The sequence below is a fragment of the Streptomyces odontotermitis genome (assembly GCF_050510915.1).
In the GTDB taxonomy this organism is placed as follows: Bacteria; Actinomycetota; Actinomycetes; order Streptomycetales; family Streptomycetaceae; genus Streptomyces.
On the sequence record NZ_JBNJLS010000001.1, the window covers coordinates 279,154 to 336,146 of the forward strand.

Sequence of the window (56,993 nt, forward strand, 5' to 3'; positions counted from 1 at the left end):
ACGGCATGCTCAAGGGCACCGCCCTGACCGACCTCTTCCTGCAGATCCGCCTCGGCGGCGACCAGGCACTCTTCCGCCTCCTCAACAAGCTCATCCTGGAGACAGAAGGCGCCGTGGACGAGGAGTTCGTCCGCGAACACACCCACGGCTACGAGGAGTTCACCGAAGCCGCCCGCGCCGCCGACTGGGACGAGACGCTCGCCGCGACCGGCCTGGAGCGGGACCGCATCGAACAGGCCCTGCGGCTGGTCCTCGCCTCGAAGCGCACCGTCGTGTGCTGGGCCATGGGCCTCACCCAGCACAAGCACTCCGTGCCGACGATCCGCGAAGTCGTCAACTTCCTGCTGCTGCGCGGCAACATCGGCCGCCCCGGCGCCGGCGTCTGCCCCGTGCGCGGCCACTCCAACGTGCAGGGCGACCGCACCATGGGCATCTTCGAGCGGCCCGCGCCCGCCTTCCTCGACGCCCTGGAGAAGGAGTTCGGCTTCGCCCCGCCCCGCCACCACGGCCTGGACGTCGTACGGGCCATCCGCGCACTGCGCGACGGCGAGGCGAAGGTCTTCTTCGCGATGGGCGGCAACTTCGTCGCGGCCACCCCCGACACCGACGTCACCGAAGCCGCGATGCGCCGCGCCCGCCTCACCGTCCACGTCTCCACGAAACTCAACCGCTCGCACACCGTCACGGGCGCACGCGCCCTGATCCTGCCTACCCTCGGCCGCACCGAGCGCGACCTCCAGGTCGGCCCGAACGGGAAAAGCACAGAGCAGTTCGTGACCGTCGAGGACTCCATGGGCATGGTCCACGCCTCCCGCGGCCGCCTGGAGCCCGCGAGCCCCCACCTGCTGTCCGAACCCGCCATCGTGTGCCGCCTCGCCCGCACCGTCCTCGGCCCCGAATCGGCCACGCCCTGGGAGGAGTTCGAGAAGGACTACGCGACGGTGCGCGACCGCATCGCGCGCGTGGTGCCCGGCTTCGAGGACTTCAACAAGAAGGTCGCCCACCCCGGCGGCTTCACCCTCCCCCACGCCCCGCGCGACGAACGCCGCTTCCCCACCACCACCGGCAAGGCCAACTTCACCGCCGCGCGCGTGGAGTTCCCCGAGGTCCCCGAGGGCCGCCTGCTGCTGCAGACACTGCGCTCCCACGACCAGTACAACACCACCATCTACGGCCTCGACGACCGCTACCGGGGCATCAAGAACGGCCGCCGGGTCGTCCTCGTCCACCCCGACGACGCCGCCGCCCTAGGCTTCGCCGACGGCTCGTACGCGGACCTCGTCAGCGAGTGGCAGGACGGCGTGGAGCGGCGCGCCCCCGGCTTCCGCGTCGTGCACTACCCGACGGCCCGCGGCTGCGCCGCCGCCTACTACCCGGAGACCAACGTCCTGGTGCCGCTGGACGCCACCGCCGACACCAGCAACACCCCCGCCAGCAAGTCCGTCGTCGTCCGCCTGGAACAATCGGCAACCGACTGAGCGTTTGCTCAGCGACTTCGGTCAACGGTGGCCAACGGTGGCCACCGCAGTCAGGACGACGAACGGAGCCGGGCCCCATGGGCGAGCAGCACCACGTGAAGTTCCCGCAAGAGGTCATCGACGAGTACGCCGCGCTCGGCGTCGACCTGCCCGCCCTCTTCTCCGCGGGCCACCTCGGCACCCGCATGGGCATCCAGATCCTGGAGGCGTCCGCGGACCGCGTCGTCGGCACCATGCCCGTCGAGGGCAACACCCAGCCGTACGGGCTGCTGCACGGCGGCGCCTCCGCCGTCCTCGCCGAGACCCTCGGCTCCGTCGGCTCCATGCTCCACGGCGGCATCACCAAGCTCGCCGTCGGCGTCGACCTGAACTGCACCCACCACCGCGGCGCCCGCTCCGGCCTCGTCACCGGCGTCGCCACCCCCGTCCACCGCGGCCGCTCCACCGCCACGTACGAGATCGTCATCACCGACGAGCAGGACAAGCGGGTCTGCAGCGCCCGCCTGACCTGCCTGCTGCGCGACGCCCCCACGGGCGGAGCCACCACCGCCATCGCCTGACCCGGCCCCCGCCGAGAAGCGGGGCGCACCCCTCAACTTGTGCGCCCCGCACGGCTCTTGCCGCCCCTCGCCCGCGATCGCTACCTTCGCGCCATGGGGGCCAAGAGGAACCGCACGGGGACCAAAGGGGAGCGAGCGCCACGCCGGACGAGGTGGACCCTCGCCGCCGCCCTCACCACCGCGCTCGCCCTGCCCGCCGCGCTCACCGCCTGCGACAGCGGCACCTCGCACTCCGCGGCCACCGCCACGCCGAAACCGTCCGCGCACACGACGTCCCCGGCGCAGATCTGCACCAACAAAGTCGCCTACTGGGCCAAGCAAGTCCTCGTCGACGCACCGAACTCCGGCCGCGACTACATGCAAAAGGGCCTCTCCAACGGCGAGAACAACATCCTCGTCGCCGCCGTCTCCGCCGCGAAGGCCGAGCGCAAACGCCACGGACTCGCCGCCGCAAGGAAGTTGATCGACCGTCAGGTCTCGGCGGCCTGCATCGAGCGCAACCGCAACGGGCCGCACTCCGGCAACCCCTGGAACCCCTCAGAACCGGCCAGTTCTCACTCTGCGTAACAAGCGCGCCATCCGCCGGACTCCGGCGCGCAACCCCGCGCACCCCCGCGCAACCACCCCGCCCCACTCCGGACGAGGCCGTTCCGCGCCCCCTCCACGCCGGCCGATGTCAGCACCAAGATCCCCTCAAGCCCCTTAGCGGAACTGGCTGTTCTCACAACGTGAAACACGGGCGTCGACAGGAGAGGCCCGCCATGCCCGCCGCGCACCACCCCCGTTTCACCTCGGATAACAAGAAAGTCACATCCTTCCCCTAGCTCCTCCCCGCGCCCTCCACCTGCGCTTAGAGTCACCGCCAGTCACCGCGCCGCCGGGCGCACACTGAATTGCACGGCCCTGTACCACCACCAGTACGGCCCGGCGATCTCAACGGCCCCTCCACCAAGCGAGGGCGCCGCGCCAGGGAAAGGACCAATCGTGCGAAACCGTTCCGTGCTCATCCTCACCACGGTGCTGACCACCGGGGCACTCACCCTCACCGCCTGCGGGTCGCGCGACGACGACAACAAGAGCAGCGACAACGGAGGCGGCAAAACCGTCGTCATCGGCTTCGACGCGCCCCTCACCGGTGACCTCTCCGCGCTCGGCATCGGCATGCGCAACTCCGCCGAACTCGCCGTCAAGCAGGCGAACGAGCAGAAGCTCGTCGACGGCGTGACCTTCAAGCTCGACCCCCAGGACGACCAGGGCCAGCCCTCCGTCGGCGGCACCAACGCCCAGAAGTTCATCAGCAACAAGGACGTCCTCGGCGTCGTCGGCCCGCTGAACTCCAGCGTCTCCCAGTCGATGCAGAAGCCCTTCAACGACAACGGACTGACGCAGGTCTCCCCGGCCAACACCGGCACCGAGCTCACCCAGGGCAACGGCTGGAAGACCGGCAAGAAGGCCCGCCCCTTCAAGACCTTCTTCCGCACCGCCACCACCGACCAGGTCCAGGGCCAGTTCGCCGCGCAGTACCTCTACACCAAGGCGAAGATCAAGAAGGTCTACCTGATCGACGACCAGAAGACCTACGGCGCCGGCCTCGCCGCGTCCTTCAAGGCGACGTACACGAAGATCGGCGGCAAGATCGTCGGCTCCGACCACGTCAACCAGGAAGACCGCGACTTCAAGTCCGTGGCCGGCAAGGTCAAGAGCACTGGCGCCGAAGCCGTCTACTACGGCGGCGAGTACCCCGCCGCCGCCCCGCTCAGCCAGCAGCTCAAGGAGAGCGGCGCCAAGATCCCGCTCATGGGCGGCGACGGCATGAAGAGCGAGCAGTTCCCGAAGATCAACAAGAAGGCCGAAGGCGACCTCGGCACCTCCGTCGGCGCCCCCGTCGAAAAGCTCCCCTCCGCCAAGAAGTTCATCGAGGACTACAACAAGGCGTACAAGGAGGACATGGAGACCTACGGCGCCGGCACCTACGACGCCACCTGGTCCATCATCCAGGCCGTCAAGCTCGCCGCCGACGGAGGCAAGACCCCCGACCGCGCAGGCGTCCTCGAAGCCATGAGCAAGGTCCAGTTCGACGGCGTCACCGGCAAGGTCTCGTTCGACAAGTACGGCGACACGACGAACACGATGATGACCGCCTACCAGATCAAGGGCAACAAGTGGACGCCCAAGTTCTACGAGGCGTACAAGCCCCTCAGCTGACCGCACACGCAGCACTCCACTGATCAAGGCCGCGCGGGAGCGCCAAGAGCGCTCCCGCGCGGTGCCTTATCCGACACCCAACGGAGGCCCTGCGGTGCACGAACTGCCGCAACAGCTGGCCAATGGACTCATCCTCGGCGCGATGTACGGACTCATCGCGATCGGCTACACGATGGTCTACGGAATCGTCCAGCTCATCAACTTCGCCCACGGCGAGATATTCATGATCGGGGGCTTCGGAGCCCTCACCATCTACCTCTGGCTCCCCGCCGGCTTCTCCCTGCTCGCCGCGATCCCCCTCATGATCATCGGCGGCGTCATCTGCTCCGTCGCCGTCGGCACCGCAGCCGAACGCTTCGCCTACCGGCCCCTGCGCGGCGCCCCCCGCCTCGCCCCCCTCATCACCGCCATCGGCCTCTCCATCCTGCTCCAGCAGGCCGTCTGGAAGTGGTACCCCGACGCCAAGAAGGACCGTTCCTTCCCGCAGTTCGAAGGCGACCCCGTCCACATCCTCGGCGCCGACATCCAGCGCGGCGACTTCTTCATCATCATCGCCGCCCCCCTCTGCATGCTCGCCCTCGCCTACTACGTCAACAAGACACGCACCGGCCGCGGCATGCAGGCCACCGCCCAAGACCCCGACACCGCCAAGCTCATGGGCATCAACACCGACCGCATCATCGTCATGGCCTTCGCCATCGGCGCCGCGTTCGCCGCCGTCGCAGCCGTCGGATACGGCCTCCACAACGGCCAAGTCGGCTTCAAAATGGGCTTCATCATGGGCCTCAAAGCCTTCACCGCCGCCGTACTCGGCGGCATCGGCAACATCTACGGCGCCATGCTCGGCGGCATCGTCCTCGGCGTCGCCGAAGCCCTGGCCACCGGCTACATGGCCGACGTCCCCGGCATGGAACAGTTCGGCGGCGGCTCCTGGAAGGACGTCTGGGCCTTCGCCCTCCTCATCCTCGTCCTCCTGCTCAGGCCCCAAGGGCTACTCGGCGAACGCGTCGCGGACAGGGCGTGATACCCATGACCACACAGCACACCAAAACCCCCGCGGCCACGCCCACCTCGGCACTCCCCCTGCCCGAAGGCCCCGCCCGCATCGCCGTCCTCGCAGGCTCCGCGATCGCCCTCATCGGCACCTTCCTCGCCTGGACCTGGACCGACGCCTTCCCCGGCGACCTCACCATCAGCGGCTACCCCGGCGGCCTCCAAGTCGTCACCCTCACCGGCGCCGCCCTCACCCTGCTCTTCACCCTCTCCGGCTACGGCATCCGCGGCCTGAACTGGCTCACCCCCGGCGGCAAGAACAGCCCCGTCGTCCTCCTCACCCTCGGCGTCCTCGGCACCACCGGCTACACCATGGGCGCCATCTCCGAACACCTCGGCGGCGTCGTCAACCTCGAACCCGGCGCCTGGATCTCCGGCATCGGAGCCCTCATCGCCTTCATCGGCGCCCTCGGACTCCCCTCCGACCTGCCCGCCGACGAAGACACCAACACCCCCTGGCAGCGCTTCCGCCACAGCCTCAAGGCACCCGGCCCGGGGCGCGCCAAGGAACTCCCCGCCTGGCTCGAAATCCTCGTCATCGCCGTCGCGTTCGGCATCGGCCTCTACGTCTTCGCCTACGGCATCGAGGCATACTCCGAACTCTTCATCGGCTTCCTCATCACCACCGCCTTCGGCGCCACCGCACTCGCCCGCGCCGGACTCCTCCCCCGCCTCAACACACTCACCACCAAACACCGCAACGTCACCCTCACCGCCGCCATCGTCGCCGCGGCCATGTTCCCCTTCACCCAGAGCGACTCCTCCTACGCCCTCATCGGCGTCAACATCCTGATCTTCGCCACCGTCGCCCTCGGCCTCAACGTCGTCGTCGGCCTCGCCGGACTCCTCGACCTCGGATACGTCGCCTTCCTCGGCGTCGGCGCCTACACCGCCGCCCTCGTCTCCGGCTCACCCGACTCCACCATCGGCGTCCAATTCCCCTTCTGGGCCGCCGTACTGACCGGCGCCGCCGCCTCCCTCACCTTCGGCGTCATCATCGGCGCCCCCACCCTGCGGCTGCGCGGCGACTACCTCGCCATCGTCACCCTCGGCTTCGGTGAGATCTTCCGCATCACCATGAACAACCTCAGCGGAAGCTCCGGCCCCAACGTCACCAACGGCGCCCGCGGCATCCCCAACATCCCCGACCTCGAAATCTTCGGATACAACCTCGGCCTCGAACACGACGTCCTCGGCTTCACCCTCAGCAGGCCCGCCAACTACTACCTGCTGATGCTCCTCTTCACCGCCGTCGTCGTCCTCGTCTTCCGCCGCTCCGGAGAATCCCGCATCGGCCGCGCCTGGGTCGCCATCCGCGAAGACGAAACAGCCGCCACCGCCATGGGCATCAACGGCTTCCGCGTCAAACTCATCGCCTTCGCACTCGGCGCCACCCTCGCCGGATTCGCCGGCAGCGTCCAGGCCCACGTCTCCTACAGCATCACCCCCGAGCAGTACCTCTTCGCCAACACCGTGCCCCCCAACTCCGCGTTCCTCCTCGCCGCCGTCATCCTCGGCGGCATGGGCACCGTCAGCGGCCCCCTCATCGGCGCCGCACTGCTCTACCTCATCCCCGCCAAACTGGAATTCCTGGAGGACTACCAGCTCCTCCTCTTCGGCCTCGCCCTCATCCTGCTCATGCGCTTTAGGCCCGAAGGACTCGTCGCCAACAAGCGCGCCCAGCTCGAATACCACGAGACCGACCAACTCGACGTACCAGAACAGCGGTTGCCGCAAGACACCGTCGGCGCCACCAAGGCGGGGGCGTGACCACCATGACGACTACAGCCACGGCCACCACCGTCCTCGACGCCAGCGGCGTCACCATGCGCTTCGGCGGCCTCACCGCCGTACGCAACGTCGACCTCACCGTCAACAGCGGCGAAATCGTCGGCCTCATCGGGCCGAACGGAGCGGGAAAGACCACCTTCTTCAACTGCCTCACCGGGCTGTACGTCCCGACCGAAGGCAAGGTCTCCTACAAAGGAACCGTCCTCCCGCCCAAACCCCACCTCGTCACCAACGCAGGCATCGCCCGCACCTTCCAGAACATCCGGCTCTTCGCCAACATGACCGTCCTGGAAAACGTGCTCGTCGGCCGCCACACGAGGACCAAAGAGGGATTGTGGTCCGCGCTGCTGCGCGGCCCCGGCTTCAAGAAAGCAGAAGCGGCGTCGCATGCGCGCGCCATGGAGCTCCTGGAGTTCATCGGTCTCGCCCACAAGGCCGACCATCTCAGCCGGAACCTGCCGTACGGCGAGCAGCGGAAGCTTGAGATCGCACGGGCACTGGCGAGCGAGCCGGGGCTGCTTCTCCTTGACGAGCCCACCGCGGGAATGAACCCCCAAGAGACGCGCGCCACCGAGGAACTGGTCTTCTCCATACGAGACCAAGGCATCGCCGTCCTCGTCATCGAGCACGACATGCGCTTCATCTTCAACCTCTGCGACCGCGTCGCCGTCCTCGTCCAAGGCGAAAAACTCGTCGAAGGCACCTCCGAAGTCGTCCAGGCCGACGAACGCGTCGTCGCCGCCTACCTCGGCACCCCCTTCGAGGGCGCGCCGGGAGACGCCGAGGTCGCCGAAGTCGAAGCAGCGGAGGCGGATGCCGAAGCGGCGGACGCCGCGAACTCCGCCAACTCCGCGGAGAGCAACACCGGTTCGGAAGGAAAGACCCTGTGACCGCACTCCTGGAAGTCGAGGACCTCAGGGTCGCCTACGGCAAGATCGAAGCCGTCAAAGGCATCTCCTTCAGCGTCGAAGCAGGCCAAATCGTCACCCTCATCGGCACGAACGGCGCGGGCAAGACGACGACGCTACGGACATTGTCCGGGCTGCTGAAGCCCTCGTCAGGGAAGATCACCTTCGAGGGACAGCCCCTCACAGGGATACCCGCCCACAAGATCGTCGCCCTCGGACTCGCCCACTCCCCCGAAGGCCGACACATCTTCCCCCGCCTCACCATCACCGAAAACCTCCAACTCGGCGCCTACCTGCGCGACGACAAGGCGGGCATCGAGAAGGACATCCAGCGGGCGTACGACCTGTTCCCGATCCTGGGCGAACGGAGGAAGCAGGCCGCCGGGACCCTATCGGGTGGCGAGCAGCAAATGCTCGCCATGGGACGGGCGTTGATGTCCCAGCCCAAACTGCTCATGCTCGACGAACCCTCCATGGGCCTCTCCCCGATCATGATGCAGAAGATCATGCAGACGATCAGCGAGCTCAAGTCCCAGGGCACGACGATCCTCCTCGTCGAACAGAACGCCCAGGCCGCGCTCTCGCTCGCCGACCACGGCCACGTCATGGAAGTCGGCAGCATCGCCCTCTCCGGAACGGGACAGGACCTGCTCCACGACGAGTCCGTGCGGAAGGCGTACCTCGGCGAGGACTGAGGGTTCGCCTGCGGCGCGCATACGAGGAGGGCGGCACCCCCGTGGTGGGGTGCCGCCCTCCTCGTATGTCTGTTGTGTCTCTTGGCGGAGGTCCTAGCCCTTCGACGCCTTCTTCTCCTCGGAGTCCTCGATGACCGCCTCCGCGACCTGCTGCATCGACAGACGACGGTCCATCGACGTCTTCTGGATCCACCGGAACGCGGCGGGCTCCGTCAGCCCGTACTCAGTCTGAAGGATCGACTTGGCCCGATCGACGAGCTTCCGCGTCTCCAGGCGCTGCGTGAGGTCCGCGACCTCCTTCTCCAGCGTCTTCAGCTCCGTGAAACGGGACACCGCCATCTCGATGGCCGGGACCACGTCGCTCTTACTGAAGGGCTTCACCAGGTACGCCATCGCGCCCGCGTCACGGGCCCGCTCGACGAGATCGCGCTGCGAGAAGGCGGTCAGCATCAGGACGGGCGCGATCGACTCCTCGGCGATCTTCTCCGCCGCCGAGATCCCGTCGAGGACGGGCATCTTCACGTCCAGGATCACGAGGTCCGGCTGGTGCTCGCGGGCCAGCTCGACGGCCTTCTCGCCGTCGCCGGCCTCACCCACGACCGTGTAGCCCTCTTCCTCCAGCATCTCTTTGAGGTCGAGCCGGATGAGGGCCTCGTCCTCGGCGATGACGACGCGGGTCGTCAGCGGGGGCACGTGCGACTTGTCGTCGTCGGGCACGGCTTCGGGCTGGGGCGACTCGGGGGCGGTCACGGGTGGCTCCTTGATCAGGGCAGGGGTACAGCTCCCAAGAGCGTACCTAGCTGCGGTAAGGTGGTGCGCCAAGGGGTCAAGCAACCCCTTCCTTTCTAAGGCCCCAGTACTCCAACTGGTTAGAGAGGCCGCTCTCAAACAGCGGACAGTGTGGGTTCGAATCCCACCTGGGGCACTTTTCCTTCGATTCGAAGGTATCGATGCGGAGGTAGACATTCACCTTCGCGTGAATATTCGCCCTTTGCTACGCATGGCCACGATCAGTCGCTCAGAGTTGCCATATGTACGACATGGGCACACGCGAGCGCGCACTGGCGCTGGTCACCCAAGGCCGCAGCCTGAACTCCGTCAGCAAAGAGACCGGCATATCCAGAGCAGCCATCCGCGCCTGGCAGGCCCGCATCGAACCACTCGACTTGAACCGCGCCGTACCCTGCCCAAGGTGCTGCGACGTTCCGGAGAAGCCCGAAGACCAGGTCGCCTACGCGTACTTGCTGGGCCTCTACCTCGGCGACGGCTGCATCAGCTCCGCTCGCCGAGGCGTCTACTTCCTCCGGATCGCGTGCGCCGACGCCTGGCCCGGCCTCATCGACGCCTGCGTCGAAGCCGTGCAAGCGGTGCGCCCCGCCAACAAGGTGTTCCGAGTCCAGCGGCAGGGCTGCCAGAACGTCACCTGCTTCAGCAAGCACTGGCCCTGCCTCTTCCCCCAGCACGGCCCCGGCAAAAAGCACGAGCGCGCCATCGCTCTCGAACCCTGGCAGCAGGAAATCGTCGACGCCCACCCGTGGGAGTTCATTCGCGGGCTCATCCATTCCGATGGGTGCCGCGTCACCAACTGGACGACTCGCCTCGTCCGGGGTGAGCACAAGCGCTACGAGTATCCCCGGTACTTCTTCACCAACCTGTCGCGCGACATCATCCAGCTCTTCACCGACACCCTCGACAAGGTCGGCGTCGCCTGGAAACAGGCGAACTCTCGCAACATCTCCATCGCCCGCAAAGCCTCCGTCGCCCTCATGGACCTCCACGTAGGCCCCAAACACTGACCCCCACCCCCACGCAATAGGACACGTCACCGTCCCCCGCCCACCCCCTTGGGACTCTCCCCAAATTCGCGTCGCGCCCTTGCCCCGCCCCGGCGCCCCTGCGAAACATCGGCCCCATGACCCCCATGAACCGACGCAGCTTCGTCGCTGCCGCCACGGGTGCGGCGGCAGCGGCCATCACCCTCACCCCCGAGACCGCCTCCGCGCTCGCCCAAGGCAGCCCTGGAAAGGACGACGGCACCGACTTCACCAACGCCGACAAGGGCTTCATCGCCGCCCTCACCCCCGGTGTGGTGAAGGGCGCCAAGGGAAACGTCGTCTGGGACGCCGACGCGTACGGGTTCCTGAAGGGCCCCTCACCCGACACCGTCAACGCCAGCCTGTGGCGGCAGAGCAAGCTCGTTGCCAAGCAGGGGCTCTACAAGGTCGCCGACCGGGTGTATCAGGTACGTGGACTTGATCTGTCGAACATGACCATCGTTGAAGGGGACACCGGGATCATCGTCATCGATCCGCTGATCTCCGCCGAGACGGCCGCCGCCGCGCTCAAGCTCTACCGCGACCACGTAGGGAACAAGCACCGTCGCACCAAGGTCACCGGGCTCATCTACACCCACCCGCACGTCGATCACTTCGGCGGGTGTCGTGGAGTCCTCCCGGACGGGCCGGGAGACGGCGCGGACGCCGTTCCCGTGCTCGCTCCCGAAGGGTTCATGGAGCACGCCGTGTCCGAGAACGTGTACGCGGGGACGGCGATGCAGCGGCGGTCCGGGTACATGTACGGGGCGCAGATCCCCAAGTCGGCTGCGGGGCAGGTGGGTTGTGGGCTCGGGCAGACCGTTTCGCTCGGGACCATCGGGTTGATTCCGCCCACCCTGAGCGTCAGCAAGACCGGGCAGCGGGAGACCATTGACGGTGTCGCGATGGAGTTTCAGCTGACGCCGGGGACCGAGGCTCCTGCCGAGATGAACTTTCTCTTCCCGGATCTACGTGCCTTGTGTCTGGCCGAGAACGCCACGCACACCATGCACAACCTCATCACCTTGCGTGGTGCGCAGGTGCGTGATGCCCGGCAGTGGTCGCATTACCTCAATGAGGCGGTGACACTCTTCGAGGGGCGGATGGATGTGGCGTTCGCCGGGCATCACTGGCCAACCTGGGGCAGCGATCAAATCGTTGAACTGCTGGAGTCCCAGCGGGACTTGTACGCCTACCTTCACGATCAGACGCTGCGGCTCATCAACGTCGGGAGGACGTCACGCGAGATCGCCGAAGAGCTGAAGTTGCCGCCTGCCCTCGACAAGGCGTGGGCCAATCGCGGGTACTACGGGTCCCTCAGCCATAACGTGAAGGGGATCTATCAGCGGTACATGGGGTGGTTCGACGCCAATCCCGCGCATCTCTGGGAGCATCCGCCTGTCGCCGAGGCCAAGCGGTATGTGAAGGCGTTGGGTGGGCGTTCGGCGACCGTCGCGAAGGCGCGGCAGTTTGTGCGGGAAGGGGATCTGCGGTTCGCGGCGACCTTGCTGAATCATGTGGTGTTTGCCCATCCCGAATACCGGCGAGCCAAGGGTGAGTTGGCCAAGGTGTATACGCGGCTCGGGCAGGGTGCGGAGAACGCTGTGTGGCGGAACTTCTATCTGACGGGTGCGCAGGAGCTGGTGCATGGGGTGGAGGGGGCCGCGACCTCTGTCACCGGTGCGGACATGATGTTGGCGCTGTCCGTGGATCAGCTCATTGATTCCGTGGCCATTCGGATCGATGGGCCGAAGGCGTGGGATGTGGACGTGCGGATGGATTGGAGTCTTCCTGAGCTGGGGAAGGTCTGGCATCTCACGTTGCGCAATGGGGTGTTGACCTATCGCAGTGATGCGAAGGCCGATCCGGGCGCCGGGGTGACGCTCACCATGACCAAGCCGCAGTTGCTGTCGATGCTGGCCGGCAAGGGGCTTGGTGACATCGAGGTCGAGGGTGATGTGTCGCTGCTCGGGAAGCTTCTCGCCGTCGTCGACAAGCCTGATCCGGACTTTGCGATCGTCACCCCGTAACGCCCGTATTTCTTCGGCGAATTGGGGCTACTTGGGGCTGTCGTCCTCGCCGATGTGGTGTACCCGTACCAGGTTCGTCGAGCCGGGTACTCCGGGCGGTGAGCCTGCCGTGATGACGACTACGTCGCCTTTCTGGCAGCGGCCGATCTTCAGGAGTTGCTCGTCGACCTGGTCGACCATGGCGTCGGTGGATTCGACGTGGGGGCCGAGGAACGTTTCGACGCCCCAGGTGAGGTTGAGTTGGGAGCGGGTGGCCGCGTCGGGGGTGAAGGCGAGGAGCGGGATGGGTGAGCGGTAGCGGGAGAGGCGGCGGACCGTGTCTCCGGACTGGGTGAAGGCGACGAGGAATTTCGCGCCGAGGAAGTCGCCCATTTCCGCTGCCGCTCGGGCGACCGCGCCGCCTTGGGTGCGGGGCTTGTTGCGTTCGGTCAGGGGTGGCAGGCCCTTGGCGAGGATGTCTTCTTCCGCCGCTTCGACGATGCGGCTCATCGTGCGGACCGTTTCTACGGGGTACTTTCCGACGCTCGTCTCGCCGGAGAGCATGACCGCGTCGGTGCCGTCGATGACCGCGTTGGCGACGTCGCTTGCCTCGGCCCTGGTGGGGCGGGAGTTGTCGATCATCGAGTCGAGCATTTGCGTGGCGACGATGACGGGCTTGGCGTTGCGCTTGGCGAGTTTGATGGCTCGCTTCTGGACGATGGGGACTTGTTCCAGGGGCATTTCGACGCCGAGGTCGCCGCGGGCCACCATGATGCCGTCGAATGCCGCGACGATGTCGTCGATGTTGTCGACGGCCTGGGGCTTTTCGACCTTGGCGATGACGGGGAGGGTGCGGTTCTCTTCGCCCATGATGCGGTGGACGTCTTCGATGTCGCGGCCGCTGCGGACGAAGGAGAGGGCGATGACGTCGAAGCCTGTGCGCAGGGCCCAGCGGAGGTCTGCTTCGTCCTTGTCGGAGAGTGCGGGGACGGAGACGGCGACGCCGGGGAGGTTGAGGCCCTTGTGGTCGGAGACCATGCCGCCTTCGACGACTTTGGTGGTGACGCGGGGGCCGTCGACGGCGGTGACTTCAAGGGTGACTTTGCCGTCGTCGACGAGGATGCGTTCGCCGGTGGTGACGTCTTCGGCGAGGCCGGAGTAGGTGGTGCCGCAGCGTTGGCGGTCGCCTTCGATGCCTTCTTCGACGGTGATGGTGAACTCGTCGCCCCGTTCGAGAAGTACGGGGCCTTCGCTGAAGCGGCCGAGGCGGATCTTCGGGCCTTGAAGGTCGGCGAGGATGCCGACGCTGCGGCCGGTCTCCTCGGCGGCCTTTCGTACGCGCTGGTAGCGCTCCTCGTGGTCGGCGTAGGTGCCGTGGCTGAGGTTGAAGCGGGCCACGTCCATTCCGGCTTCGACGAGTGCCTTGATCTGGTCGTACGAGTCGGTGGCGGGGCCCAGGGTGCAGACGATTTTCGCTCGGCGCATACGTCGACCCTAGGCCCTACCAGTGGGTAGAGAATTGGTCGCGCATGACTACTCAACAACCTTTGCGTGAAGGGGTATTGACAAGTGTTGAATGTGTGCGGGGCCCTGCGCAGATGAGCGAGTTCGGCGGATTCGCGGGTCCGGTTCACCGGGTCCGGTTCACAGGGTCGGGGGTGTCATCGTGAAGCGGGCGTTCACGTTGGCGTAGACGTGCTGGCGTTCGGGTTCGAGGTCGAGGGGGGCGGCTTCGGTGTCGGCGGCTCCGGCGTAGGCGGCGCGGCTCATGGCGCGGGGTGCGCCGCCGTAGCCGTTGAAGGGGGCGGGGCCTTCGGCTCCGATGTCGGCGAGTTCGAGGAGGGCGGCGAGGTCGGCGCCGATGGCCTGGGCGTATTCGCGGGCGCGTTGGACGGCTTCCTGTACGGCCTGGCGGCGGGCGGCGGCGTAGGCGGGTGAGGTGGGGCGCAGGGACCACCAGGGGCCGTCGACGCGGGTGAGGTCCAAGTCGGCGAGGCGGGTGGTGAGTTCGCCGAGTGCGGTGAAGTCGGTGAGTTCGGCGGTGATGTGGACGCGGCCGTGGTAGGTGCGGATGCGTTCGCCCTTGCCGCGTTTGGTGAGTTCGGGGGTGATGGAGAAGGCGCCGGTCTCGAGTTTCTCGACGGCGTCGCCGTAGGTCTTGATGAGGTCGAGGGCGGTGGTGTTGCGGCGGGAGAGGTCGCTGAGGGCTTCGCGGCGGTCGCTGCCGCGGGCGCTGACGGTGACGCCGATGCGGGCGAGTTCGGGGTCGACTTCGAGGTGGGCTTCGCCGCGGACCGCCAGGCGCGGGGCCTGAGGGGTGCCGTAGGGGGCGTTGGGGGTGGGGGTCTCGTCCATGCGGCCACTCTGGCATGGGGGCACCGGACCGTCATCGGTTCGAAACCTGCCGGGTCTGTTGCGGCGTGACGCGAGGGGACAGAATCTACGCGCGTTACATCGGTCGACCGAGGAGTACTGAGATGCCGTTGAACCGCCGGACCTTTCTGGGTACCACTGCCGCCACGGGGGCGGGTGCGGCCCTCACGGGCGTGGCCGCCGCGCCGGCCGCCGAGGCGAGGGAGGACCGGAAGCCCGCCCGGAAGCGGCGGACTTACTCGTTCACCGTCATGGGCACCACCGACCTCCACGGCAACGTCTTCAACTGGGACTACTTCACGGACAAGGAGTTCGACGACAAGGACCACAACGATGTGGGGCTTGCGAAGATCTCGACGCTCGTGAAGGAGGTCCGTGAGGAGAAGGGGCGGCGGAACACTCTTCTCATCGACGCGGGTGACACGATCCAGGGCACTCAGCTGTCGTACTACTACGCGAAGGTCGACCCGATCACGGCGGAGCACGGTCCGGTGCATCCCATGGCGCAGGCCATGAACCGGATCGGCTATGACGCGGCGGCGCTCGGGAACCATGAGTTCAACTATGGGATTCCGGTGCTGCGGAAGTTCGAGGAGCAGTGCGACTTTCCGCTGCTCGGGGCGAACGCGCTGGATGCGAAGACGCAGAAGCCCGCTTTCCCGCCGTATGTGATGAAGCGGGTGCGGACGCCGCACGGGCGTGATGTGCGGGTGGCGGTTCTGGGGCTGACGAATCCGGGGATCGCGATCTGGGACAAGGTGAACGTGCAGGGGAAGATGACGTTCCCGGGTCTTGAGGAGCAGGCGGCGAAGTGGGTGCCGAAGCTGCGGTCGATGGGTGCGGATGTCGTCATCGTGTCGGCGCATTCGGGGTCGAGCGGCACGTCGTCGTACGGGGATCAGCTGCCGTACATCGAGAATGCGGCGGGGCTGGTTGCCGAGCAGGTGCCGGGGATCGACGCGATTCTGGTGGGGCATGCGCACACGGAGATTCCCGAGTACTTCGTCACCAACAAGGAGACGGGGAAGAAGGTCGTGCTCTCGGAGCCGTTGAAGTGGGGGCAGCGACTGACGCTGTTCGACTTCGATCTGGTGTGGGAGAAGGGCCGTTGGGTCGTGGAGAGGGTGGGGGCGAAGGTCCTCAACTCCAATACGGCGGTGGAGGATCGGGCGATCGCGCGGCTGCTCGGTGATGAGCACAAGAAGGTCGTCGCGTATGTCAACCAGGTCATCGGGTCGTCGAAGGCGGCGATGAGTACGGCCGAGGGCCCGTACAAGGATGTCGCGATCATCGATCTGATCAATCTGGTGCAGAAGGAGACGGTGCAGGCGGCGCTGAAGGACGGGGAGTACGGGAAGCTGCCGGTGCTGTCGCAGGCTTCGTGTTTCTCGCGGACGGCGCAGATTCCGGCGGGGGACGTGACGATCCGGGATGCGGCGGGTCTGTATCCGTTCGAGAACACGCTGGAGGCGCGGCTCATCACGGGTGCGCAGTTGAAGGACTACTTGGAGTATTCGGCGCGGTATTACGTGCAGACGGCGGCGGGTGGTCCGGTGGATCCGGCGAAGCTGACGAACGCGGAGAACATTCCGGACTACAACTACGACGCGGTGTTCGGTGTGACGTATGAGATCGACATCGCGAAGCCGGTGGGGTCGCGGATCGCGAAGCTTCAGTTCGGGGGGAAGGACCTGGATCCGAAGGCGCAGTTCGTGTTCGCGGTGAACAACTACCGGGCGAGTGGCGGCGGGAACTTCCCGCATGTGCCGGGGGCGAAGCAGTTGTGGGCGAACTCGGATGAGATCCGGAACACCATCATCGGCTGGGTGAAGGCGAAGAAGACGGTGGATCCGGGTCAGTTCGCCTCGGTGGACTGGAAGTTGACGCGGGACGGTACGCCGGTGTTCTAGCGCCGGTGCGTCGGTGTGCCGGTGTTTTGACGCCGGGGGGTCTGCCGGGGGCCGCGGCATTGTTCTAGCGTTTCCGTATGAACCGTGATCTTGCCGTGGCCCTTGAGGTGGTCTCCCGTGATCTGCGGGCGACGTGTGCCGTGCAGCCGATCGTCCATGAGGAGCGTCTGAACGGCGAGGACTGGGTGGTGCTGTACGAGGCGGACGGCAGTGGGACGGGGGTCTCGGTGCCGGAGTTCGCGAGTACGGTCGAGCAGGTCGTGGTGCTCGCGGAGCAGGTGAAGGACTGGGCCGTGGAGGCGCTCGCGGCGCAGTTGAAGCCGGCGGTGTGGCCGGAGTGCCCCGACCATCCGGATTCGCATCCGTTGGATGCGGGGGTGGTGCGGGGCGTGGCCGTGTGGTCGTGTCCGCGGTCGCGGCGGGCCGTGGCGCCGGTCGGTGCGCTGGGGTTCAGCTCTTGAGGGGGACGAGGGTGCCGCGCTGTGCGCCGATGGTGGCAGCGGGGCGTCCTTCGGGGCGCTGGAGGCCGAAGCTGGTGAAGGCGGTGCGCTGCGGCAGCCGGTAGGTCTCTTTGCCGGTGAGGGAGTTGAGGATGGTGGCGCTGCGCCAGGCGGCGAGGCCGAGGTCGGGGGCGCCGACTCCGTGGGTGTGGCGTTCGGCGTTCTGTACGTAGACGTTGCCGGTCACGGAGGGGTCGAGGACGAGGCGGAACTGTTCGTCGATGCGGGGGCGGCCCGCGGAGTCCTTGCGGATGTAGGGGTCGAGTCCGGCGAGCATCTGGTCGAGGGGGCGTTCGCGGTAGCCGGTGGCGAGGATGACGGCGTCGGTGGTGAGGCGGGAGCGGGTGCCCTGCTGGAGGTGTTCGAGGTGGAGTTCGACGCGGGTGGTGGCGACGCGGCCCGCGGTGCGGACGGAGACGCCGGGGGTGAGGGTGGCGTCGGGCCAGCCGCCGTCGAGGGTGCGGCGGTAGAGCTCGTCGTGGATGGCGGCGATGGTGTCGGCGTCGATGCCTTTGTGCAACTGCCATTGCTGGGGCACGAGTTGGTCGCGTGCCGTCTCGGGCAGGGCGTGGAAGTAGCGGGTGTAGTCGGGGGTGAAGTGTTCGAGGCCGAGCTTGGAGTACTCCATGGGGGCGAACGCTTCGGTGCGGGCGAGCCAGTGGATCTTCTCGGCGCCGGCGGGGCGGTGCTTGAGGAGGTCGAGGAAGACTTCGGCGCCGGACTGTCCTGAGCCGATGACGGTGATGTGGTCGGCGGCGAGGAGGCGGTCGCGGTGCAGGAGGTAGTCGGCCGCGTGGATGACGGGGACGGCGGGGGCTTCGGCGAGGGGCTTGAGGGGTTCGGGGATGTGGGGGGCGGTGCCGATGCCGAGGGCGACGTTCTTGGTGTAGGTGCGGCCGAGGGCTTCGGCTTCGCCGTCGGTGTCGAGTTGGGTGAAGTCGACTTCGAAGATGGAGCGTTCGGGGTTCCAGCGGACGGCGTCGACCTGGTGGCCGAAGTGGAGGCCGGGGAGGTGTTCGCTGGTCCAGCGGCAGTAGGCGTCGTACTCGGCGCGCTGGATGTGGAAGCGCTCGGCGAAGTAGAAGGGGAAGAGGCGGTCGCGGTTCTTGAGGTAGTTGAGGAAGGACCAGGGGCTCGCGGGGTCGGCGAGGGTCACGAGGTCGGCGAGGAAGGGGACTTGGAGGGTGGCGCCGTCGATGAGGAGGCCGGGGTGCCAGTGGAAGCCGGGGCGCTGTTCGTAGAAGGCGGCGTCGAGTTCTTCGACGGGCTGGGCGAGGGCGGCCAGGGAGAGGTTGAACGGGCCGATGCCGATGCCGACCAGGTCGCGGGGGTCTTCGGGGGTGGTGGGCGGCTGCTGGGGGGCGGTCATCGGACGGTGGTTCCTTCCACGAGTTTCAGCAGGTGCGCGAGGTCGGCGGGGGTGGTGTGCGGGTTGAGGAGGGTGGCCTTGAGCCAGCGGCGGCCGTCGGCCTGGGCGCGGCCGAGCACGGCGTGGCCTTCGGTGAGGAGCCGGCGGCGTACGTCGGCGATGTGCTGGTCGTCGGCGTGGGCGGGCCGGAACAGGACGGTGCTGAGGGTGGGTTGGTCGTAGAGCTCGAAGCCGGGGTGGGCGTCGAGGGCGGCGGCGAGGTGGCTCGCCTGGTCGCAGACCTGGTCGACGAGGGCGCCGAGTCCGTCGCGGCCGAGGGCCTTGAGGGTGACGGCGATCTTCAGTACGTCGGGGCGGCGGGTGGTGCGCAGGGAGCGGCCGAGGAGGTCGGGCAGTCCGGCTTCGGTGTCGTCGTCGGCGTTGAGGTAGTCGGCGCGGTGGCTGAGGGCGTCGAGGTCCGCGGGGTCGCGGACGGTGAAGAGTCCGGCGGCGGCGGGCTGCCAGCCGAGTTTGTGGAGGTCGAGGGCGACGGTGTCGGCGTGTTCGATGCCGGTGAGGAGGTGGCGGCGGCGGTCGCTGAAGAGGAGGGCGCCGCCGTATGCGGCGTCGACGTGGAGGCGGGCGCCGTGGGTGGCGCAGATCCCGGCGATGTCGTCGAGGGGGTCGATGAGTCCGGCGTCGGTGGTGCCTGCGGTGGCGGTGACGAGGACGGTGCCGGGGGCGGACGGGAGTTCGGTGAGGGCCTCGTCGAGGGCGGCGGGGTCGAGGATGCCGGCGGGGGCGGGGACGGTGACGGGTTCGGGCAGGCCGAGGAGCCAGGCGGCGCGGGTCAGGGAGTGGTGGGCGTTGGCGCCGACGAGGACGCGCAGCGGGCCGTGGTGGGGGTCGCGTTCGCGGGCGGTGAGGAGGGCGAGCTGGTTGGACTCGGTGCCGCCGGTGGTGATGAGGGCGTCGCCTTCGGGGCCTTCTGGGCCTGCGGGGTGGAGTTCGGCGGCGAGTGCGCGGGTGACGAGGGCTTCGAGGGCGGTGGCGGCGGGTGCCTGGTCCCAGGAGTCGAGGGAGGGGTTGAGGGCGCTGGCGGCGAGGTCGGCTGCGGTGGCGACGGCGAGGGGCGGGCAGTGCAGGTGGGCGGCGCACAGCGGGTCGGCGGGGTCGGCGGCGCCTGCGGCGAGGGCGGTGACGAGGGTGCGCAGGGCGGTGTCGGCGCCGGTGCCGTGGGCGGGCAGCAGGTCGCCGGTGGCCTCGCGGACGCGGGCGGCGACGGTGTCGGGTCCGCCGCTGGGGAGGGGGCCGCCGCGGTCGGCGGCTCCTTCGGTGAGGGCGTCGAGGACGGCGTCGAGCAGGGGCCGGAGGTGGTGGGGGCCTCGGGTTCCTCCGGCGAGGGGCGGAGGGGTGCTCATGGGGGTGTTCCTTTGGTGCGCGCGGTCAGGGGCACCAGCCTGTACGGCGCGGGGGTCGGATCGCCCGGCGTGTGGGGCGATCCGACCCGAAAGAGTGGTACTGCCGTGCGGGGAAAGGACGTTGGGTTATCGTGCGCGGCTGCCTCTCTCTCGCCCCGTCCCCCTCGCCCCGGCCCCGCCCGTCCCTCTGTCCCCCTGCCTCTCAGGCGCTGAAGTCGTCCCGGTGGTCGTGGGCCCACTGCTGGAAGGTGCGGGCGGGGGCGCCGGTGACGGTGGCGACGGTGGTGGTGATCTCGGGTTCGGTGCCGACGCTCTCGGCGAAGGAGTCGAGGAGGGCGGGGAGCATCTGCGGCGGGATGTGCGGGTAGAGGTCCGGGCCGACGTCCTCGCGGGGGATCTCGGTGAAGGTGAGGTCGCGGCCGAGTGCGCGGCCGATGGCGGCGACCATGTCGCGGCTGGTGACCGCCTCGGGTCCGGTGAGGCGGTGGGCGCGGCCCGCATGGCCGTCGTCGAGGAGGGCGCGGGCGGCGACGGCGGCGATGTCCGCTTCGTGGACGGGGGCGGCGGCGAAGTCGGCGAAGGGGTCGCGCACGGTGTCGCCGGTACGGATCTGGGGCGCCCACTGGAAGGTGTTGGTGGCGAAGAAGCCGGGGCGCAGGAAGGTCCAGTCGAGGCCGGTGTCGCGGACGAGCTGTTCGAGCTTCTCGTGTTCGACGTAGATGGGGTGGGCGCGCTGGGTGTCGTCGGCGTCCTCGGTGACGATGAGCGAGGAGAGGACGACGATGCGGCGTATGCCGTTCTTGCGGGCGGCGGCGAGGAGTTCGGTGCCGTTGTCGCCGAGGGCGGAGCGGTGCAGGAAGAGGGCGTCGGCGCCGTCGAACAGGGCGGGGTAGGTGTCGGGGCTGGTGTGGTCGAGGCGGGCCACGTCGGCGGCCGCGGGGAGGCGGGCGCGGTCGGGGTCGCGGGTGAGGGCGCGGACGGGGGTGCCGTTGTCGGTGAGCTGGGTGACGAGGGCGCGGCCCACGTTTCCGGTGGCTCCGGTCACGACGATCACAGGGTGTCTCCTTCTGGTCCGGCCGGGCCCGGCCCCGGCTCGTGGTGAGCCTAGGCCGGGCTGCGGGGGGTGCGGATCGTCGGTTGGACCGGGTGTGCGTAGGTCTGCGGACCTACGACTTGCCGCCCTGTCGGACCCTCAATGCCCGTGCCAGGTCGTCGAGTTGGTCGACGAGTTTGCGGCGGAGGGCGGGGATGGGGTCGGCTTCGCGCAGGCAGGTCTCGCCGAGGGTGAGGGTGTCGGCGTCGACGGCGTTGACGGGGAAGGCGTAGCGTCCGGCGGCGTCGGCGATGGCGGGGCCGCGGCGGGCGGCGAGCGCGGGGGCGTCCTGGAAGTAGCGGGGGACGTACTCCCGTACGAGATCGGTCTGTTCGGGCTGCCAGAAGCCCTGGGCGGTGGCGGCGAACAGGTAGTTGGACAGTTCGGTGCCGTCGCCGGCGGCGAACAGGGCGTCCCAGGCGGCGCGTTTGGCGTCGGGGTCGGGCAGGGCGGCGCGGCAGCGGGCGGCGCCTTCCTGGCCGGTGGCGCTGGGGTCGCGGTCGAGTTCGGCGGTGATGGCGGCGGCGTCGGCGGCGCCGATCACGGCGAGGCGGTGGAGGGCGCGCCAGCGCAGTTCGGGGTCGAGGGCGGGGCCGCCGGGGACGCTGCCCTCGGTGAGCCAGGAGTGCAGCTCGTCGGGGCGGGGGGTGGCGTCGATGAAGCCGCGGACGGCGGTGAGGCGCAGTCCGGGGTGGGAGCCGTCCTCGGTGCGGCGGATCAGGTCGCGGCAGAGTTCGGTGAGGGTGGTGAGGGCGGTGGGCCGCTGTGCGGGGGCGAGGTAGCGGTCGGCGACCTGGCCGACGGCGAAGGCGAGGACGCCCTGGACGACGGCGAGGTCGCGTTCTTCGGGCAGGTGGGTGCGGGCGGCCTGGAGGTAGGTGGTGGCGTCGAGTTCGCCGTCGCGGACGAGGTCGCGCAGGCTGTTCCACAGGACGGCGCGGGTGAGGGCGTCGGGGACGGCGGACAGGGAGGCGAGGGCCGTCTCGGCGGAGGTGGGGTCGAGGCGGATCTTGGCGTAGGTGAGGTCCTGGTCGTTGGGGACGAGCAGGGCGGGGCGGGTGCCGCCGCGGGGGTTCGGGGTGGGGGTGGCGGCGGGTACGTCGACGTCGAAGCGTTCGCGCAGGACGAGGGTGCCGGGTTCGCCGAGGTCGTGGTCGTAGGCGCCGACGGCGATGCGGTGGGGGCGGCTGCCGTCGCGGTGGATGTCGAGGGTCCAGTCGCGGCCGGTGGTGGTGATGCGCGGGGTGAGGGTGTCGACGCCGGTGGTGCGCAGCCAGGCGTCGGCCCAGGCGTGCACGTCGCGGTCGGTGGCGGTGGCGAGGCTGTCGATGAAGTCGGCGAGGGTGGCGTTGGCGAATTTGTGGCGGGCGAAGTGGGTGTTGATGCCCGCGAGGAAGTCCTTCTCGCCGAGCCAGGCGACGAGTTGGCGGAGTGCGGAGGCGCCCTTGGCGTAGGAGATGCCGTCGAAGTTGAGCATGGCGGACGCGGTGTCGGGGACGGCGTCCGGGTCGGGGGCGACGGGGTGGGTGGAGGGGCGCTGGTCGGCGTCGTAGCCCCAGGACTTGCGGGAGATGGCGAAGTCGGTCCAGGGGTCGGTGGATGGGGTATCCCCTGCTCGAACGGAGTTGAGAGCTTGGGGAAGGGTGGCTTCGGCGGTGGTCTGGTAGCCCATGTACTCGGCGAAGGACTCGTTGAGCCAGATGTCGTCCCACCAGGTGAGGGTGACGAGGTCGCCGAACCACATGTGGGCCATCTCGTGGGCGATGACCATGGCGCGGGTCTGGCGTTCGGTGTCGGTGACGGCGGAGCGGTAGATGAATTCGTCGCGGAAGGTGACGAGTCCGGGGTTCTCCATGGCGCCGGCGTTGAACTCGGGGACGAATGCCTGGTCGTAGGAGTCGAAGGGGTAGGGCTCCTCGAACTTCTCGTGGTAGCGGTCGAAGCAGGCGCGGGTGACGTCGAGGATCTCCTCGGCGTCGGCGTCGAGGTGGGGGGCGAGGGAGCGGCGGCAGTGGAGGCCGAAGGGCAGGCCGCGGTGTTCGGTGCGCACGGAGTGGTAGGGCCCGGCGGCGACGGCGACGAGGTAGGTGGAGATGAGCGGGGTGGTGGCGGCCCGCCAGGTGCCTTCTCCCAGGTGTTCGGTGACGCTGTTGGCGAGGACGGTCCAGCCGTCGGGGGCGGTGACGGTGAGGTCGAAGCGGGCCTTCAGGTCGGGCTGGTCGAAGGCGGCGAAGACGCGCTGGACGTCTTCCATGAACAGCTGGGTGTAGACGTAGGTCTCGCCGTCGCTGGGGTCGGTGAAGCGGTGCATGCCCTCGCCGGTGCGGGAGTAGCGCATGGCGGCGTCGACGCGCAGCTCGTGCTCGCCGCGGGTGAGGGCGGTGAGCGGGAGCCGGTTGTCGGTGAGGGTGGTGGGGTCGAGGGGCTGCCCGTCGAGGGTGACGGAGTGCAGCTCGCCCGGCTTGAGCTCGACGAAGGTGGCCCCGTCCGCGGTGTCCGTCAGGGTCGTGAAGTGGATGACGGTGCGGGAGTCGAAGGTCTCGTCACCGGTGGTGAGATCGAGGTCGATCGCGTACCGCTGGACGGTGAGGAGCTGGGCTCGGGTCTGCGCTTCGTCGCGCGTCAGTACGGGCATGGGGACATGCTGCCCGATGCGGTGGGGCGGGTGGAGGGGGTGGCCCCGCCCGGGTGGAGGGGGTGGCGGCCCTGGCTCGGCTTTCCTGGCGGTCCCCGCTGCTCAGACCCCGTCGGCGATCTGCTCGTGGTGGCGGATGACCTCCGCGATGATGAAGGTGAGGAACTTCTCCGCGAAGGCGGGGTCGAGCCGGGCGCTTTCGGCGAGGGTGCGCAGGCGGGCGATCTGGCGGGCCTCGCGGGCGGGGTCGGCCGGGGGCAGCTGGTGTTCGGCCTTGAGGTGGCCGACGCGCTGGGTGCACTTGAAGCGTTCGGCGAGCATGTGGACGACGGCCGCGTCGATGTTGTCGATGCTGGCGCGGAGCCGGTTGAGCTCGGCCTGGACGGCGTCGTCGGTGGCTCCGTCGGGGGCGGGGGCGCTGCTGGTGGTCATGGGGTCCGAGCCTACGTGGCGGGGTGGGGTGTGCCGTCGGGTGCGGGCTCGGCGGGGCCGGATCTGAGCATCGGCGGATGGTCGGGGTCGGGTATCTGCTGGGACCAGCCGCCGGGCACGGCGCGGCCCTGCTGTTCGCGGAAGCGGACGGGTGCGGTGCCGACGCGGCGGGTGAAGAGGCGGGAGAAGTAGGCGGGATCGTCGTAGCCGACGCGGCGGGCGACGGCGGCGACGGGCAGCTCGGTGGCGGCGAGGAGTTCCTTGGCGCGGCCGAGGCGGATGCCGAGCAGGTAGTCCTTGGGGCTGCAGCCCGCGCCGCGGCGGACGGCGGTGCGGAGTTCGGCGGGTGTCATGCCGTGCCGGGCGGCGTGTTCGGCGACGGAGAGCGGCTTGAACGCGTCGCGGGCGAGGGCCTGGAGGACGGGGTCGCCGTCGGGGGCGATGTCGGCGCGGGCGCGGCGCAGCGCGACGAGGAGTTCGTGGACGGCGGCGCTGGTCTCGACTTCGAGGAGGGGGTTGCCGCGGCGGGCGGCGCGGGCGATGCGGGCGACGACGGCGCGGGCGGCGGAGGAGTCGGAGAGCGGCACGATGGGCCGCTCGGGCTCGATGTAGCCGAGTTCGGTGTAGGTGGCGGTGGCGGGCCCGGTGAAGTCGACGAAGTACTCGTCCCAGCCGGTGTCGGGGTCGGCGCCGTAGTGGTGCGGGACGTCGGGGGCGATCCAGATGAGGGCGGGTGCCGTGACGGTGCGGCGGCGGCCGTCGGCGGTGCGGAACCAGCCGCTGCCCGCGCTGATGACGATGGCGACGTGGTGGTCGAGGGAGCGCGGGCCGACGGTGGGCAGCGCGCCGTGCTGCATGCCGACGCCGAGGCACACCAGGCCGAGGCGGTGGTGGGCCGGGCTCGGCGTGAAGTAGCGCATCCAGGTGTGGTACATCCGCGGTTGCCCCTTTCCTGCCGGTCCGTTCGGTTCTTGTGGCTGCTGCGTCCAACCCGGCTCGATCTTTGTCCATGGACCCCGCCGCCCGCCAGAGGTGATCGTGGGCGAGCAGTTCGCGTGGGTGAGAGGGAGAGGGGCCGCATGGCCGAGTTCCGGGTGGGCGAGGACGATTTCGAGCTGGACGGGCGGCCGGTGCGGCTGCTGTCCGGGGCGCTGCACTACTTCCGGGTGCACGAGGGGCAGTGGGGGCACCGTCTTGCGATGCTGCGTGCGCTCGGCCTCAACTGCGTGGAGACGTACGTCCCGTGGAATGTGCACGAGCCGCACCCGGGTGACTTCCGGGACGTGGAGGCGCTCGGCCGCTTCCTGGACGCCGCGCACGAGGCGGGTCTGTGGGCGATCGTCCGGCCGGGTCCGTACATCTGCGCCGAGTGGGACAACGGTGGCCTGCCGTACTGGCTGACGGCCGCGGTCGGGGCCCGCGCGCGCACCCGTGACGCGGAGTATCTGGCGCACGTGGAGCGCTGGTTCGCGCGGCTGCTCCCGGTGATCGTGGAGCGCCAGTGCGACCAGGGCGGCCCGGTCCTGATGGTGCAGGTCGAGAACGAGTACGGCAGCTACGGCTCCGACCAGCGGTACCTGCGGGCGCTCACGGACCTGCTTCGCGAACACGGCGTGAGCGTCCCGCTGTTCACCTCGGACGGGCCCGAGGACCACATGCTGACGGGCGGCAGCGTCCCCGGTGTCCTGGCGACGGCGAACTTCGGCTCGCAGGCCCGTGCGGGCTTCGAGACGCTGCGCAGGCACCGCCCCAAGGGTCCGCTGATGTGCATGGAGTTCTGGTGCGGCTGGTTCGACCACTGGGGCGCGGAGCACGTCGTCCGCGATTCCGGGGACGCCGCGGAGGCGCTGCGCGAGATCCTGGAGTGCGGTGCGTCGGTGAACCTGTACATGGCGCACGGCGGCACCAACTTCGCCGGGTGGGCGGGCGCGAACCGGGCCGGGGAGCTGCACGAGGGGGCGCTGCTTCCGGACGTCACGTCGTACGACTACGGGGCGCCCGTCGACGAGTTCGGGCGCCCCACGGAGAAGTTCTGGCTGTTCCGGGAGGTCCTCGCGCAGTACGCGGACAGCCCGCTGCCTGAGGTCCCCGCCGCCCCGCCGCGCCTCTCCTCCCCCGCGAGCGCGGCTCTGTCCGACTGGGCGCCGCTCGACGTGGTCCTGGAGGCGCTCGGCGCCCCGGAGTCGGAGCACGCGGTGCCGCCGACGTTCGAGGAGCTCGGCGTGGACCGGGGCGTGGTGCGCTACGCGCTGACCGTTCCCGGGCCGCGCCGCCCGTACCCGCTGAGCGTGCGGGGGCTGCGGGACCGGGCCGTGGCGTATGTGGACGGGGCGCGGGCGGGGGTTCTCACGGAGGAGGACCCTGTTCTGGCCGAGCCCGTCGCCGGGCATGCGCGCGTGGAGCTGTGGGTGGAGTCGCTGGGGCGGGTGAACTACGGGCCCCGGACCGGGGAGTCGAAGGGGATCGCGGGCGGGGTGCTGCATGAGCGGCAGTACTTGCACGGGGTGCGGGCGCGGGGGCTGCGGCTTGACGCGTTCGAGGACGCGGGGGCGGTTCGGGGGGTGCCCGCGCGGGAGGGGGGCGCGGGGCTCCCCGGTCTGTACCGAGGTGAGGTGGTGGTGCGGGGGGCGGGTGACGCGGCGCTTGAACTGCCGGGGTTCGTGCGGGGGTTCGTGTGGGTGAACGGGTTCTGTGTGGGGCGGTACTGGTCTGCCGGGCCGCAGGGGTCTCTGTACGTTCCCGGTCCTGTGGTGCGGGAGGGAGGCAACGAGGTGTGGGTGCTGGAGTTGGAGGGGGCGGGGAGTGAGGCGCGGGTGGAGTTGAGCTGAGGCGAGCACCTCGCCCTCGATCGCCGGACGGGCCGGATGATCCAGCCCGTCCGGCGATCGTCCCCTCACACCTCCCGCACCACGAACCCGTCCAGCACGAACTCCGCCACCCCGTCGTCCCCCACCTTCCGCAGGCCCACCCACGCCGCGCCCTTCTCCGGCGCCGTGAACTCGTAGGTGAGCGTGGTGGGTTCGGTGGCGGCCGGCAGGGCCTCGCGGGTGAGTTCCCGGGCGGCGGGCTCGTCGACCGCCGTCACCCACGCGTACTGGTCCGCCTTCTCGTTCTCGTAGCGGAACGAGACCCGGTACCGCTTGCCCGCCTCGAAGCGGACCGTGTGCGGCACCGTCCGGTAGACGAGGCCCTTGTTCTCGCCGCGGGACTTCAGGGACTGGCTGCCGTCGATGACGTCGTCGACGGCCTTGCCGTTCCAGCCCCGCTGGGTGAAGGGTGCGTGCCGCTGCGCGATGTGTGTGCGCGGGTCGTTGGCGTCGCCCGCGTCGCCCTTCACGAAGGGCCCCCACCCTTGCGGCACGTGCTCGAAGTCCTCCTGTACGAGGGTGTCTTCGGCGAGCGCCGCGGGGCTCCCCGTGGCCGCCGCGACGCGGACGTTGTCGAAGCGGATCCGCGCCGCCCCCTTCTCCGCCCGCAGCGCCAGCTCCACCGCTCCCCCGCCCTCGGGCACCGTGAACGGCGTGAACAGGCGCTGGAAGCGGGTGCCGTGCTTGCGGTCGCCCGCGATGTAGTTGACGGCGGTGGACGTGGTCATCCAGTTGGTGGCGGTGACGCCGTCGGCGGTGCGGACCTCCAGGGCGGCCCGGCGCTTCTCGCCCGCCTTCTCGCCCACCTCGACCTGGACCGACGCCACGTATGCCCCGGCCTTCAGGCGGGTGAGACGCTGGCCGGCCGACGCGGCCGCTCCGGCGCCGATCACCAGCTCGTAGTCGCCGAGTTCGCTGCGCCGCACGGCCGCCGGGCCCGTGACGCGCCAGCCGTCGAGGGTGCCGGAGTGGAAGCCGGGGTCGCGCAGCGGGGTGCCCTCGCCCCAGTCCGCGTCGCGGACCGCGCCCGCGCGCCGCCGGTAGATCACGTACGGCTGTTCGGCCTTGGCCGTGAGAGTGATCTTGCCGCCGCGTACGGGGACGTCGGCCTCGAAGACGCGGCCCTGGTCGGTGAGGCGGTAGACGGAGACCTTGCGGGCGTGGGACCAGCCGCGCGGGAGGCGCCAACTGCCCGTGCCGCCCTGGGGGTTGTAGTGGTACAGCTTGGCCGGGTCGGTGGCCTTGCGGGGCTCCCAGGGGAGGAGGTAGGTCCCGCCGTCGTAGACCAGTCGGCCGTCCGTGGTGATGCGGCGGGTGCCGCCGTCCGCGTCGGAGACCGCCGTCTTCGTGGGTCCGAAGAAGGTGATCTCGTGCTCGGCCCACGTCTTGATCGGGTACGCCTGGAGGTACTTGGCGGGCAGCGAGTGGGTCCAGATCAGCTGGTAGAAGGGCGCCCAGTCGGTCTTGCCCTGCCAGCCCTCGAAGGTGCCGAGGCGCGGGATGCCGAGGAGGGTGGGCCACTTGTCGGCGAAGACGTCCTTGTGGTGGTTGCGGATGAAGCGGATCAGGCGGGAGTTGATGCCGCGCGAGGTGTCGGGCCCGTAGTCGGTCTCGGTGGCCCAGTGCGACCACAGGGAGGAGCGCTCCAGGCCGTGGCCCCACTCGCTGTCGACGGTCCAGCCCTGCTCGCGCAGCGCCCGCTGGAGCCGGTCGGAGTTCCAGCCGGACTCGCGGAACACGTCGATGTAGAGGGAGTTGAGGCCCGGGTCGGCCTCGCGGCGCAGGTCGGCGAAGCGCTTGATGATGTCGCCGGAGACGAGGTCGCGGCGCGCGTCGATGCGGTAGCTCTGGTCGAGCCAGTCCCACTGCTTGTTGGTCTTGTCGACGAGGGTCTCGGAGAAGGCGTGCGCGACCGGGTAGGACTCGGTGGCGTTGACGTGCACGGCGAAGTCGCTGTTCCACTTCTTGCCCGCGCGCACCAGGGAGTTGAGGTCGTCAAGGCCGCCCGCGCGCGTGTTGTAGTTGCCCGCGTAGTCGGGGTGGGCGGAGTCGTGGCCCTCGGACTGGTAGCCCTTGAGGAGCGTGAACTGGCGCAGGCCGTCGGTGGCGAGGTGGACGCGCTTGACGTTGTCGAGGGTCGCGAGGAACGGGTTGGTGGCCTGTGAGGCGAAGTTGTACGCGATGTGCGGGACGACGCGCAGGTGCTGCTCGTCGGCGCCGAGCGGCATCACCATGATGTCGCGGAAGGCGATCGCGGCGTCCTGCCAGTCGACCTTGCCGTCGCCGTTGCGGTCGCCGGTGATGACGACGGTGGCGTACGGGAGGGGCTCGGTGGTGTCGACGGGGGACGTGGCGGCGCGGTGCGTCCACTGCCCGGGGGTGAGCCTGGCGGCGACCTTGCCGTTCTCGGTCACCGTCTCGCGCCACAGGCGGCCGTTCTCCCAGGTCGTCCCGGCGGCCGAATCGGGCTTGTCGTAGACGGTGTTGGTCTCGACGGCGCCGCCGAGCGCGTCGTGGGCGACGACGGCGTAGGCGCAGCCGGTGGCCTTCTCGGCGGGGGTGTCGGCCTTGACGGTGACGAGGGTGTCGCCGCTCTTGGCCTTGTCCAGCTGGATCTTGGCGGCGAGCAGGTGGGCGCCGGGCTGGTCGCTGTGGACGGAGAGCAGCGCCAGGCCGGGGATGCGCAGGGTGCCGACGCGCAGCGCTCCGGTGTCACTGATCCTGGTCACGCGCCAGTCGACCTGGTGGCCCTCGGCCCTGATCTCGACGTCGATGGTGGTGCCGCCGTCGAAGGCGAGGGTGTACGCGATCCGGTCGGCGCCCGGGGCGGCGGTGACCTTCGGGGTGTGCGGCTTCTCGTCGATGAGGACGCCGGTGACGGGCTCGGGCTGTGCGTGCAGGACGGCGCCGGAGGCGCGGTCGGTGTAGGAGACGATGCGCGGGAACGCGGTGTCGACGCGGACGTCCAGGTGCGCGGAGCGGAGCGTGACCTCGCCCTCGGCGGCCGCGGGCTGCGCGGGCGCGGCGGACGCGGCGGACGCGCCGGGGGCGAACCCCCCTACGGCAGCGCCGATCCCGGCTAGCGCGCCCGTGGCGACCACGGCTCTGCGGCTCGGGCCGGACGTGTCTGACGGCAGCATGACGCACCTCTCCGTAGGACGGTCTTCCGTGCCCAGAAGGGTGCTTCGGGTGGGGCGCGTGCGCCCATGGACAAAGCAGGGAGATTGTTGGACTAAGGCGTACGAGGGGTCAGTCCGCCCGCCCGTACGGCAGTACCGCCCGCACCTCCCAGCCGCCCTCCGGTGACCGCCCGGCCACCAGTTCCCCGCCGAGCGCGCGGACCCGCTCCTCCAGGCCGGTCAGGCCGAAGCCGCCGTCCTGGCGGCCCCGCTCCCCCGCGGGCCCCGGCTGTGTGCCGTCGTCGGCGACGCGCACCTCGACTCCTCCGGCGACGACGCGCACGGCGACCCGTACCGCCGTGGCGTCCGCGGCGTGCTTGCGGGTGTTGGTGAGGGCTTCGCGGACGATGTGGTGGGCGGTCGCGGCGAGGTCGGCGGGGAGGCGCTCCTCCAGGACCGGGTCGACGTAGACGACGGTGGGCGGTCCGGTGCGGGCGAACGCCTCGGTCAGGTCGCGGAGTTCGGCGATGCCCGCGACGGGTGCCGTCTGCGCCTCGTCCTCGCGCAGCACCCGCACCAGGCGCCGCATCGCGCCGAGTGCCTCGTCCCCGGCCTCCTCGATGCGGCCGAAGGTGCCGGCCGCGGCCTGCCCGGACAGGGCGGTGAAGCGGGCGGCGCGGGCCTGCACGACGATGCCGGTGACGTGGTGGGCGACCAGGTCGTGCAGTTCGCGGGCGAGTTCCAGGCGCTCGGCGGCGCGCACGGCCGCGATGTCGCGCTGCCGCTGTCCTGCCTGGATGCGCAGCAGCAGCGAGAAGGCGCTGACGACGGCGGCCACGACGGAGAAGAGGAGGGTGAACGCGCCGGGTCTGGCGTCCCGTACCGGCGCCGCCACGCAGGCGAGGCCGAGGCAGGTGCCGAGGACGGCGGCCTGTCGTGCGGGGCTGTTGAGGAGGACGCCGGTGAGGAGCACGAGGAGGGCTGCGGCCTCGCCGAGGCCCCAGACGAGCTGCGGCCGGTCGATGAACATCAGGGCGAGCGTGGTCGCCCCGGACACGGCGACGGCGATCCAGCCGCGGGCGGCGAGCGGCACGCCCCGCCAGGGCACCGCGCACAGGCAGACGAGGACGCCGCACGCCCAGACGGCGGCGTGCGGGCCCGAGGGCTGGCGGGCCAGGGCGAGGCCCTCGAAGGTGACGGCGAGGATCAGCGCGGCGGCGAGCAGCAGCTTGGCGGCGGTGCGGCGCGCGGGGCTGCCGGTGAACCAGGCGACGGGGGACCTGAGGAGTGGGTGCACCGGTGGCTCACGGGTTCCGCTGGGCGAGTCCGCTCTCCCAGGCCCAGGCGGCGATCTCGACGCGGTTCCTGGCGTCGAGCTTGGCCTGGACGTTGGCGAGGTGCGTCTTGACGGTCGAGAGGGAGACGTAGAGCGAGGCGGCGATCTCGGCGTTGGTGGAGCCGCGGGCGAGGGCGCGGATGACGTCCTGTTCGCGCTGGGTGAGCGGCTCGGAGGGGGCGCGGGCGGCGCGTACGGGCTCGGTGGGGGTGAGCTCGCGCAGCAGCCGTACGGTGATCGCGGGTGAGACGAGGGAGTCGCCGACGGCGGCGGCGCGCACCGCCTCGACGAGCATCGCGGGGCTCGCGTCCTTGAGCAGGAAGCCGCTGGCGCCGCCGCGCAGGGCCGCGTGCACGTATTCGTCGCGGTCGAAGGTGGTGACGATGACGATGCGGGGGCGGCCGCCGTCGCGGGCGGACAGGCGCCGGGTGACCTCGAGTCCGTCGAGGCGCGGCATGCGGATGTCGAGGAGCAGGACGTCCGGGTCGTGGGTCTCGACGGCGGCGAGTGCGGCCTCGCCGTCCACGACGTCCGCGAGGACCTCGATGTCGGCCTGGCTCTCCAGGATCATGCGGAAGCCGGTGCGGACCATGTCCTGGTCGTCCGCGATGACCACCGTGATCGCCATGTGGAGCCGCCCGCCTCACCTCGCCGTGTCCCGTACGCCCCCGAGTGTCCCATATGTACACAGGGGGCGTACGGGCAGAGGCGGGCTGTGCGAGGCCGGTCCCGGGCCTCAGTGGTCCGCCGTGCGGGCTCAGAGCCCCGAGGCGGCCTTGGCTATGTCCGCGGAGAAGGTCGAGACCTCGGTGTAGACGCCGGGGAACTTCGGCCGGGCGCAGCCGTTGCCCCAGCTGACGATGCCGACCTGGACGTACTCACCGGCGTCGTCCTTGCGGAACATGGGGCCGCCGGAGTCGCCCTGGCAGGTGTCCACGCCGCCCTCGGCGATCTTACCGGCACAGATCTCCTCGCCGGGGGTGAGGTCGTCGCCGTACGCGGCCTGGCAGTCGGCGTCGCTGACGAAGGGCACCTTCGCCTTGAGGAGGTAGCGCTGCTGCTCGCCGCCTTCCTTGTCGGCACCCCAGCCGGCGATGTCGAACTCGCCGTTGTTGAGCTTGTCGTCGGAGGCGATCTTCAGGGTCGGCTGGTCGATGGGCTTGGCCAGCTTGATGAGCGCCCAGTCCTTGCCCTTGCCGTTGTAGCCGGGGGCCTGCAGGACCTTGGTGGACTTGACCTTGACCGCGTCGGGGCTCTCCAGGTCGACGACGCCCGCGGTCGCGGTGATGCTGGTGTTGTCTCCGGAACCGTCCACGCAGTGCGCGGCGGTCAGCACGATGTCCTTGGCGTACAGGGCGCCGCCACAGCCCATCGACAGGCGCACCATGAACGGGAATTCGCCCTGTTCGGCGGGGGTGCCGCCGACGACGGGCGGGGTGGCCGCGGTGGCGGTGAGGGGCTGCATTCCGACGGTCGCGAGGGTGAGGGCACCGAGGACGGCGGCTCTCTTCAGTCCACGCATCTGCTTCTTCAACGTGCTTCCCTTCGTGGGGGTTTGTGGGGGGTTGCACGCACGGCGGAGCGACGCTTGCCGGCCCTGACACACACCGGTGACGTGATCCTGCCAAGCGTTGTTGGATTATGGAGATCGGCACGTACGCGCGACAAGGGGCGCGTTTCAGCCAGCGGGGTCCAGTTGAGGCAACCTCACCCGCGCCCGGGGGCGCGAACCCTCGTACAGTGAGGAGGAGTTGAGACGTCAGGGGGTGCGGACGTGGCAGCACGCAACGGTGGCACCCCGGTCGAGCACGGCTTCCCGCACCTGGAGACGGTGCGCTCGGCGGTCAACGCCCTGTACAGAAGGCTCTCTTACGACACCGTGCACGCCTTCGACGTCAGCGTGGCCCCCGTCGACGTGGCCTTCGACGACACCGACGACCTGCACCTGGGCGCCCAGCGCGTGGCCCGCGAACTGGTGCGCCACTTCCGGCTGCCGGACGCCCGCGTGATCGTCAGCTTCCGCGAGATGGAGCACGCCGCGAGCGTCGAGCTCGCCGCGGGTCCCGAGTACTTCGTCGAGCTCAACGACCGTTTCCGCACCCACCGCAGGGACATCGGCGCGGCCCTGGCACACGAGATCATGCACGTGTACCTGCACCGACTGGATCTCACCTTTCCCGGCACCCGGGACAACGAGATCCTCACCGACACCGCCACCACCTACCTCGGCGCGGGCTGGCTCCTGCTCGACGCCTACCGCGAGGACGGCGCCTCCTCGCAGAAGCTCGGCTACCTCACGCCGGAGGAGTTCGGCTACGTCCTGGCGAAGCGCTCGCTGGCCTTCGCCGAGTCCCCCGAGACCTGGTTCACCAGCGCGCAGGCGTACACCGCGTACACGTCGGGCCTGGCGCAGGCGCGCGCCGACGCACAGCAGCCGCCGATGACGGCGGCGGGCTGGGCCGGGCGCCGCCGCTATGCGAAGGACCGCCGCTACGCCCTCGACCAGGGCGTCTTCGGCGCGGTCCGCGCGGGCAGCCCGTACTCGTTCTCGTTCGCCCCGTCGGGCGGCGAGCGCGGCCTGCGCGTCGAGTTCCCCTGCCCCGCCTGCCACCAGCGCATCCGCCTGCCCGCCCGCGGCCGCATCCGCGCCCGCTGCACGCTGTGCCGGACGGTCCTGGAGTGCGATACGTGACGGCGGTACGGCCGGTACTGCGGGGCTAGGCCCAGTGCGCGGGCCGGGTCAGCGCGCCCTTCGGCAGCCGCGTGCCCGCGTCGCCCCGGGCGGCGTTGACCTGGGTCTGGGTGAGGAAGAGGCTGCCGGTGAGGTCGGCCCCGCACAGGTTCGCGCCCCGCAGGTCGGCCCCGATCAGATCGGCGCCCCGCAGATCGGCGCCGCTCAGGTCGGCGCCGATGAGATAGGCCCCGCGGAAGTCGGCCCCGCGCAGATCGGCGCCCTTCAGCCGCGCCCCCATGAGGTCGGCCCCGCGCCGGTTCTTCTTCTTGCCGCCGCCACCGGCCTTGGCGCGCACGAGCTCGCTGACGCGCAGCAGCAGGCCGTTGACGTCCTGCCGCTCGGCCGCCGGATCCACCGCGGCGAACTCCCCGGGGGCGACGCGTGTGAGCCGGTCGACCCGTTCGTACGCGGCCCGCAGCTCACCGCCGAGCGGCCGGGCCGCCGGGAGCGCCACGGCCTGCCCCAAGTACCAGAGCAGTTCGTGGAGTTGCCGCATCACGGGCAGCGCGTCGAACATCGCCCGCCGGTCCCCGGCCGGTGCCCCGCGCCAGCTCCGCCCGCCGAAGGTGACCTGGGAGACCTTCTGCCCGGCGCCGAAGCAGTCGTACACGGTGCACCCGCCGTACCCCTGGGAGCGCAGCTCCCCGTGGATCCCGCACCGGAAGTCCTCCTGCAGATTGCCGCAGGGCGTCCCGGCCGCCTTGTCGGCGGCGAAGTCGGCGGAGGCGGTGAAGGCGAGGGCGACGCAGCAGAGCGCGAAGCAACTGCCGCAGTCGGCGTGCAGCTCGTTCGGCTCGTTCGGCTCGGTCGTCTCGGTCGTCTCGGTCGTCTCGGGCATGGGGGTCACCTCGGTGTGGATCAGGCGGCGGGACGCCGACCGCGCCCGCCCCGACGCCGCCGGGACGAGGAGGACTTGGGCCGGGAGCCGGCCGCGGCCGCGGGCTGGGGCCGCGGCACCTCTATCACCACGGGCACGCCCGAAGGCTCCCGCGCCCCGGTGATCCGCGCCAGCTCCTCGTCCGCCGACGAGATCCGGGCCTCCCGGGCCGAGATCCCGGCGTCCCGCATCAGCCGCGACATGTCCCGCTTCTCCTCGGGGAGGACCAGCGTGACGACGCTGCCCGACTCGCCCGCCCGCGCGGTGCGCCCGCCCCGGTGCAGGTAGTCCTTGTGGTCGGTGGGCGGGTCGACGTTGACGACCAGGTCGAGGTCGTCGACGTGGATGCCCCGGGCGGCGACGTTCGTCGCGACGAGGGCGGTGACCTGCCCCGTCTTGAACTGGTCCAGGGTCCGGTTGCGCTGCGGCTGCGAGCGGCCGCCGTGCAGCCCGGAGGCCCGCACCCCGTTCGCGAGGAGCCGCTTCACGAAGCGGTCCACGGCCCGCTTCGTGTCGAGGAAGAGGATGACCCGCCCGTCGCGCGCCGCGATGCGCATCGCGACGGCCTTCTTGTCGGTCTCGTCGGCGACGTGCAGGACGTGGTGCTCCATCGTCGTCACCGCGCCCGCCGACGGGTCGACGGAGTGCACCACCGGGTCGCTGAGGAACATCCGCACGAGCCGGTCGATGTTCTTGTCGAGGGTGGCGGAGAACAGCATCGTCTGGCCGCCCTCCTCAACCTGCTTGAGCAGACCGGTGACTTGGGGCATGAAGCCCATGTCGGCCATCTGGTCGGCCTCGTCGAGGACGCTCACGCGGACCTGCGACAGATCGCAGTCGCCGCGGTCGATCAGGTCCTTGAGCCGCCCGGGGGTCGCCACGAGCACCTCGGCGCCGCGCCGCAGCGCGCCCGCCTGCTTGCCGATGGAGAGACCGCCGACGACCGTGGTCAGGCGCAGCCGCACCGAGGTGGCGTACGGGGTCAGGGCGTCGGTGACCTGCTGGGCGAGCTCGCGCGTCGGCACCAGGACCAGGGCCAGCGGGCACTTGGGCTGGGCGCGGCGGCCCGCGGTGCGGGCGAGCAGCGCGAGGCCGAAGGCGAGGGTCTTGCCGGAGCCGGTGCGGCCCCGGCCGAGGATGTCGCGCCCCGCGAGGGAGTTGGGCAGCGTCGCGCCCTGGATCGGGAACGGCTCGGTCACGCCCTGATCGGCGAGCGTCTTCAACAGGGCCTCGGGCATGTCGAGTTCACCGAACGACTCGACCGCGGGCAGCGCGGGCGTCACGCTCTTCGGCAGCGCGAACTCGGCGGGGGCCGCCGCCGCGGGCTTGCGTCCCGGCCGGCGCGCGCCGCCCTTCGCCGCGCCGCCCTTGGCCGCACCGCCCTTGGCCGCACCGCCCTTTCCACGGGTGTTGGAGGGGCGTCTGGCCGGACGGGCCGAACGTTCGGAGCGATTCATGGGGACAAGCCTTCCTGGGCCGGTGACAGCAGAAGCCGGGGCCCGCACCGTGCTGGTGCGGGCCCCGGCTCAGCGATGCGCGCTAAGACGACGCTCAGGCGGGAACGATGTTCTCGGCCTGCAGGCCCTTCTGGCCCTGGGTGACCTCGAAGGTGACCTTCTGGCCCTCGACGAGCTCACGGAAGCCCTGCGCGTTGATGTTCGAGTAGTGGGCGAAGACGTCGGGGCCGCCGCCGTCCTGCTCGATGAAGCCGAAGCCCTTTTCCGCGTTGAACCACTTAACGGTGCCGGATGCCATGTCAATCTCCTCAACAGGGGCAGAGTACGGAGAGCCACGGAATTGTGGTCCTCCCAGCGCTGCAATGACCCCCATCCCGGAGAGACCGGAAAAACAATAAAGCGCCCAAGGGAAAAATCCGCATTCCGTCAGGCGCACATAAAGTTCATGGGTACCAAAACTGCAACGATCAACCCTAACACGCGACGCGGGCGCCACCATTCCGGGGCCCACGCGACGTGAGGCAGGTCTCACTCGCCGTGGCCGCACGCTCGCCGCGACCGTCGTCGCTCACCGTGACTGTCGTCACATACCGTGACCGGGACGAGCGCCGGGCCCGCGGAGCCGAAGAGCCGCGCACCGAGCGCACCGCACAGAACCCCCGAACCGGCCTGCGGTCAACGGAGTTTGACGTTCCGTCAGTTACTCGTGTCCACTGCCTTCCCCCTTCAAGACCACCTCGCTACCTTCAGCCAAACAATCGCTTGGTTGAACCCAGGAATCAGCGAACGGAAGACGGAAGGCGGCCCGATGCGCATCACTCGCACCCGTACGGCGGCCGGAATCGCACTCTCCGCGCTCGCCCTCACCACCGTGCCCGCGGCAGTGGCCGACGCCACGCCCACCGCACCCTCCGTGGCCCACCACCGCACGGCGGACACCATCCACCAGGTCCCGCTCCAAGGAGCCGTGAACGTACGGGACGTGGGGGGCTACCGGACGTACGACGGAAAGCGGGTCGGCTACGGCCGGGCCTACCGCGCGGACGGGCTGAGCAAGCTCACCGACGCGGACCTGACCACCGTCGCCGGGCTCCGCCTGACGAAGGTCATCGACTACCGGGTGGCCGCCGAGGCCCAGTACGACGGCGCGGACCGGCTGCCGGGCGGGCTGACCGCCACCTCACGGCCGGTGACCGACAACGGCCTGTTCGCGACGCTGATGACGGCGATCGGCTCCAAGGACCCGGTGAAACAGGAGGAGATGCTCGGGAACGGCAAGGCGGCCGCGTTCATGCGGGAGGTCTACCGCACGTTCGTCACCGACCCCACCGACCGCACCCAGTTCGCGGCCACCCTCCGCGACATCGCGGCCAGCCGCGCACCGCTCCTCTACCACTGCACGTCGGGCAAGGACCGCACGGGCTGGACGACCTATCTGCTGCTGCGCCTCGTCGGCGTCCCGGACTCCGGCGCCCGCGGCGACTACCTGGCCTCCAACACCTACCGGGCGGCGTACGACGCGAAGCTGCGCGAGACGCTGAAGCAGACCGGGATGATGCAGAACCCGGACCTGATCATCCCGCTCCAGGAGGTCCGCGCGGACTACCTGGACACGGCGCTGGCGGAGGCGGAGAAGCAGTACGGGAGCCTCCAGGGCTATCTCACGAAGGGGCTCGGCCTGGACGCGGCGACGATCGTCACGTTGCGTCAGCGGATGGTGGGGTGAGGCCCGGCTCCCGGGCGGCGAGCTCCTCGATGTCCCCGAGCATGGCCTCGGCGAGCTCGCGCTCGGCGGCGTAGTACCGCTCGGCCCACTTGAGGGTGAGCGCGGGGTAGGCCCAGGCGGCCTCGCCCCGCGCCCGCTCGATGTCCTCCTCGGCGCGCAGCCGCATGCGCTCGGCGAACTCCCGGTGCCCGGCGAGGACTTCACGCATCTGCTCGGGCTCCAGGAGGTGGCCGAGCCAGAGCCGCAGCATGGGCCCGTGCTTGAGAACGGGCGGATCGACGGGCGCCTCCCGCGCCCACTCCCGTACGGCGGCCATCCCCTCGTCGGTGATCCGGTAGAGCCGCTTGTCGCGACCGCCGGGCTCCTGCGGGACCCGGCGCGAGGTGGCGTACCCGGCCTTCTCCAGGCGCTTCAGCTCGCTGTAGATCTGGCTGAACGACGGGCTCCAGTAGAAGAAGCAGAGCGAGCCGTCCGCCCACTTCTTCAGGTCGTAGCCGGACAGCTCCCTGCCGAAGGAGAGGAGTCCGAGGACGGCCCAGCTGGTCGCGGGGAGCGGAGGAAGTCCCTGGGGTGCGGGGGGTGTTGTGGCCACGGCACGCAGTCTACGTTGACCCTCATATTCCTATTAGGCATACGCCGAAGGCCACTTGGGGTGTGAGCGCATGATCTCGATGGACGGCAAGGTCGTACTGATCACGGGGGCGGGCCGGGGCCAGGGGGCGGCGGAGGCGCGGCTGTTCGCGGAGGCGGGGGCGCGGGTCGTGGTCACGGACGTGCGCGAAGAGGAGGGCCGCGAGGTCGCCGAATCCCTGGGCGGCCAGGGTCTGTTCGTACGCCACGACGTCGCGGACGCGGCGAGCTGGGCGGCGGCGGTGTCGGCGGGACTCGCGGCCTTCGGGGGCCTGCACGCCCTGGTCAACAACGCCGCGCTGTGGCGGACGGCGCCGGTGCAGGAGGAGACGTACGAGAACTTCGAGGCGCTGCTCCGGGTGAACCTGCTGGGCCCGTTCCTCGGCACCCAGGCGGTACTGCCCGCGCTGCGGGAGGCGGGCGGCGGGTCGATCGTGAACGTGTCGTCGACGGCGGGCCTCGTCGGGATACCGGGGCACGCGGCGTACGGGTCGACGAAGTTCGGGCTGCGGGGGCTGACGCGGTCCTCGGCGCTGGATCTGGGGCGGTTCGGGGTGCGGGTCAACTCGGTGCACCCGGGGGTGATCGACACACCGATGGTCGCTGCGGCGACGGCGGGGCGGGACTGGTCCCATCTGCCGCTGGGGCGGGCCGGTCGGGCCGGGGAGGTGGGGGAACTGGTGCTGTTCCTGGCGTCGGACGCGGCGTCGTACGTGACGGGGGCGGAGTTCGCGGTGGACGGGGGCTCGACGGCGGGATGATCTTTCCCTTTCCCCAACCCCGCCCCTCCCCGAATCCGCCGACTCCGTCGGCCCTGGGGCACCAAATAGCCCGTCCGGCGATTGAGGACGAGGCCGTCCAGGCCGATCGGGGGTCTAGGGGCGCAGCCCCAGGACGAGCGCCCCAGGGCCGCGGAGCGGCAGTTTCGGGAAGGGGCAGGATTGGGGAAAGAACCGCCGGAGGCGCCCCCGCCCCCCCTATCCCGCCGCTTCCTGGAACGCCGGCAGCTCGAAGATCCGCGTCTTCGCCCCGTCGTCCATCAGCTCGACCAACGGCAGCACCAGCTCCCACAGATCCTGCTTGGAGACCTCAAGGGCCAGCGCGTCCAGTTCACCGTCCGAGAGAGCGGCCGCCGAGTCCGCGACCATCTTGCGGGACGCATCGGGCAACAGCTCCACCAGCGGCAGGAACTCGGCCCACAGCCCGGTGGCGACGACCGCCCGCACCACCCCGCCGAGAACCCCCTCCTCCCGCAGCGAGGGCAGCACCGCGACCGCCCGCCGCTCCTCCTCGCTCAACAGCGCGACCAGCGGCAGCAGCGACTCCCACAGGTCCTGCGCGGCCACCGTCGTCACCAGTGAGTCGAGCCGCTCCTGCGACTGCCCCGCCGCCAGCGAGGCGATCCGCCCGCGCTGCTCCCCCGGCACCATCCCGGCGACCGCGAGCGCCTCGGGCCACAGCCCCGGGCTGCCGGGCCCGGCGCCGTCGCCCGCGGAGGCGATCACCGTCGCGAGCCGTTCCTCACCCATCAACTCGATGATCTGGCCGAGCCGTTCGGGCACGTCTATGGCGAAGCCGGTCTTCAGGACGGCCTCGTCGCCGACCTGCGGCAGGATCCGCTTCAGCGCCGAGTCCCTCAGGTAGCCGACGAAGCGCCCCATCGTCAGGTAGTCGCCGCGCTCGGCGAGCGCCACCGACACCCGGACCACCAGGTTCTCGTCGAGCCGGTCCACGATCCCGCCGATGCGCCGCGGGTCCAGGTGCCCGCAGGACTCTGCGGTGAAGGAGACCGGCAGCTTCTCGATGATGTCGGCGGCCCGTCCCGGGTCGAGGCGGCCGGCCACCGCGGCGGCGAGCCGCGGGCCGAGGGCCTTCTGCGAGATGGCGGCGGCCACTCCGGCGGGCACCAGCTTGGTCGCGGAGGCGATCCGGTCGAGCATCTCCGGGGCGCGGTCGAAGAGCGCGGCGACGGTCTGCTCGCGGAAGCGCCGTACGTCCTCGACGGGCAACTCTCCGAGGAACGCGAGCCGTTCGGGGTCCACGTCCAGGAGGCGGGCGATCTTCAGGGTCTCGGCCCTGCTGCGCAGCTTGTCCATGACTGTCCTGGCCCCTCGTCGTCAGCGGAAGAGAATGCGGCGGACGGGTCCGCGGGCGAGCGCGGGCACCAGCTTGAGCGCCTCCTCGGCGGCCTCGCTGAGGCCCGAGGCCCTGCTGTCGCGCTCCGCCCGCACGGCCCCGGCGAGGAGGTCCGCCTGCTCGGGCGTCAGCGCGCCGAAGGAGTCCGGGGGCGCCGCCCCCAGCTCCGTCCTCAACTGCTCCAGTGCGGCTTCGGTGCTCACGGGACCTCCCACGACGCGCGGCTCTGGCTTCGTCTCCCGAGACTGGTGCGCAATTGACTATTAGTCAATAGTCGGGCGGCGAGGCCGTGGCGGCGGGCCACCGGTGGGCCACCGGTGGCCACGCGGCCCACTCGGGGCTCTCGTACTCTTGGCGCCATGAAACGTGCCGGTCTCCTGCTCTTCGCCGTCGCCGCCCCCGTGGCGACGGCCGCCGTCTACCTCGTGTCGGGCGGCTCCTCCGACGACTCCGGAGACGGCGCGAACAAGAAGCCCGCCACCGGGCGCCCGTACGACGACGGCAAGTCGGCCGCCGAGAAGAAGGCCGACGACGAACTCATCGCGGACCTGCCGCCCGGACTCGCCGCGCCCGCCAAGAAGGACCTGGCCCAGAAGCTCGTGGCGAGCGCGGAGAACTCGACGCTCGACTGGCGCGGCCAGTACGGCTACATCGAGGACATAGACGACGGGCACGGCTACACCGCCGGGATCATCGGCTTCTGCACCGGCACGCACGACCTGCTGACCCTCGTCGAGCGCTACACGAAGGACCACCCCGGCAACGGCCTGGCCCGCTATCTGCCCGCGCTGCGCAAGGTCGACGGCAGCGACTCGCACGAAGGGCTCGACCCGGGCTTCACCAAGGCGTGGAAGGCGGAGGCGGCCAAGCCCGCCTTCCAGAAGGCACAGGACGCGGCGCGCGACCGCGGCTACTTCGGACCGGCGGTGCGGCTCGCCAAGCTCGACGGGCTCGGCACGCTGGGGCAGTTCATCTACTACGACGCGATGGTCCTGCACGGCCCGGGCACCGGCCCCGCCGGCTTCTACGGGCTGCGCGAGGCCGCCATGAAGGAGGCCGACACCCCGGCCCAGGGCGGCAAGGAGAAGGCGTATCTCGACATCTTCCTCGACGTGCGGAAGAAGGCGATGCGCAAGGAGAAGGCGCACCGCGACACCACGCGCATCGACACCGCGCAGCGGCAGTTCCTCTACGACGGCAACATGAGCCTGAAGACGCCGCTGACCTGGAAGGTGTACGGGGAGACGTTCAAGGTCCCGTAGTCCCGTACACCCCCGGGGAGTTGTCAGCCCTTGACCGCGCCCGCCGCCAGGCCCGAGCCCAGCTTCCGGTGGACGATCACGAAGAAGATCATGACCGGCAGGGTGATGAGGGTGGAGCTGGCCATGACCGGGCCCCAGTCCGTGGTGTGCTCACCGAAGAACTGGAAGATGCCGACCGCGGCCGTGTACTTGTCGCTGGCCTTCATGAACGTGTACGCGAAGACGAACTCGTTCCACGCGGTGATGAACGCGAAGATCGAGGTCGCGACGAGGCCCGGCGCCACCAGCGGCAGCAGCACCGACCAGAACATCCGCGGCCAGGACGCCCCGTCGATGTAGGCGGCCTCCTCGACCTCCTTCGGCACCGTCTGCACGAAGCCGCGCAGCGTCCAGATCGCGAAGGGCAGCGAGAGCGCGATGTAGACGATCGTCAGGCCGAGCAGCGAGTTGAGCAGGTCGTAGTCCCGCATCTGGATGAAGAGCGGGATGACCAGGGCCTCCAGCGGCACCATCTGCACGATCAGGACCATGATCAGGACGGAGGTGCGGAAGCGGAACTTGAAGCGGGCCACCGCGATCGCCGCGAACAGCGCGAGCAGCGCGGAGGCGACGATCGTGCCGATGCCGACGAGGGCCGAATTCAGCAGGTACGTACCGAAGTTGCCCCGGTCCAGGACCACCTTGAAGTGCTCCATGCTGACCCCGCTCGGCAGCATGTCCGAGCCGCGCGTGAGCGCCTTGGGGTCGAGCGCCGTGGAGACCATCCAGTAGACGGGGAAGAGCGCGAAGACGAGCAGCGCCGCGACCGCGAGGACGAGCCCCGTCGTACGGGCGACGCTGGTCCGACGAACGCCGTTCACAGGTCCTCCTCCCCCTGCTTGAACAGTGTGCGGATGTAGACGACGGTGATCGCCAGGAGCAGCAGGGTCAGCAGCACCGCGGCCGCGGCGCCCGTGCCGTAGTCGTCCTTGGCGAACGCCTCGATGTAGGAGAAGACCCCGAGGTTCTCGACGTCCTCGTTCGAGCCGTTGCCGCCGGGCATCAGGAAGACCTGGGTGAAGACCTTGAAGTCCCAGATCGTGGAGAGGATGGTCACCACGAGGAAGACGGGCTTGATGGTCGGCACGGTGATCTTCCAGAACCGCTGCCAGGCGTTGGCGCCGTCCAGCATCCCCGCCTCGTACAACTCCTTGGGGATCGTCATCAGGCCCGCGAGGACGGTGATGGCGACGAACGGGAAGCCGTGGTGCACCACGTTGACCGTGGCGATGGCGTAGAACGGGCCGCGTTCGGTGAACCAGTTGGTGGTCTCCGGGTCGATCAGGCCCAGATGGCCCGCGAGTTGGCTGAACATGCCGTCCTGCGGCGAGAACAGCCAGACCCACACGTAGGTGCCGGTGACGGCGGGCATCGCCCAGGCCGCCAGGACGGCGACCGAGCAGATCAGCCGCCAGACGGGGCCGAGCCGGTTGAGCAGCAGGGCGACGAGGGTGCCCAGGGCCACGGTCAGGGCCACGCACGCGACGGCGAAGAACACCGTGTTGGGCAGGACCGTCTTCCACAGCAGTTCGCTGGTGAGCAGGTCCTCGTAGTGGTCGAGGCCGGTGAACGTGGAGACGCTGCCGCCGAACTTGACCTCGTAGTCCTGCATGGACAGCTTGCCGACCTGGATCAGCGGCCACAGCAGCAGACCCGCGAGGACGACGAGGGCCGGGGCGAGCAGCAGCCACGGCCGGGTGATCGCGACGACCCTCTTGCGGCGCAGGGCCGTGGCGGCCGGGGGTGATTCCTTGGGTTCCTTGGCGGGACGGCGGGCCGAAGGGATCTTCGACCCGCCACCGCCGACGAGCGTTTCCTTCACGGCGTTCGGTTCCTCGATCAATTGCCTGGGTGCCGTCGACGACTGTGTTCTCCCCGCCCGCTACTTCTCCTTGGCGAAGATCTCGTCCATGTCCTTGGCGGCCTTGTCCGCGGCCTCCTTGACGCTGGCCTTGCCGGTCAGGATGGACTGCACCATGCGCGGGATGACCTGCGACGCCTGGATCTCGCCGTACGACTTCGTCTTGGGCACGGTGGCGCCCGCCTCGATCATCTGCTTCGCGAACGGCTCGACCAGCGGGTCCTTCTGGGCCTCGATCTTCTTCAGCTCGGAGTTCTGGCCGGGGAAGTAGTTGGTCTGCTTGGCCCACTTGGCGGCGAACTCGCCGGTGGTCAGCATCTTCACGAACTCCCAGGACAGCGCCTTGTTCTTGGTGTCGAACGCGGACAGGTAGGAGCCGCCGAGGAACGACTTGCTCATGCCGCCGGTCTGGCCGGGGATCGGCACGGCGGCGAGCTTGCCCTTCAGCTTCGGGTTGGCCTCGACGATCGCCTTCGGGGTCCAGTTGCCGCCGATCGCCATGGCGATCTGCCCCTTGCCCCAGGCGTCGCCGACCTCCTTCTCCGTCCAGGTGTTGACCTTGGCCGGGGAGACCTTGTCCTTGGTGGCGAGGCCGGTGTAGTACTCAATGCCCTTGATGGCCTCGGGCGAGTTGATGGTGGACTTCCACTTGCCGCCCTCCTCCTTGGCGAGGTCGCCGCCCGCACCCCAGATGAAGGGGGTCGCGAACATCTCCGCGCCACCGGCCACGGGGAAGGGGATGAGCCCGGGCTCTTCCTTCTTCAGCGTCTTGGCGGTCTCCTGAAGCTCCTTCCAGTTGGTCGGGGCCTTCAGGTTGTGCTTCTCGAAGATGTCCTTGCGGTAGACGATGGACCGCACGCCGGCGTACCAGGGCATGCCGTACTGCTTGCCGTCGAGCGTCCCGGCGTCCTTGAGGCCCTCGACGAGGTCGTCGTTGAGCCCGGACTTCTTGACCTGGTCGGTGACATCGACGAGGGCGTCCGTCTCGGCGAACTGCGGCACCCAGGTGGTGCCCACCTCGGCGACGTCGGGGACCTGGTCCTCACCGGCCGCGATGGCGGTCGTGAACTTCTTCTGCGCGGTGGCCCACTGCTGGTACTCGACGTGGATCTTGGCACCGGTCTTCTTCTCGAAGGCCGCGGCGGCCTCCTTGAAGAAGGGCTTCGGGTCGGGGTTGGTCCCCTCCATGATCCATACGGTCAGGGTCTTCCCCTTGCCGTCGACCTTGCCCTCGCCGAGACCCGAGTCGTCCTTCTTGTCGTCGTCTCCGCAGGCCGTCGCGGTCAGCCCGAGCGTCATGGTGATGGCTACCGCGGCAAGGACACGTCGCTTCATACCGGGCTTCATACCGGGCCCCCTCCAGGTTCCGTTGGTGGGAGCGATTCTGGTCACACACGGTCCAGGCGGTCTAGACCCATTCGGATACGCGGCCGAACCGTGACCCACGTTGCACGCTGTGCGACGCCGTGCAACGCCCGTTGCAGAGGCTGCTTCTCCTTCCCCAACCCCGCCCCTTCCCGAAACCGCCGCTCCGCGGCCCTGGGGCACTCTTCCTGGGGCTTCGCCCCTAGACCCCAGATCGGCCTGAACGGCCTCGTCCTCAAGCGCCGGACGGGCTGGATCACTCAGCCCGTCCGGCGCTTGAGGACGAGCCGCGTCAGCGGCGATCAGGGTGCCCCAGGGCCGCGGAGCGGCGGATTCGGGAAGGGGCGGGATCGGGGAAAGAAAAAACGCGACGCCCACCCAAAGTCCGGTCGGGGACAAAGGCAGGCGTCGCGCCAGTTCCGTACGCCGTTGTACGGGACGTCAGTTGGGGTCGTACAGGGGTCGTACCCAGCGGCGGGCTAGACCGTCAGCGCCCGGTCCGTGGGCCGGATCGGGGCCGGCAGCTCCGAGGCCCCGGTCAGGAACCGGTCCACACCCCGCGCGGCCGACCGGCCTTCCGCGATCGCCCACACGATCAGCGACTGGCCCCGCCCCGCGTCACCGGCCACGAAGACACCGGGGACGTTCGTCTGGAACTCCGCGTCCCGCGCCACGTTCCCGCGCTCGTCCAGGTCGAGCCCGAACTGGGAGACGAGCCCGTTCTCCTGGTCCGTGCCGGTGAAGCCCATCGCCAGCGTGACCAGCTGCGCCGGGATCTTCCGCTCCGTACCCGGCTTCTGCGTCAGCTTCCCGTCCACGAACTCGACCTCGACGAGGTGCAGGAACTGCACGTTCCCGTCCTCGTCGCCCTCGAAGTGGGTGGTCGAGACGGAGTAGACCCGCTCGCCGCCCTCCTCGTGCGCGGAGGTGACCTTGTAGAGCATCGGGAAGGTGGGCCACGGCTGGCCCGCCGCCCGCTCCTCGCCCGGACGGGGCATGATCTCCAGCTGGGTGACCGAGGCCGCGCCCTGGCGGTGGGCCGTGCCCACGCAGTCCGCGCCGGTGTCGCCGCCGCCGATCACCACGACGTGCTTGCCCTCGGCGGTGAGGGGCGGCTGGACGAAGTCGCCCTCCTGCACCTTGTTGGCGAGCGGCAGGTACTCCATCGCGAAGTGGATGCCGTTCAACTCCCGCCCGGGGACCGGGAGATCACGCGAGACCGTGGCACCGGCGGCGACCACGACCGCGTCGTACCGCTTGCGCAGCTTCGCCGCGTCGATGTCGCGGCCGATCTCCACGCCCGTACGGAACTTGGTGCCCTCCGCGCGCATCTGCTCGATGCGCCGGTTGATGTGGCGCTTCTCCATCTTGAACTCGGGGATGCCGTAGCGCAGCAGACCACCGATGCGGTCCGCGCGCTCGTACACGGCGACCGTGTGACCGGCCCGCGTCAGCTGCTGCGCGGCGGCGAGGCCCGCCGGGCCCGAGCCGATGACGGCGACCGTCTTGCCGCTGAGGCGCTCCGGCGCCTGCGGCTTGACGTCGTTCGCGTCCCACGCCTTGTCGATGATCGAGACTTCGACGTTCTTGATGGTCACGGCGGGCTGGTTGATGCCGAGGACGCACGCCGACTCGCACGGGGCGGGGCACAGCCGCCCGGTGAACTCCGGGAAGTTGTTGGTCGCGTGCAGCCGCTCCTGCGCCGCCGACCAGTCCTCGCGGTACGCGTAGTCGTTCCACTCGGGGATGAGGTTCCCGAGCGGGCAGCCGTTGTGGCAGAACGGGATGCCGCAGTCCATGCAGCGCGACGCCTGCTTGCTGATGATCGGCAGCAGGGAGCCGGGGACGTAGACCTCGTTCCAGTCCTTGACGCGCTCGCCGACCGGACGGGTCTCGGCGACCTCGCGGCCGTGGTTCAGGAAGCCCTTGGGATCAGCCATTGGTCGCCGCCTCCATCATCTTCTCGGTGATCTCGGACTCGGAGAGCCCGGCTCGCTCGGCGGCTTCCTTGGCGGCGAGCACTGCCTTGTACGTGCTGGGGATGATCTTGCTGAAGCGGGCCACGGACGCGTCCCACTCGGCGAGGAGCTTCTCGGCGACCGTGGATCCGGTCTCCTCCGCGTGGCGGCGCACGACGTCGTGCAGCCACTGCTTGTCGTCCTCGGACAGGGGCTCGATCGCGCCCTGGTTGCCCGCGTTCACGTTCGCGCGGTCCAGGTCGATGACGTAGGCGATGCCGCCGGACATGCCGGCCGCGAAGTTGCGCCCAGTCTCGCCGAGCACCACCGCGTGCCCGCCGGTCATGTACTCGCAGCCGTGGTCGCCCACGCCCTCGGAGACCACCAGGGCCCCGGAGTTGCGGACGCAGAAGCGCTCACCGGTGCGGCCGCGCAGGAAGAGCTCGCCGCCCGTCGCGCCGTACGCGATCGTGTTGCCCGCGATCGTCGAGTACTCGGCGAGGTGGTCGGCGCCGCGGTCCGGGCGGACGATGATCCGGCCGCCCGAGAGGCCCTTGCCCACGTAGTCGTTGGCGTCGCCCTCCAGGCGCAGCGTCACGCCGCGCGGCACGAAGGCGCCGAAGGACTGGCCCGCCGAGCCGGTGAAGGTGATGTCGATGGTGTCGTCGGGCAGGCCCGCGCCGCCGAACTTCTTCGTCACCTCGTGGCCGAGCATGGTGCCGACCGTGCGGTTGATGTTGCGGATGCCGATCTGGGCGCGGACCGGCTGCGCCTCGGTGGCGCTGGCCCCGGCGAGGGCGTCGGCGGAGAGCTTGATCAGCTCGTTGTCGAGCGCCTTCTCCAGGCCGTGGTCCTGGGCGATCAGCTGGTGGCGGACGGCGCCCTCGGGCAGGTCCGGCACGTGGAAGAGCGGCTCCAGGTCGAGGCCCTGCGCCTTCCAGTGGTTCACGGCCCGCGTGGTGTCGAGGAGTTCGGCGTGGCCGACGGCCTCCTCGATGGAGCGGAAGCCCAGCTCGGCGAGGAGCTCACGGACCTCTTCGGCGATGAACTCGAAGAAGTTGACCACGAATTCGGGCTTGCCGGAGAAGCGGTCGCGCAGCGTCGGGTTCTGCGTGGCGATGCCGACCGGGCAGGTGTCCAGGTGGCAGACGCGCATCATGACGCAGCCGGAGACCACGAGCGGAGCGGTCGCGAAGCCGAACTCCTCGGCGCCGAGCAGCGCCGCGATGAGCACGTCGCGGCCGGTCTTCAGCTGGCCGTCGGTCTGCACGACGATACGGTCGCGCAGGCCGTTGAGCAGCAGCGTCTGCTGGGTCTCGGCGAGGCCGAGCTCCCAGGGGCCGCCCGCGTGCTTCAGCGAGGTGAGCGGCGAGGCACCCGTACCGCCGTCGTGGCCGGAGATCAGGACCACGTCCGCGTGTGCCTTGGAGACGCCCGCGGCGACCGTGCCGACGCCGACCTCGGAGACCAGCTTCACGTGGATGCGGGCGACCGGGTTGGCGTTCTTGAGGTCGTGGATCAGCTGAGCCAGGTCCTCGATGGAGTAGATGTCGTGGTGCGGCGGCGGGGAGATCAGGCCCACGCCCGGGGTGCTGTGCCGGGTCTTGGCGACCCAGGGGTAGACCTTGTGGCCGGGCAGCTGGCCGCCCTCGCCGGGCTTGGCGCCCTGGGCCATCTTGATCTGGATGTCGTCGGCGTTGACCAGGTACTCGCTCGTCACACCGAAGCGGCCGGAGGCGACCTGCTTGATGCTGGAGCGGCGCGCCGGGTCGTAGAGGCGCTCCGGGTCCTCGCCGCCCTCACCGGTGTTGGACTTGCCGCCCAGCTGGTTCATGGCGATGGCGAGGGTCTCGTGGGCCTCGCGGGAGATGGAGCCGTACGACATGGCGCCGGTCGAGAACCGCTTGACGATCTCGGAGACCGGCTCGACCTCGTCGACGGAGATCGGCTGCCGGCCGGCCGACTTGAAGCCGAACAGGCCGCGCAGCGTCATGAGCCGCTCGGACTGCTCGTTCACGCGGTCCGTGTACTTCTTGAAGATGTCGTAGCGGCGGTTGCGCGTGGCGTGCTGCAGGCGGAAGACCGTCTCCGGGTCGAAGAGGTGCGGCTCGCCCTCGCGGCGCCACTGGTACTCGCCGCCGATCTCCAGGGCGCGGTGCGCCGAGGCGATGCCGGAGGCGGGGTACGCCTTGGCGTGCCGGGCGGCGACCTCCTCGGCGATGACGTCGAGACCGGCGCCGCCGATCTTGGTGGCCGTGCCGTTGAAGTACTTCTCGACGAACTCCTCGTCGAGGCCGACGGCCTCGAAGACCTGGGCGCCGCGGTAGGAGGCGACGGTCGAGATGCCCATCTTGGACATGACCTTCAGGACGCCCTTGCCGAGCGCGTAGATCAGGTTCCGGATGGCCTGCTCGGCCCCGCCGTCCTCGTCGGCGGACAGGAAGGTGCCGGCGCGGACCAGGTCCTCGACGGACTCCATCGCCAGGTACGGGTTGACGGCCGCGGCGCCGAAGCCGATGAGCAGCGCGACGTGGTGCACCTCGCGCACGTCGCCCGCCTCGACGACCATGCCGACCTGGGAGCGCTGCTTGGTGCGGATCAGGTGGTGGTGCAGGGCCGAGGTGAGCAGCAGCGAGGGGATCGGCGCGTGCTCGGCGTCGGAGTGCCGGTCGGAGAGCACGATGATGCGGGCGCCCGCCTCGATGGCGGCGTCGGCCTCGGCGCAGATCTCCTCGATGCGGGCGGCGAGGGCGTCGCCACCGCCGCCGACCCGGTAGAGGCCGGAGAGCGTCGCGGCCTTCATGCCGGGCATGTCGCCGTCGGCGTTGATGTGGATGAGCTTGGCCAGCTCGTCGTTGTCGATCACCGGGAACGGCAGCATCACGTTGCGGCAGGACGCGGCGGTCGGCTCCAGCATGTTGCCCTGCGGGCCGAGCGAGGTGCCGAGCGAGGTGACGAGCTCCTCGCGGATGGCGTCCAGCGGCGGGTTGGTGACCTGCGCGAACAGCTGGGTGAAGTAGTCGAAGATCAGCCGCGGGCGCTCGGAGAGGGCCGCGATCGGGGTGTCCGTGCCCATGGAGCCGAGCGGCTCGCCGCCGGTCTTGGCCATCGGCGCGAGGATGATCCGCAGCTCTTCCTCGGTGTAGCCGAAGGTCTGCTGGCGGCGCGTGACGGAGGCGTGCGTGTGCACGATGTGCTCGCGCTCGGGCAGGTCGGAGAGCTCGATCTCGCCGGCCTCCAGCCACTCCCTGTACGGCTGCTCGGCGGCGAGGGCGCCCTTGATCTCGTGGTCCTCGACGATGCGGTGCTCCGCGGTGTCGACGAGGAACATCTTGCCGGGCTGCAGGCGGCCCTTGCGGACGACCTTCGCGGGGTCGATGTCGAGGACGCCGACCTCGGAGCCGAGGACGACGAGGCCGTCGTCGGTGACCCAGTAGCGGCCGGGGCGCAGGCCGTTGCGGTCGAGAACCGCACCCACCTGCGTGCCGTCGGTGAAGGTGACACAGGCCGGGCCGTCCCAGGGCTCCATCATCACGGAGTGGTACTGGTAGAAGGCGCGCAGGTCCGGGTCCATGGAGGCGTGGTTCTCCCATGCCTCCGGGATCATCATCAGGACGCTGTGCGGCAGCGAACGGCCGCCGAGGTGCAGCAGCTCGAGGACCTCGTCGAAGGACGCGGAGTCCGAGGCGTCCGGCGTGCAGATCGGGAAGATCCGGTCGAGGCTCTTCTCGCCGAAGAGCTCGGAGACGAGCTGCGACTCCCGGGCCCGCATCCAGTTGCGGTTGCCCTTGACGGTGTTGATCTCACCGTTGTGCGCGACGAAGCGGTAGGGGTGCGCCAGCGGCCACGACGGGAACGTGTTGGTCGAGAAGCGCGAGTGGACGAGCGCGAGGGCCGTGGCGAAGCGGCGGTCGGACAGGTCCGGGAAGAAGGGCTCCAGCTGGCCGGTGGTCAGCATGCCCTTGTAGACGATGGTGCGGGCGGAGAGCGAGGGGAAGTACGTCGCGACCTCGCGCTCGGCGCGCTTGCGCAGCACGAACGCCTTGCGGTCGAGCTCCAGGCCGGAGCTCGCGCCGTCGCCCACGAAGAGCTGGCGGAAGACCGGCATCGTCGAGCGGGCGCTGGCGCCGAGCAGCTCGGGGGCGACCGGGACCTCGCGCCAGCCGAGGACGCTCAGACCCTCCTCGGCGGCGATCTCCTCGATCTTCGCGGCGGCGTCCGTGGCCGTGGCGACCGGCAGGAAGGCGATACCGACCGCATACGATCCGGCTTCGGGCAGCTCGAAGTCCACAGCCTCGCGCAGGAAGGCGTCCGGGACCTGCAGCAGGATGCCCGCACCGTCACCGGAGTCCGGCTCGGAGCCGGTGGCGCCGCGGTGCTCCAGGTTGCGCAGTACGGTCAGCGCCTGCTCGACGAGCTCGTGGCTCGCCACACCGGTAAGGGTGGCCACGAACCCGACACCGCAGGCGTCGTGTTCGTTACGGGGGTCGTACATCCCCTGCTGAGCAGGGCGACCGTCCATGGGCGACCAGGCGTCGGAACGCATCGGCTCTCCCGTCGTCGTCGTGGCATGTGCTGGTGCCGAGGGACGACGTTGGCCCTCTGCGAGTGCCCTCTGGGGGCGGGGCGCCCGCTGGGGGCGCAAAATTTCGTGCAGGTTACATGATGGGCTGCTTCTCGGAAAGCGGATAGCTCATTCCACCATGTGGACACCGCCCACGGTAGTGGGGAACGGTGCAGAAGGGGCCTCTGCGGACAGATTGCTGACTGAGGGCCCGGGGCGTCACGGGCCTCTTTGCCCGCAGCGCTTACGGCTCATGCCCCGTGGTCAACGGCTCGAAACCGAGAGGTAACGACTACTTATGCAGCCTCTCGCATAGGGCTGCACGACCGTCATCCTACGGCGGTCCCGAACAAGCTGCCCAGGGCGTACGTCACACCCGCCGCGGCACCACCCAGGAGCAGCTGCCGCACCCCGCTGAACCACCAGGACCGCGCCGTCACCTTGGCCACCACGGCACCACACGCGAAGAGCCCCACGAGGGCGAGGAGCACGGCGGGCCACAGCTCGCTGGCGCCGAGCAGATACGGAAGGACGGGAAGAACGGCACCGAGCGCGAAGGCCCCGAAGGACGAGACGGCGGCGACGAGCGGCGAGGGCAGGTCCCCGGGGTCGATCCCGAGCTCCTCGCGCGCATGGATCTCCAGGGCCTGCTCCGGGTCGCGCGACAGCTGCCGGGCGACCTCGCGGGCCAGCTCCGGCTCCACGCCCCGCGCCTCGTACAGCGCGGCGAGCTCGCGCTCCTCGTCCTGCGGGTGCTTCTTCAACTCCCGCCGCTCCACGTCGAGTTCGGCCTGCACGAGCTCGCGCTGCGAGGCGACCGAGGTGTACTCGCCCGCGGCCATGGAGAAGGCACCGGCGGCGAGCCCGACGAGCCCCGTCACGACGATCGTCTGCTGCGACACGGCGCCGCCCGCGACACCCGTCATCAGGGCCAGGTTCGAGACGAGCCCGTCCATCGCGCCGAAGACGGCCGGGCGCAGCCAGCCACCGTTCACATCACGGTGGGTGTGGTTGTCGCGGTGCGCCTCGTGCAGCGTCGCCTCGGTCTCGATGATGGCCATGTCTCGGGATCCCCCAGATCACTGTCTACGTCGGTTTCCTGCCCCCGTCCGACATCGAAAGTACGCGCGAAAAATTGCTCTCGCCAGCAAGGAAGGCCGTACTTACCTGCGTGAACAGGGCGTCGAAGGGGTGACGCGGACGCCCCCTGTGCAGCGATGACCGCCCCCGCGTGGCAGGGATCCAGGCATGACGGGTGCAACAGACGTGATGGGTGCGGCGGCTGTGACAGGCGGGGTCGGCCTCCTTGACCGGGCCCGGGGCGCGCTGCTCGGCCTGGCCGTGGGCGACGCGCTCGGGGCGCCCGCGGAGAACATGAAGCCGTCCGAGATCCGCCGCCGCTGGGGCCGCATCACGGGATACGTGACCGAGTCGCCGTCCGGCACGGACGACACCGAGTACGCGATCTTCTCGGGCCTGCTTCTGGCCCGCCACGGCTCGGCCCTGACGGTCTCTCATGTCGAGACGGCCTGGCACCGCTGGATCGCAGACCTGGACGAGGGCCCGTTCCGCGGCGCGGGCTTCAGCGAGCGCGGCACCCTGGAGAACCTCCGCCGCGGCCTCGCCGCCCCCATCTCCGCGCAGCACCGGCACGCGTGGAGCGACGGCCTCGCCATGCGCGCGGCCCCCTTCGGGGTCTTCGCCGCGGGCCGCCCCGCCGAGGCGGCCCGCCTGGTCGCGATCGACGGCACGGTCAGCCACGACGGCGAGGGCATCTACGGCGGCCGGGCGGTGGCCGCGGGCGTCGCGGCGGCGATGGCGGGCGCGGGCCCCGCCGGGGTCATCGGGGCGGCGCTTTCGGTCATCCCCATGGACTCCTGGACGGCCCGCTCGCTGCGCCGCGCGGTGGTGGCCGCCCCCGCCGGCGAACGCGCGGTCCGCTCCGCGGTGGTGATCGGCGGCTACCCCTGGACCGACCTGGCCCCCGAGGCCGTCGGCCTCGCCTTCGGCGCGTACGCGGCGGCGCGCGGCGACTTCCGCGAGGCGGTCCTGACGGCGGTCAACATGGGCCGCGACGCGGACACGACGGCAGCGGTGGCGGGCGCGCTCGCGGGCGCCACCAACGGCACCTCGGGCATCCCCCCGGAATGGGCCGCCCCCATCACCCCCGTACGAGGCACCTGCCTCCCCTCGATGAGGGGCTACCACGTCCTGGACATCGCGGAGTTGCTGACCCCGGACGAGGAGGAGAACGCCCAGCCATGACAGCCGCCCCGAACAACGACAGCAGCCCCGCCCCCACCGCTGCAGGCATGCGTTCCGCACAGCAGTCCCCCGCCGCTCCCACCGCGGACAACCACGAGAACCCTGCCGCCACCGCTGTGGGCAGGCGTTCCGCACGGCGGAACGGGTGGGCACAGCCCACGGCGCAGGGTGCCGATGGGCGAGAGGGCGACGCACCAAGACCCGGGGCGCCCCCCGTCGAAGGGCTCCTCCTGGGGCTCGCGGCGGGCGACGCGGCAGGGTGGCCCGCCGCCCGGCACAGAGCCGCCAAGCTCCCCGACTGGACCCGACGCCTCACCCGCGAGCTCGACACCTTCGCCGAGCAGAACGCCACCACCACCCTCCCCGTCCCCATCGCCCTCAACCAGCCCCCCGAACCCCTCCGCCTGGGCCCCTCCGACGACGCCGAGTGGGCGGCGTTCACCGCCCACGCCCTGCTCCGCGCAGCGGAGACAGCGGCAGCGAGCGGCGACGCGGACCGCGACACACGCGTACGCAGAGCCCTCGATCACACATGGACCGCCCTGGCCCGGGACATCGCCGGCGCAGCGTCCCGCGCCCCGGAGGTCGAATCCGCCGTCCTCCCCCTCCGCGCCCGCATCTCCGTCCACGCCGGCATCGGCAACCTCGCCGCCGGCCTGCGCCCACCCGCCACCGGCCACGACAACCCCCACTACTTCGACGACGCCGCCTGCGTACGGGCCTGCGTGCTCGCCCTCGTCCACCCCGGCGCCCCCGAACAGGCCGCGCAGCTCGCCGAGTTCGACGCCCGCTACACCCAGGACGGCGACGGCGTGCACGGCGCCCGCGCCATGGCCGCCGCCGTCGCGGCCGCACTCGGCGGCGCCGACGTCGACGCCGCCGTGGACGCCGCCCTCGACCAGCTCCCCGGCCACACGGAGATCGGCCGCAACGCCCGGCACGCCGTCAAGCTCGCCCGCGCCCAGCCCCCGGGCGAGGGCACCTTCGCCCTCGTACCGGTCCTGGAGCACGAGATCGTCGACCACGTCTACAGCTACGGCATCGCCGCCGCCGAGACCGTCCCGGTCGCCCTCGCCCTCGCCACCGCCGCCCGCGGCCACCTGCGCGAGGCCGTCCCCGCGGCCGCCTGCCTGTCCCGCGTGGCCGACTCCGCACCCGCCCTCGCCGGGGCCCTGACCGGCGCGCTCGGCACCGCCACCGCCGTCCCCGACACCTGGCGCGAGGCGTGCCGCACCCTCTCCGGCTGCGTCCTGCCCCGCTTCGCCGGCACCGACCTGGTGGAACTCGCCGCACGCCTCGCAGACGCGACACGCACGGAACTGGCCGCCCTGGATGGACAATCCGGACATGACGCCATCACCTAGCGCCCTCTCCCTGGCGGACCGCATCACCCACAGCCTGGTCGGCGCCGCGGTCGGCGACGCGCTCGGCGGCCCCGTCGAGGGCTACTCCCCCGACCAGATCGTCGAACGCCACGGTGGCCGCGTGCACGGCGTCGTCGGCCCCTGGAACGGCGACCGCTGGCGCACCGCCCGGCCCATCGCCCCGTACCACAAGGGCGACGGACACGTCACCGACGACACCTTGATGACGCACGCGCTCATCCGCGTCTACGCCGCCGTGGGCGACCACTTGGACGCGTACGCGATCGCCGAGCACCTCGTCCCCGACCTCCTCACCACCCCCCGCTGGATCCCCGAACTCGAAGCCGAGGCGCTCCCGCTCCAGCGGATCTTCCTCGCCGAGAAGTGGCTCGTCGCCCGCCTCCACTACGGCCACGTGGACCCGCGCGAGGCGGGCAACGGCAACATCGTGAACTGCGGCGCGGCGATGTACATGGCCCCCGTCGGCCTGGTCAACGCGGCGAACCCCACGGCGGCGTACGCGGAGGCCCTCGACATCGCGGGCGCGCACCAGTCCTCGTACGGAAGGGAGGCGGCCGGGGTGTTCGCGGCGGCGGTGGCGGCGGCCTGCGCACCGGGCGCGACCCCGGCCTCCGTCGTCGACACCGCCCTCTCCCTCGCCAAGGACGGCACCCGCGCCGCGATCGAGGCGGTGGCCGAAGTGGCAAGCGGGCACCGGGACTTCGAGTCGGCCCTGGCCCCGCTCCGCACGGCGGTGGCCCCCTTCGACACGGTCGGCCCCGACTACCGCGCCCCCTCCCTCGGCGCCCGCCGCCCCTCCCGCCTGCACTCCATCGAGGAACTCCCCATCGCGCTCGGCATGCTCCTGGTCGGCGAGGGCGACTACCGCCGCTCGGTCCTCGGCGCCGTCAACTACGGCCGGGACTGCGACTCCATCGCCACGATGGCGGGCGCACTCGCGGGCGCACTCGGCTCGGCGCCCCCGCCCGACTGGTCCAAGCAGGTGGCCGAGGCCAGCCGCCTGGACCTGCACGCACCGGCGCGCACCCTGACGGAGGTCGCACAGGAGGTCTTCGCCCGCGACACGTCGCGACGGCGCGCCCACGAGCGGGCGTTCACGGCCCTCACGGACCCCCGATGACACACCTCCGCCTGACCTGGGTCCAGCCGGAGGACCTCGTCGGCCACGAACTCCGCCAGGCGGAGGA

At 70.3% G+C, this 56,993-nt stretch carries 46 protein-coding genes and 1 tRNA gene (2 of these 47 only partly in view); 22 read left to right on the plus strand and 25 right to left on the minus strand.

From position 1 onward, the window contains the following. The 8 genes from ACQB60_RS01340 to ACQB60_RS01375 all read left to right on the plus strand — a co-directional run. Positions 1-1,478: the 3' portion of an FdhF/YdeP family oxidoreductase gene (locus tag ACQB60_RS01340; RefSeq protein WP_496923927.1), read on the plus strand. Its footprint begins 817 nt before the window's first position; the window shows 1,478 of its 2,295 coding nt (coding positions 818-2,295); its start codon lies off the left edge, out of view; the stop codon is at positions 1,476-1,478. Between the two features lie 77 nt (positions 1,479-1,555). Beyond that, a complete protein-coding gene (locus tag ACQB60_RS01345) occupies positions 1,556-2,038 on the plus strand; it encodes a PaaI family thioesterase (protein WP_496923928.1) in 483 nt (160 codons plus the stop codon). A 93-nt stretch (positions 2,039-2,131) separates the two neighbouring features. Next, complete coding sequence (locus ACQB60_RS01350; protein ID WP_496923929.1) at positions 2,132-2,605, plus strand: hypothetical protein; 474 nt, start codon at positions 2,132-2,134, stop codon at positions 2,603-2,605. Positions 2,606-3,037: 432 nt separating this feature from the next. Next, positions 3,038-4,243 (plus strand): branched-chain amino acid ABC transporter substrate-binding protein, encoded by a 1,206-nt coding sequence (locus tag ACQB60_RS01355; RefSeq protein WP_384843780.1) that lies wholly within the window; start codon positions 3,038-3,040, stop codon positions 4,241-4,243. A 94-nt stretch (positions 4,244-4,337) separates the two neighbouring features. Continuing rightward, a complete protein-coding gene (locus ACQB60_RS01360) occupies positions 4,338-5,267 on the plus strand; it encodes a branched-chain amino acid ABC transporter permease (protein ID WP_384843467.1) in 930 nt (309 codons plus the stop codon). 5 nt (positions 5,268-5,272) lie between these two features. Beyond that, positions 5,273-7,066 (plus strand): branched-chain amino acid ABC transporter permease, encoded by a 1,794-nt coding sequence (locus ACQB60_RS01365; RefSeq protein WP_496923930.1) that lies wholly within the window; start codon positions 5,273-5,275, stop codon positions 7,064-7,066. After that, positions 7,063-7,977 carry an ABC transporter ATP-binding protein gene (locus tag ACQB60_RS01370; RefSeq protein WP_496923931.1) on the plus strand — a complete coding sequence of 305 codons (915 nt, stop codon included), beginning with the start codon at positions 7,063-7,065 and terminating at the stop codon, positions 7,975-7,977. The genes ACQB60_RS01365 and ACQB60_RS01370 overlap by 4 nt, the downstream gene beginning before the upstream one ends. After that, positions 7,974-8,690: an ABC transporter ATP-binding protein gene (locus tag ACQB60_RS01375; protein WP_496923932.1), complete on the plus strand. Its 717-nt coding sequence runs from the start codon at positions 7,974-7,976 to the stop codon at positions 8,688-8,690. Before ACQB60_RS01370 ends, ACQB60_RS01375 begins: the two co-directional genes overlap by 4 nt. A gap of 93 nt (positions 8,691-8,783) precedes the next feature. On the opposite strand, the gene ACQB60_RS01380 is transcribed toward ACQB60_RS01375, so the two are convergent. Further along, positions 8,784-9,440, minus strand: a complete 657-nt coding sequence (locus ACQB60_RS01380) for an ANTAR domain-containing response regulator (RefSeq protein WP_496923933.1) — start codon at positions 9,438-9,440, stop codon at positions 8,784-8,786. 100 nt (positions 9,441-9,540) lie between these two features. On the opposite strand from ACQB60_RS01380, the gene ACQB60_RS01385 reads away from it, so the two are divergent. The 3 genes from ACQB60_RS01385 (at position 9,541) to ACQB60_RS01395 (ending at position 12,534) form a co-directional block, all read left to right on the plus strand. Then, positions 9,541-9,615, plus strand: a tRNA-Leu gene (locus tag ACQB60_RS01385). 106 nt (positions 9,616-9,721) lie between these two features. Next, the gene (locus tag ACQB60_RS01390) at positions 9,722-10,486 is read left to right on the plus strand and encodes a transcriptional regulator (RefSeq protein ID WP_496923934.1); all 765 of its coding nucleotides are present in this window, start codon (positions 9,722-9,724) and stop codon (positions 10,484-10,486) included. 116 nt (positions 10,487-10,602) lie between these two features. After that, positions 10,603-12,534: an alkyl/aryl-sulfatase gene (locus ACQB60_RS01395; RefSeq protein WP_496923935.1), complete on the plus strand. Its 1,932-nt coding sequence runs from the start codon at positions 10,603-10,605 to the stop codon at positions 12,532-12,534. Between the two features lie 27 nt (positions 12,535-12,561). Here ACQB60_RS01395 and pyk read toward each other — a convergent pair whose 3' ends face one another. Continuing rightward, entirely contained in the window at positions 12,562-13,998 is a 1,437-nt protein-coding gene (pyk, locus tag ACQB60_RS01400) for a pyruvate kinase (RefSeq protein WP_496923936.1), read from the minus strand. A gap of 159 nt (positions 13,999-14,157) precedes the next feature. Next, entirely contained in the window at positions 14,158-14,868 is a 711-nt protein-coding gene (locus ACQB60_RS01405) for an SIMPL domain-containing protein (RefSeq protein ID WP_496923937.1), read from the minus strand. A gap of 122 nt (positions 14,869-14,990) precedes the next feature. On the opposite strand from ACQB60_RS01405, the gene ACQB60_RS01410 reads away from it, so the two are divergent. Together ACQB60_RS01410 and ACQB60_RS01415 are read left to right on the plus strand one after the other, a co-directional pair. After that, positions 14,991-16,796 (plus strand): bifunctional metallophosphatase/5'-nucleotidase, encoded by a 1,806-nt coding sequence (locus ACQB60_RS01410; RefSeq protein ID WP_496924746.1) that lies wholly within the window; start codon positions 14,991-14,993, stop codon positions 16,794-16,796. A 77-nt stretch (positions 16,797-16,873) separates the two neighbouring features. Then, entirely contained in the window at positions 16,874-17,257 is a 384-nt protein-coding gene (locus ACQB60_RS01415) for a hypothetical protein (protein ID WP_496923938.1), read from the plus strand. Here the strand turns inward: ACQB60_RS01415 and ACQB60_RS01420 are convergent. From ACQB60_RS01420 to ACQB60_RS01445, 6 genes are all read right to left on the minus strand, one after another. Next, positions 17,247-18,665: a lysine N(6)-hydroxylase/L-ornithine N(5)-oxygenase family protein gene (locus ACQB60_RS01420; protein ID WP_496923939.1), complete on the minus strand. Its 1,419-nt coding sequence runs from the start codon at positions 18,663-18,665 to the stop codon at positions 17,247-17,249. The genes ACQB60_RS01415 and ACQB60_RS01420 overlap by 11 nt on opposite strands. Continuing rightward, the gene (locus tag ACQB60_RS01425) at positions 18,662-20,065 is read right to left on the minus strand and encodes a pyridoxal phosphate-dependent decarboxylase family protein (RefSeq protein WP_496923940.1); all 1,404 of its coding nucleotides are present in this window, start codon (positions 20,063-20,065) and stop codon (positions 18,662-18,664) included. Before ACQB60_RS01425 ends, ACQB60_RS01420 begins: the two co-directional genes overlap by 4 nt. Before the next feature lie 202 nt (positions 20,066-20,267). Continuing rightward, a complete protein-coding gene (locus ACQB60_RS01430) occupies positions 20,268-21,119 on the minus strand; it encodes an SDR family oxidoreductase (protein ID WP_496923941.1) in 852 nt (283 codons plus the stop codon). 112 nt (positions 21,120-21,231) lie between these two features. Continuing rightward, positions 21,232-23,793: an aminopeptidase N gene (pepN, locus tag ACQB60_RS01435; protein WP_496923942.1), complete on the minus strand. Its 2,562-nt coding sequence runs from the start codon at positions 23,791-23,793 to the stop codon at positions 21,232-21,234. Between the two features lie 102 nt (positions 23,794-23,895). Further along, the gene (locus tag ACQB60_RS01440) at positions 23,896-24,225 is read right to left on the minus strand and encodes a chorismate mutase (protein WP_496923943.1); all 330 of its coding nucleotides are present in this window, start codon (positions 24,223-24,225) and stop codon (positions 23,896-23,898) included. Between the two features lie 11 nt (positions 24,226-24,236). Next, on the minus strand, positions 24,237-25,160 hold the full coding sequence (locus tag ACQB60_RS01445) for a helix-turn-helix domain-containing protein (protein ID WP_496923944.1): 924 nt from the start codon (positions 25,158-25,160) through the stop codon (positions 24,237-24,239). Between the two features lie 144 nt (positions 25,161-25,304). Between ACQB60_RS01445 and ACQB60_RS01450 the strand changes: the two genes are divergently transcribed. Beyond that, entirely contained in the window at positions 25,305-27,053 is a 1,749-nt protein-coding gene (locus ACQB60_RS01450) for a glycoside hydrolase family 35 protein (RefSeq protein ID WP_496923945.1), read from the plus strand. Positions 27,054-27,118: 65 nt separating this feature from the next. Here the strand turns inward: ACQB60_RS01450 and ACQB60_RS01455 are convergent, their stop codons facing one another. The 4 genes from ACQB60_RS01455 to ACQB60_RS01470 all read right to left on the minus strand — a co-directional run bounded on the left by ACQB60_RS01455 (position 27,119) and on the right by ACQB60_RS01470 (position 33,069). Next, positions 27,119-30,232, minus strand: coding sequence for an endo-alpha-N-acetylgalactosaminidase family protein (locus ACQB60_RS01455; RefSeq protein WP_496923946.1), 3,114 nt, complete (start codon positions 30,230-30,232; stop codon positions 27,119-27,121). Between the two features lie 109 nt (positions 30,233-30,341). Next, the gene (locus tag ACQB60_RS01460) at positions 30,342-31,508 is read right to left on the minus strand and encodes a sensor histidine kinase (protein ID WP_496923947.1); all 1,167 of its coding nucleotides are present in this window, start codon (positions 31,506-31,508) and stop codon (positions 30,342-30,344) included. Positions 31,509-31,515: 7 nt separating this feature from the next. Next, the gene (locus ACQB60_RS01465; protein ID WP_496923948.1) at positions 31,516-32,175 is read right to left on the minus strand and encodes a response regulator; all 660 of its coding nucleotides are present in this window, start codon (positions 32,173-32,175) and stop codon (positions 31,516-31,518) included. Between the two features lie 129 nt (positions 32,176-32,304). After that, on the minus strand, positions 32,305-33,069 hold the full coding sequence (locus ACQB60_RS01470) for a S1 family peptidase (protein ID WP_496923949.1): 765 nt from the start codon (positions 33,067-33,069) through the stop codon (positions 32,305-32,307). Between the two features lie 252 nt (positions 33,070-33,321). Between ACQB60_RS01470 and ACQB60_RS01475 the strand changes: the two genes are divergently transcribed. Beyond that, a complete protein-coding gene (locus ACQB60_RS01475; RefSeq protein WP_496923950.1) occupies positions 33,322-34,239 on the plus strand; it encodes a hypothetical protein in 918 nt (305 codons plus the stop codon). A gap of 25 nt (positions 34,240-34,264) precedes the next feature. On the opposite strand, the gene ACQB60_RS01480 is transcribed toward ACQB60_RS01475, so the two are convergent. The 3 genes from ACQB60_RS01480 to ACQB60_RS01490 all read right to left on the minus strand — a co-directional run bounded on the left by ACQB60_RS01480 (position 34,265) and on the right by ACQB60_RS01490 (position 36,913). After that, positions 34,265-35,119, minus strand: coding sequence for a pentapeptide repeat-containing protein (locus ACQB60_RS01480; protein ID WP_496923951.1), 855 nt, complete (start codon positions 35,117-35,119; stop codon positions 34,265-34,267). A 20-nt stretch (positions 35,120-35,139) separates the two neighbouring features. Continuing rightward, on the minus strand, positions 35,140-36,615 hold the full coding sequence (locus tag ACQB60_RS01485; RefSeq protein WP_496923952.1) for a DEAD/DEAH box helicase: 1,476 nt from the start codon (positions 36,613-36,615) through the stop codon (positions 35,140-35,142). A 94-nt stretch (positions 36,616-36,709) separates the two neighbouring features. Then, positions 36,710-36,913 (minus strand): cold-shock protein, encoded by a 204-nt coding sequence (locus tag ACQB60_RS01490; protein ID WP_384850827.1) that lies wholly within the window; start codon positions 36,911-36,913, stop codon positions 36,710-36,712. 510 nt (positions 36,914-37,423) lie between these two features. Here ACQB60_RS01490 and ACQB60_RS01495 point away from each other — a divergent pair. Next, positions 37,424-38,341 (plus strand): tyrosine-protein phosphatase, encoded by a 918-nt coding sequence (locus ACQB60_RS01495; protein ID WP_496923953.1) that lies wholly within the window; start codon positions 37,424-37,426, stop codon positions 38,339-38,341. On the opposite strand, the gene ACQB60_RS01500 is transcribed toward ACQB60_RS01495, so the two are convergent. Continuing rightward, complete coding sequence (locus ACQB60_RS01500; protein ID WP_496923954.1) at positions 38,313-38,933, minus strand: PadR family transcriptional regulator; 621 nt, start codon at positions 38,931-38,933, stop codon at positions 38,313-38,315. The two genes, ACQB60_RS01495 and ACQB60_RS01500, sit on opposite strands and share 29 nt — an antisense overlap. Before the next feature lie 70 nt (positions 38,934-39,003). Between ACQB60_RS01500 and ACQB60_RS01505 the strand changes: the two genes are divergently transcribed. Beyond that, positions 39,004-39,732, plus strand: a complete 729-nt coding sequence (locus ACQB60_RS01505) for an SDR family NAD(P)-dependent oxidoreductase (RefSeq protein WP_496923955.1) — start codon at positions 39,004-39,006, stop codon at positions 39,730-39,732. Positions 39,733-39,948: 216 nt separating this feature from the next. On the opposite strand, the gene ACQB60_RS01510 is transcribed toward ACQB60_RS01505, so the two are convergent. Further along, on the minus strand, positions 39,949-41,067 hold the full coding sequence (locus ACQB60_RS01510) for a hypothetical protein (RefSeq protein ID WP_496923956.1): 1,119 nt from the start codon (positions 41,065-41,067) through the stop codon (positions 39,949-39,951). A 21-nt stretch (positions 41,068-41,088) separates the two neighbouring features. Further along, the gene (locus tag ACQB60_RS01515) at positions 41,089-41,310 is read right to left on the minus strand and encodes a hypothetical protein (RefSeq protein ID WP_496923957.1); all 222 of its coding nucleotides are present in this window, start codon (positions 41,308-41,310) and stop codon (positions 41,089-41,091) included. A 156-nt stretch (positions 41,311-41,466) separates the two neighbouring features. Here ACQB60_RS01515 and ACQB60_RS01520 point away from each other — a divergent pair, with 156 nt between their 5' ends. Next, a complete protein-coding gene (locus ACQB60_RS01520) occupies positions 41,467-42,369 on the plus strand; it encodes a chitosanase (RefSeq protein ID WP_496923958.1) in 903 nt (300 codons plus the stop codon). Between the two features lie 23 nt (positions 42,370-42,392). Here the strand turns inward: ACQB60_RS01520 and ACQB60_RS01525 are convergent, their stop codons facing one another. From ACQB60_RS01525 to ACQB60_RS01550, 6 genes are all read right to left on the minus strand, one after another. Continuing rightward, positions 42,393-43,229, minus strand: a complete 837-nt coding sequence (locus tag ACQB60_RS01525) for a carbohydrate ABC transporter permease (RefSeq protein ID WP_496923959.1) — start codon at positions 43,227-43,229, stop codon at positions 42,393-42,395. Next, positions 43,226-44,230 carry a carbohydrate ABC transporter permease gene (locus ACQB60_RS01530; protein WP_384851340.1) on the minus strand — a complete coding sequence of 335 codons (1,005 nt, stop codon included), beginning with the start codon at positions 44,228-44,230 and terminating at the stop codon, positions 43,226-43,228. The genes ACQB60_RS01525 and ACQB60_RS01530 overlap by 4 nt, the downstream gene beginning before the upstream one ends. Before the next feature lie 60 nt (positions 44,231-44,290). After that, the gene (locus ACQB60_RS01535; RefSeq protein WP_496923960.1) at positions 44,291-45,604 is read right to left on the minus strand and encodes a sugar ABC transporter substrate-binding protein; all 1,314 of its coding nucleotides are present in this window, start codon (positions 45,602-45,604) and stop codon (positions 44,291-44,293) included. A 509-nt stretch (positions 45,605-46,113) separates the two neighbouring features. Further along, the gene (locus ACQB60_RS01540) at positions 46,114-47,574 is read right to left on the minus strand and encodes a glutamate synthase subunit beta (RefSeq protein WP_496923961.1); all 1,461 of its coding nucleotides are present in this window, start codon (positions 47,572-47,574) and stop codon (positions 46,114-46,116) included. Next, positions 47,567-52,138 carry a glutamate synthase large subunit gene (gltB, locus tag ACQB60_RS01545; protein ID WP_496923962.1) on the minus strand — a complete coding sequence of 1,524 codons (4,572 nt, stop codon included), beginning with the start codon at positions 52,136-52,138 and terminating at the stop codon, positions 47,567-47,569. Before gltB ends, ACQB60_RS01540 begins: the two co-directional genes overlap by 8 nt. A gap of 347 nt (positions 52,139-52,485) precedes the next feature. Beyond that, positions 52,486-53,217, minus strand: coding sequence for a VIT1/CCC1 transporter family protein (locus ACQB60_RS01550; RefSeq protein ID WP_496923963.1), 732 nt, complete (start codon positions 53,215-53,217; stop codon positions 52,486-52,488). A 187-nt stretch (positions 53,218-53,404) separates the two neighbouring features. Here ACQB60_RS01550 and ACQB60_RS01555 point away from each other — a divergent pair, with 187 nt between their 5' ends. The 4 genes in view from ACQB60_RS01555 to ACQB60_RS01570 are tightly spaced (each overlapping or abutting the next) and all read left to right on the plus strand, a layout consistent with a single transcriptional unit that may run on beyond the window. Next, positions 53,405-54,421, plus strand: a complete 1,017-nt coding sequence (locus ACQB60_RS01555) for an ADP-ribosylglycohydrolase family protein (RefSeq protein ID WP_496923964.1) — start codon at positions 53,405-53,407, stop codon at positions 54,419-54,421. Further along, positions 54,418-55,785 carry an ADP-ribosylglycohydrolase family protein gene (locus ACQB60_RS01560; RefSeq protein ID WP_496923965.1) on the plus strand — a complete coding sequence of 456 codons (1,368 nt, stop codon included), beginning with the start codon at positions 54,418-54,420 and terminating at the stop codon, positions 55,783-55,785. Before ACQB60_RS01555 ends, ACQB60_RS01560 begins: the two co-directional genes overlap by 4 nt. Next, on the plus strand, positions 55,769-56,926 hold the full coding sequence (locus tag ACQB60_RS01565; protein WP_496923966.1) for an ADP-ribosylglycohydrolase family protein: 1,158 nt from the start codon (positions 55,769-55,771) through the stop codon (positions 56,924-56,926). The genes ACQB60_RS01560 and ACQB60_RS01565 overlap by 17 nt, the downstream gene beginning before the upstream one ends. Beyond that, a protein-coding gene (locus tag ACQB60_RS01570; protein ID WP_496923967.1) for an ADP-ribosylglycohydrolase family protein crosses the window boundary here: on the plus strand, positions 56,923-56,993 show its start. The gene runs 1,402 nt beyond the window's last position; only the first 71 of its 1,473 coding nucleotides appear in the window; the start codon lies at positions 56,923-56,925; its stop codon lies beyond the right edge, outside the window. The genes ACQB60_RS01565 and ACQB60_RS01570 overlap by 4 nt, the downstream gene beginning before the upstream one ends.

What these genes read in the sequence shown, in the direction of transcription:
- ACQB60_RS01470 (WP_496923949.1), bottom strand. Translation starts at nt 33,069, where the DNA reads ATGCGTGGACTGAAGAGAGCCGCCGTCCTCGGTGCCCTCACCCTCGCG.
- ACQB60_RS01395 (WP_496923935.1), top strand. Translation starts at nt 10,603, where the DNA reads ATGACCCCCATGAACCGACGCAGCTTCGTCGCTGCCGCCACGGGTGCG.
- ACQB60_RS01365 (WP_496923930.1), top strand. Translation starts at nt 5,273, where the DNA reads ATGACCACACAGCACACCAAAACCCCCGCGGCCACGCCCACCTCGGCA.
- pyk (WP_496923936.1), bottom strand. Translation starts at nt 13,998, where the DNA reads ATGCGCCGAGCGAAAATCGTCTGCACCCTGGGCCCCGCCACCGACTCG.
- ACQB60_RS01520 (WP_496923958.1), top strand. Translation starts at nt 41,467, where the DNA reads ATGAAACGTGCCGGTCTCCTGCTCTTCGCCGTCGCCGCCCCCGTGGCG.
- ACQB60_RS01410 (WP_496924746.1), top strand. Translation starts at nt 14,991, where the DNA reads ATGCCGTTGAACCGCCGGACCTTTCTGGGTACCACTGCCGCCACGGGG.
- ACQB60_RS01345 (WP_496923928.1), top strand. Translation starts at nt 1,556, where the DNA reads ATGGGCGAGCAGCACCACGTGAAGTTCCCGCAAGAGGTCATCGACGAG.
- pepN (WP_496923942.1), bottom strand. Translation starts at nt 23,793, where the DNA reads ATGCCCGTACTGACGCGCGACGAAGCGCAGACCCGAGCCCAGCTCCTC.
- ACQB60_RS01535 (WP_496923960.1), bottom strand. Translation starts at nt 45,604, where the DNA reads ATGAAGCGACGTGTCCTTGCCGCGGTAGCCATCACCATGACGCTCGGG.
- ACQB60_RS01510 (WP_496923956.1), bottom strand. Translation starts at nt 41,067, where the DNA reads ATGGACAAGCTGCGCAGCAGGGCCGAGACCCTGAAGATCGCCCGCCTC.
- ACQB60_RS01415 (WP_496923938.1), top strand. Translation starts at nt 16,874, where the DNA reads ATGAACCGTGATCTTGCCGTGGCCCTTGAGGTGGTCTCCCGTGATCTG.
- ACQB60_RS01465 (WP_496923948.1), bottom strand. Translation starts at nt 32,175, where the DNA reads ATGGCGATCACGGTGGTCATCGCGGACGACCAGGACATGGTCCGCACC.
- ACQB60_RS01450 (WP_496923945.1), top strand. Translation starts at nt 25,305, where the DNA reads ATGGCCGAGTTCCGGGTGGGCGAGGACGATTTCGAGCTGGACGGGCGG.
- ACQB60_RS01550 (WP_496923963.1), bottom strand. Translation starts at nt 53,217, where the DNA reads ATGGCCATCATCGAGACCGAGGCGACGCTGCACGAGGCGCACCGCGAC.
- ACQB60_RS01445 (WP_496923944.1), bottom strand. Translation starts at nt 25,160, where the DNA reads ATGTACCACACCTGGATGCGCTACTTCACGCCGAGCCCGGCCCACCAC.
- gltB (WP_496923962.1), bottom strand. Translation starts at nt 52,138, where the DNA reads ATGCGTTCCGACGCCTGGTCGCCCATGGACGGTCGCCCTGCTCAGCAG.
- ACQB60_RS01390 (WP_496923934.1), top strand. Translation starts at nt 9,722, where the DNA reads ATGTACGACATGGGCACACGCGAGCGCGCACTGGCGCTGGTCACCCAA.
- ACQB60_RS01420 (WP_496923939.1), bottom strand. Translation starts at nt 18,665, where the DNA reads ATGACCGCCCCCCAGCAGCCGCCCACCACCCCCGAAGACCCCCGCGAC.
- ACQB60_RS01505 (WP_496923955.1), top strand. Translation starts at nt 39,004, where the DNA reads ATGATCTCGATGGACGGCAAGGTCGTACTGATCACGGGGGCGGGCCGG.
- ACQB60_RS01490 (WP_384850827.1), bottom strand. Translation starts at nt 36,913, where the DNA reads ATGGCATCCGGCACCGTTAAGTGGTTCAACGCGGAAAAGGGCTTCGGC.
- ACQB60_RS01540 (WP_496923961.1), bottom strand. Translation starts at nt 47,574, where the DNA reads ATGGCTGATCCCAAGGGCTTCCTGAACCACGGCCGCGAGGTCGCCGAG.
- ACQB60_RS01425 (WP_496923940.1), bottom strand. Translation starts at nt 20,065, where the DNA reads ATGAGCACCCCTCCGCCCCTCGCCGGAGGAACCCGAGGCCCCCACCAC.
- ACQB60_RS01455 (WP_496923946.1), bottom strand. Translation starts at nt 30,232, where the DNA reads ATGCTGCCGTCAGACACGTCCGGCCCGAGCCGCAGAGCCGTGGTCGCC.
- ACQB60_RS01560 (WP_496923965.1), top strand. Translation starts at nt 54,418, where the DNA reads ATGACAGCCGCCCCGAACAACGACAGCAGCCCCGCCCCCACCGCTGCA.
- ACQB60_RS01350 (WP_496923929.1), top strand. Translation starts at nt 2,132, where the DNA reads ATGGGGGCCAAGAGGAACCGCACGGGGACCAAAGGGGAGCGAGCGCCA.
- ACQB60_RS01555 (WP_496923964.1), top strand. Translation starts at nt 53,405, where the DNA reads ATGACGGGTGCAACAGACGTGATGGGTGCGGCGGCTGTGACAGGCGGG.
- ACQB60_RS01565 (WP_496923966.1), top strand. Translation starts at nt 55,769, where the DNA reads ATGACGCCATCACCTAGCGCCCTCTCCCTGGCGGACCGCATCACCCAC.
- ACQB60_RS01495 (WP_496923953.1), top strand. Translation starts at nt 37,424, where the DNA reads ATGCGCATCACTCGCACCCGTACGGCGGCCGGAATCGCACTCTCCGCG.
- ACQB60_RS01480 (WP_496923951.1), bottom strand. Translation starts at nt 35,119, where the DNA reads ATGCCCGAGACGACCGAGACGACCGAGACGACCGAGCCGAACGAGCCG.
- ACQB60_RS01440 (WP_496923943.1), bottom strand. Translation starts at nt 24,225, where the DNA reads ATGACCACCAGCAGCGCCCCCGCCCCCGACGGAGCCACCGACGACGCC.
- ACQB60_RS01405 (WP_496923937.1), bottom strand. Translation starts at nt 14,868, where the DNA reads ATGGACGAGACCCCCACCCCCAACGCCCCCTACGGCACCCCTCAGGCC.
- ACQB60_RS01485 (WP_496923952.1), bottom strand. Translation starts at nt 36,615, where the DNA reads ATGAATCGCTCCGAACGTTCGGCCCGTCCGGCCAGACGCCCCTCCAAC.